Raw genomic sequence first — 57,671 nt, 5'->3', positions numbered from 1 at the left:
TTACTTGCCCAAGTACATCCATAAAATTCTCCCACTAAATCGAATCATTTAAATCATACCACACCTAACAATTTTCACCTTAATTATTGGTGCTTTAAGCCGAAAATATGGACTATTAAGTATTCATAGTACTTTTAAAAGCATTTATATTGGACTCATTAGAAACGAGGAGAAGTTAAATGCGATACCCAATTCCAAATGAATCAATCGAGCAGCTTTTTACTAAGGCCCGCTCACATCGCTCTTGGACTGAGCTACCGGTTTCACAAGAGACTTTGCGCGAGCTTTATGAGGTGATGAAATGGGCTCCAACCTCCGTCAACTTGGCACCCGCTCGATTTGTTTTCGTACAAACAGAATTGGCAAAGGAGAAGCTTTATCCCTACTTGATGGATTCCAATGTTGAACAAGTAAGAAGTGCTCCTGTTACTGTCATTATTGCTTATGACGAAAAATTTTATACAAATGCAGAGAGGCTTTATCCAGCCTATGATACGACCGATTATTTTAAGAACGATCCGAAAATAAGCTATGACACCGCCTTTCGAAATAGCTCCCTTCAAGGTGCTTACCTGATTATGGCAGCAAGGGCATTAGGTCTTGATACAAATTCTATGTCTGGATTTGATAACGCTGGAGTCGATAAAGCGTTTTTTGCAGGAACCGATCTAAGGTCGAATTTTCTTTGCACGTTGGGGTATGGAGATGATTCAAAACTCTTTGCAAGAGGTCCACGTCTTAGCTTTGATGAAGTTTGCCAATTTATATAAACATACAAGGAGAAAGAAATGATTATTCTAACGGGCTATGTCCATTTAAAACCAGAAGATGTAAATGAATTTGTCGAAGATATCCGGAAGATTACTGCGAGTACGAGAGCAGAAAAAGGGTGTTTGTTTTATAATATTGTTGTTGAAGATGCTACTGTAGGTCGTATTGTAGCCATAGAACGCTGGCAAGATCAGGCTTCACTGAATGACCATTTAGGAACACCAGAAATGGCTGCATTCTTTGATAAGTGGATGAACCGATTGAAGAGTGACGTCATGAAATATGATGCCGCTAACGAAAGATCACTAATGGATTAATATCCGTTATCGCTTCTTTGGAGCTAAAGGGATCTGACCCCTTTAGTAACCCTTCACCACTAATTCCTAGCAGGCAGTGGCGATAATCCCCAATCTTCTTCTTTTGGCTCAGTTGCCAAGACTCTTGGGTTTTCTGACCAATGTATTAGGCTCATTTCCCCGGCGGTGGATTCGGTTAACGCCGTGCAGTGTTCGACCCAGTCCCCATCGTTACAGTAGAGAACATTGTCTTTGATGCGAAATGAAGCGAAGTGAATGTGCCCGCAGATGTAGCCATCGACTTTGTGGTTTTTGGCGGATTTTAGTGCGGCGGTTTCAAAGCGCTCGATAAACTCTTTTGCTTTGCTGATGTGACTTTTCAAATAACCTGCCAGTGACCAATAGGGCAAGCCAACAAGGCGTCTTATGCCGTTTATCCATTGATTCAGCGACAACATCAGTCCGTGGGCTTTATCGCCAATGGCGAGCATGAGAGGGCTGATTTTTACCATTTGATCGAATTCATCACCGTGGCTGATATAAAAAGTTCGGCCGTTGGCGGTTTTGTGGCGAGCGTTGAGTTTTATCTCAATCCCAGAAAGCGTCTGGCCGGCGAATTGGCGGAAAAACGCATCATGATTTCCCGGAATATAAATGACCTTGGTACCGGACTTTGCCATAGCGAGAATGCGTTCGACCACTTGATGATGAGCATCGACAAAATAAGCACGATGACGCATTTCTTGTAGGTCGATAATATCTCCGACTAGATACAAGGTATCGGTTTTGATGCTTTGCAAAAAATCCAATAAATGCAACGCTTGGCAGGCTTTGGTGCCTAGATGAACGTCGGAAATAAATACGGATCGAAATGTGGTCTGCATAAGCGCCTCCTCTAGGGTCTATCTTAAAGATAAGGTGCTTATGTGACAGAGTTGTGAGGGCTTTGTGACAGTTAGGTCACAATACGCTTTCGCTTATTACCTCATCAGTATGTGTCGTTATATAAGGCTGCAGGTAAATATGATTGCCGCCTTGTTGCTTGGCCGATTTTTTTGCTTGAGCCGCTAGTTCTGCCACTTGGTGATGATTGGTACATTGTTTTGGGTTAGGGTGAACGACGCCAATAGCGAGGCTTAGAATTGGATGGAACATGGTATCGCCTTGGCGGTTTTTCGTCCAAACACCACCTTCTTGTAAGGTGTCTGTAGAATAAAAACCTCTAACTTGTTGTTCGAAGATTTCTAAAATGTTGTCGCATTGCTGTCGCCAATCTTGGTCGCCAAAGATCACCACAAAATCATCGCCACCAATATGACCAATAAAATTATTATCGGGATTAACTTGGTTTTTGATTAAAGAACCAACCAGCTGAATCACTTCATCGCCTATCGAATAGCCGAAGAAGTCATTAAATGGTTTAAAGTCATTTAAATCAAAATACGCCACGTAGAAGTTTTCGTTGGCTAATAAACGACGGCTGACTTCTCGATGAATCGGGACATTACCGGGCAATAAGGTTAGTGGATTGGAGTAGGTGGCATTTTGTATTTTTAGCTCGGTAATACGTTTTAATAGATCTCTTAGATGACCTGTGCCGATAAACTTGCCTTCTCGGACCACAATAATTTCGTTGTTAAGTGTGTCGGCTTCTTGGTTGGTCATCAAGGTGGAAACACTAGATAAGCTGACATTACTTTCGACAATTAGTACATCACTGCTGAGTAAATTGGTAACCGGTTTATGTTCGTACAAAGCGCGTCCATAAGGTGTAGAAAAAAGCTCATGCAGCTGATGTCTGCGAACCACACCGACAGGCTCGTTGTTGTGGTTTAGTACGGGAATAGCCACTAAGTCTGGTTGCTTTTTAAAGCATTGGGATGCGTCTTCTAATAAGCTGTTTTCTTGCAAGCTTGGTGTAGGACGACACAGTGTTTGTACGGTTTCTGCGTGATCCACTTGGAATTGCGAACGTCGCTGAGCTTGTTTTACTAAATAGGGATGAGTCGAAAAAGCAGGGTTTTCCACCGGACGCCCAAGAAAATAGCCTTGCCCTAGCGTGACGCCAATTTCAATGAGTTGGTCGAGTTCTTGTTGTGTTTCTATGCCTTCTGCAATGAGTATGCAATTTAGTCGCTGAGCAATGGTCAGAATCGAGCGGACAAACTCTCGTTTGATTTCGTCTTTGTCGATTCCTTTAATGAAATGTTTATCGACTTTGACTATGTCTGGCTGCAATTCAGACCAAAGCTGAAGGCCAGAATAACCGACACCAAGGTCATCAATGGCAACTTGAAAGCCCATTTTACGATAATGATCGACACTACTGCGCGGCAAGCCATTATGGTCGTACGGATGCTGTTCAGAAAGCTCGATGACAATGTCTTTTTGATCCAATCCCAGCTCATTTAAAATCGCCAATGTCATACCAGACTGGTGATCTGGTGACCCCAATAAAGAGGCGCTAACGTTCAAAAATAAGCGGCCTTTTAATTCGAGTTTGGCGAATTTTGATAGGGCTTTTTCACGGCAAAGTAACTCTAGTTTATGAAGTTTTCCTTCTTGCTGAGCCAGTGTAAATAATGGATCTGGAGAAAAAAGCGTGGAATTCATTGGGCCACGAGAAAGTGCTTCATGCCCATATATTTCACCATTACTTAAATCGTAAATAGGTTGGAAGTATGGCGTGATTAATCCATTCGAAAGGATTTTCTCAAGTAGAGCATTATTGTCAATTTGGCTCATTTTCTCTCAGATACGTCTAGGTTAAAAAAGTGGCTAGAGCGATATTTTATGTCAAATTTATGACACTTTGATGACTTGGGTTGAGATGAAAATGCTTTGCTAAGGGAGGTGTTATCTAGAGAAAAACTGAAGGTTTTAAGGTTCTTTGTGAAGAGAAGCCCGTTACCGGATCGATTTCTTATTCTTGCCTTTCGATCATCGGGAACATTGGGTTCTTCATCGTCGTGCTTTATTTGCTTTTATAACGGTTGTTGATTAATTAGTGACAACAACGGAAATAAACTAGTCAAATACAGATGACGTAAAAGCTTTTTACTGAAAATATTAGTGCTGTGGTTGAACTGAGGTTTTTACTGTGCGGTTAGCGGTCAATTTTGCAAAAAATGCTTTTACGCTAGCGACTGCTTTTTTAGTTGCTTCTGCAAAGTATGCACGACGCAATTCGTAAGCTTTTTCTACATAGTAGTCAGCATCAAGGTTGCCGAAAGCGTCATATTTAAGATCGTTTTTCATAGTGATTCTCCTAAAAAAGTTCAGTCATATTTGACACTTGTTATTCTAGGTTCTGACCAATCATTCAGCAAACGATCAATTTTCAGCTAATAGGTTAGAAAAATTCATCAAATGGATGGTTGATTACTCAGGATTCTAAACTTCCCTGGTGGAATGCCTGTGGATCGTTTGAAAAAACGCGAAAAATACCCCGGATCTTTAAAGCCTAAGTCGTAACTGATCTCCTCTACAGAACGTGCTGTATAGATAAGACTGCGCTTTGCTTCTAATAAAACGCGATCATGAATTAAGTCCAATACGCTTTGGTTAAAGGTGGTTTTACTAAGCCTATTTAAGCGGCTGGTGGACGTACTCAGCGCATCGGCATATTGATGGCTACTCCAATGCTCTCGGTAGTGTTTTTCGATCAGCTCTTTGAGTTGGTGAGCATGGCTATTTTCTGTTTTATTGGTGACATTGCTTTCGCCATTGACGTGTTGGCGATGAAGTAACAGCAAAATAGCTTTAATGAGATATTCGCTCATTAAAGCTCGGCCTTCACGTATAAATGAAGACTCACTTTCTAGCTGCTGAATGAGCGGCCAAAGCTCTGAAAACATATTGCGATGACCATTAAAGTCGATGTAACAAGCCTGACTAAGTAGTGGTTGGATAAACTTCGCGGCCTTTTCTTTGTAGGCATCCTCAAGCAAAGGCTCGGCAATGCTGATGACTCGCCCGTCGGTATCCGGCGCGAAACGAAAACCATGCACTACGCCAGCGGGAACAATAATCGCCCATGCACCTTGTAGCTTGTGTTGTTGCTCGTCGAGCTGAACTTTTACTTCACCAGATTTTAAAATCAGAATTTGAAACAGCTGAGCGTGCCGATGTGGGTTGATTTTCCAGCCTAAGTCACCGCTGCGAGATTCTATGTCTTCAATATGAAAAAACTCTGGGTCATTTATCCAGCTGGATTCGCCATAAAGTCCAAAGTGAGGAATGTTAGATTTCTGCATGTTACTCTTCATATTTTTATAAGTTACACAAATGTACTTTTTTAGTTGTTTGTTTCTATGAGGCTAAAATTTACAAAAATACGCATATTTATAGGTTTTTATAAGCGAAAAGTGCCATAAAGTCATTTTAAATCGTGTTTTGGCTGCTAATTTAAAAAATCATCCATGATCAAAAAGTACAATTTTTTGATCATAAATTACCTAACGTATTATCTATTTATCTTCCATTATGTTGTCACTAGCACGTTGATCACTGAATCAACGTCGAGAAAATAACAATAAATCGGAGAGAAAGATGAAAACACAAGTAGCGATTATTGGTGCAGGTCCATCGGGTCTATTACTTGGACAATTGTTGGCAAAGCAAGGGATCGACAATGTCATTATTGAACGCGTTTCTGGTGAGTACATTCTAGGTCGAATTCGTGCAGGCGTGCTTGAACAAGGTATGACGGATTTGCTGCGTGAAGCCGGTGTTGGTGAGCGCATGGATCGTGAAGGCCAAGTGCATCATGGTGTTGAGTTAGCGTTTAATAACAAACGTGTAAAGATTGAATTAGAAAAACTCACTGGTGGCAGTACTGTGATGGTGTATGGCCAAACAGAAGTGACCCGTGATTTGATGGAAGCTCGTGACGGTGCTGGTTTAACCACGTATTACGAATCGAGTAATGTGGCTTTACATGACGTGAAAAGCGACGCTCCCTACGTGACTTTTGAACACAACGGTGCAACACACAGGTTGGATTGCGATTACATTGCAGGTTGCGATGGTTTCCATGGTGTATCACGTCAAACTATTCCTGAATCTTCTCGTAAAGAGTTTGAGCGTGTTTATCCGTTTGGTTGGTTGGGTGTTTTGTCTGACACACCACCAGTAAACGACGAATTGATTTATTGTAAAACAGATCGTGGTTTCGCTATGACTAGCATGCGCTCCGCCACTCGTTCTCGTTATTACCTTCAGGTTCCTCTTACTGACAAAGTAGAAGACTGGAGCGATGATGATTTCTGGACAGAGCTAAAACGCCGTCTTCCAGACGATGTGGCTGAAAAACTAGTGACAGGGCCTAGTATCGAAAAGAGCATCGCGCCACTACGCTCGTTTGTTTGTGAGCCAATGCAATATGGTAATTTGTTTCTTGTTGGCGACGCCGCGCATATCGTTCCGCCAACGGGGGCGAAAGGTTTGAATCTGGCGGCTTCTGACGTAGCAACTTTGTATAAAGTAATGACTCGTATTTACAAAGAAGGTGATAAAGAGTGCATCTCTCAGTATTCCGACATTTGTTTGCGTCGTGTTTGGCATGGAGAGCGTTTTTCATGGTGGATGACTAATATGTTGCACGACTTTGGTCAGGGCGATGAGCATGATAATGACGCTGCAACCCATGGTAAATTTATGAGTTCGGAGTTGAATTTTTACACGGATAATGAAGAAGGGCGCCGTATTATTGCTATGCAATATGTTGGTTTGCCTTATGAAGATCTGGTTTAAGTGATAAGCACGGTCTTGTAGTAAAAAATAGCGGCACGTAATCTTTATTACGGCCGCTTTTTTGTTTTATAAAGGGCTTGACTAGCTTAGCCGCAACACTTTTTGTATTTCTTATTGCTGCCACATGGACATGGGTCGTTACGTTGTGGTGCTTTTTCAACAATTTGAGGCACAGGTTTGTTAAGGGCTACGTCTAAAGGTGTAATGTCCTCAGGCATCTCACTGTCAATGCGAATCTCTGCAAATAAGCCGTTAGCGGTCAATATAGTGTTTATTTCATGCTCACGCTCGGCGCTTTGTACTTGCAAAATTAGCGGGTTTTCTTCGCTTCCAGATTTCACTTTAGGCTTAGGCTGATAATTGCCTAGGTTATGCTTGCCCATGATATCGGGTCTACCACGATAAAAGAATTTTGACACAGGTGTTCCTAATGATATGTAAAACCACTCACAGCGAGTGGCTCAATGCAGCGTATTCTAACAGAATTTAGAGTAGTTAGCGCGTATCTTTAATGTCGCCAAATAGCGTGTTTTCGCGTCGAGGTGAATTATTTTTTGTTGAGTATTTCCGGTGTTATGACCTTGTATAAAGTGATGAACCGTCTACAAAAAAAGATGGCCAAAATGTATCTCGACGTATTCAAATATTGGTATACGCCAAGTAAGACTAACGTGATTTTCATGGTGGTAATTAGGCAACCTATGAAGAGTTTATGAGTTTGAACTGAACTTCTACACAGACACTGAAGCGGCTCGTCGTATCATCGCTATGCAATACATTGTTTTACCGTACAAAGATCTATCCTGAGTCATAAAAAACGAATGAGTCTCATCAAAAATGAAAGTAATTTTTCTTGATGAGATATTTTTTTAAAAATAAATTTTATTTATAAATATCAATTATATAGATGTTTTTTATGCTTTTTTTTAATGAATTTAATGAGTGTGTATTTTTATAAAATACGGTTGTTCTATCTAATTTTTCAATGCCTTTCCTTCATAATCAATTACCTTTCTGAACAGTAGATTGCTAATCTGTTTTTTGATTAGTCAGTTTTTAAAAACTGAATACAATAATAAATCTACTTTGGAGTCGAACATGATAAAAATAATAAAGCACGCTGCCATAACGGTCGTTGCTGCTTCCGCTATTGTAAGTGCTCAGGCAAATGCATCGGCAGAATATACATTGCGTTTCAGCCACTTCTTTCCTGAATTATCAGACCCAAGCCAAAAACTATTTATAAAATGGGCTGAGGCAGTTGAAGCAGAATCTAACGGACGTATCGACGTTCAGATGTATCCTTCTAGTACATTGGCAAAACCACCAGCTCAGTATGATGCCGTGAAGAATAGCATTGCAGATGTGACCGTGACCGTTCAAGGCTACACAGCAAATCGTTTTCCGCTAACACAAATTGTTGAATTACCTGGTGTGTCGCAGAATGCAGCTCAAGGCTCTTGTGTTGTGCAGTCTTTGTACGATGAAGGCCTTATTTCTGATGAATACAACCAAACTAAACCACTATTTTTATTTACTCATGGACCAGGTGGTCTTCATACCACAAATAAAGAAATCAAAGTTCCTCAAGATTTAGAAGGCTTACGTATCCGTCGTCCAACTGCGGTGGTTGCAAAGTTGCTTGAAGGTCTGGGTGCGCAACCTGTTGGTATGCCGGCGCCAGATGCTTATCAGTCCGCACAGCGCGGTGTAATTGATGGTGTTGCCTTACCGTGGGAAGGTGAATACACGTTCCGTCTAAATGAACTAACGCCTTATCACACTGAAGTTGGTGGTCTTTATACATTGGCTTTTGTCATGACGATAAATAAGTCTTTCTATAATCGTCTGCCTGCAGACCTTAAAAAAGTCATTGATCATAACTCTGGTATGGAGTGGTCTAAAAAAGCCGCTACCGTATTTGATGATTTAGATGCGAAAGGCCGTGCTCAAGCGATCGAAATGGGTCATAAAATTACTGTAATCGAAGATGGTGCTGAGAATCCATTGTGGAAGCCTGTTCTTTATCAAGCGACTGAAGAGTATTTGGATGAGCTGCAGAAGAAAGGTCTACCTTCTTACAAGGTCTATGCACGTGCAGTTGAGCTGTCCAAAACAGCGTGTAAATAAAAGCTGTTTAGATATTTAAGCAAAGTAGTGGTAGTTGGAGAGAGTTAATGAAAGCAATAGCTCGAATAATAGAGCGTATCACGCATGGAATGCACTTACTGGGCGGTTTTTTCTTAATCGCTATGATGGTGGTTACCTTGTTTGATGTTTTCACTCGAGGTTTGTTTACTATAACGGACGGTGCCGTGGACTGGACCATTCTTGGTGGCATTGAGATGGTGAAATACAGTCTGTTGTTTACAGTACTCTTCATTCTGCCGCATTCGGTCAGCCGTTCGCAGGTCATTGTTGACCTGTTTACGGAGCGACTATCAAGCAAAGCAAAAAATAGATTAGAAGCTGTTTATATTCTTTGTTTTGGTTTAATGGGAGTCGGCATGAGCTATGGCTTTTATCATTTGGTAGAAGAAGCGGCGATGAGCTATGAAACGACCCAAGATCTATTGATTCCATTGACGTATTTTTATGCGGTTGCTTGTTTTGCGACTGCTATGCTAGCTGTTTCCGCAGTGGCGTACACGTCTCGACTATTATTTTGTGAGAAGGCTGAGTCATGAGTACTTCAATGATTGGTATGGTTTGCATTGCGGCCATGTTGTTGTTAATTGCGCTACGAGCGCCTGTTGCTTTAACGATGGCATTAGCTGGTTTTGTTGGTTTTGGTTGGATTGTAGCTTTTGATCCAGCGGTTTCTATTCTTGCTAGTGGTCCATTTGAAACTTTGTCAAATTACAGTTTTAGTCCTATTCCCATGTTTATTCTTATGGGGGTGTTCGCTTCAAAGTCGGGGATGTCGCAAGAACTGTTCCAAGGCGCGCGAGCTATGTTTGGTAGCTGGCGTGGCGGGATGGGATTGGCTGCGGTAACTTCGTGCGGTATTTTTTCAGCTATTTCTGGTTCCTCTATGGCAACTGCAGCGAGTATGTCGCGAGTGGCTTTACCTGAAATGGAAAAGAACGGTTATGCACCAACATTAGCAACAGGAGTGTTAGCGGCGGGTGGAACATTAGGTATCATGATACCGCCTTCTATCGCTCTGTTATTATATGCTTTGATTACCGAGCAATCTGTCGGAGCTATGTTTATTGCAGGTGTGATTCCTGGGTTACTTGGATTGGTGATGTATGGACTTACTGTCGCTGTTTTAGTTACTGTCTTTCCAAATATAGCTCAACCAGGTAAGGCGACAACGTTAAAAGAAAAGTTCTTGGGGCTTAAAGGCTTAGTTCCTTTTACCGGTGTTTTTGTATTCATTATCGGCGGTATTTATACTGGATGGTTTACGCCGACTGAAGCATCTGCAGTGGGGGCTGGGGCAACGTTGTCTATCGCTCTGGTACGAGGTATGCGCTTCGCACAATTTAAAGAAGCAGTTGGCGAAACCCTGATTATGTCTGCAATGATTTTCTTTATGATCATTGGTGCGGAGATTTTTGGCTACTTCCTTTCAGTGTCACGCATTTCTTTTGCTTTGGTTGAGTATGTTGATAGCCTTCATTTAGGACCTTATATGGTTCTATTCTGTGTCTTGATTTTGTTTATGCTGCTAGGTTGCGTTATGGACAGTATTGCGATGCTGTTGTTGACTGTTCCAGTAGTGTATCCACTGATTGAGGCTGCAGGTTTTGATCCTATTTGGTTTGGTATCGTCGCTGTTATTACCGTGGAACTTGGCTTAATTACGCCGCCCGTTGGTATGAATGTCTTCGTTATTAAATCCGTTGCCCCGCATATTTCTATTGGAGATATGTATAAAGGGGTGATGCCATTCGTAATATCTGATTTGCTTCGTTTAGCACTCATTGTAGCGTTCCCTGTATTGGCGGTTGGTTTGTTATAGATAGATGTAGATGAAGTGCTTAAATAAAAAATGGTTCTGTTTAGAGCCATTTTTTTATTCTGTTTTAAGCATATAAAAAAGCCAGATTCAGCTTAGGCTGAATCTGGTTTTTTTTCGAATTGGTAGTTTGTTATTAACTTTACTTTTTACCAACAGAGTATGTCATTGAAACTTTGCGGCTGGCTTGAAATTGTTCCATCGTTTCCCCTCGCATACAGGCATAAATTTCGGGGTTGGATTTACCCAAGACAGCTGATAATTTTTCTAACCCGAAAAAGATAGCGCCGTAGCGAATCATCTCAATCCATTTTAGCTCACGGATCATGTCTTTTTCTTCATCTGTTAGTTGGCATTCTGACATCAGGGCTTCTTTATCTGCCAAAAATCGTTCACGGTGAATTTGGTTAGAAAGGTTGCGTAAGAACAGGTTCAAACGATACGCTTTGTGGCTGCGTTCTAAGGTAAAAGGGTAGGTTCCTTCTAGCTTTTCAAGACCATCTAGCTGATGTGTTAAATTAGGATCGACGATGACTGCATTGGTATCTTCGGTGTCTTCATAAATAACCGTCGCAATGTTTGTCATAGAAGGTAAATAGGTACTACGATGCACTTTATTGACCTTGTCTGATAAAGCCCCGCGCATAATTAACCACATAATGACTTCGGCCCCTTCGAATCCGCCTTTTGTAGCGTATTGCGCGTGTGTCATCTTGGTCAATTCTTCTGGATCTAATTCTAAAGCGTCTAAAAATTTGTTGTCCCAAGCTTCATCATTAAAGCCACAGCGTTCACCGTGTACTTGATGAGACAAACCACCTGTCGCCACAATGGCAACTCGCATATCATCATCAGGGAAACTCTGAATCGCCTTACGCAACGCTTTGCCAAACTGATAGCAACGTTTTGCTGTTGGTGCGGGAAACTGAAGGACACCCACTTGTAGCGGAACGACTGTTCCGTTCCAATATGCGCCATCTACTTCCGGTGCGATCATAGAGAATGGGGAGAAAAATCCATGGTCAAGCGGCTTCTTTTGGAATGTCGACAAATCAAACTCAGCATTCATCATTGATTGCGCAATGTGTTGTGATAAAGCCTTGTGGCCCTTGGCAGCAGGGTAGTCTCTTGCGCCGCCGCCTTCATCGGCTGTGATATAGGAATCGTCTACACCTAAAGTAAAAGGCGAGTAGTGATCAAAAAAGAATGAAGTGATGTGATCATTAAAAATAAGGAACATCACATTTACTTTTTGTTCATGTACCCATTTTTGTAAAACAGAGAAATCATCAAAAATAGGTTTCCAGGCAACATCAGCGCCTTTATTTGTATCTTTAGCGTATGCGATTGTTGGTGAATGAGAGGCACCAATGCCTCCTATAATTTTAGCCATTCTTTTTCCTTATATATTTTAAGAATTACTAGATATATAGAGAGGATACTCATAAACTAAAATTACAACAATTTATCAAATTAAAACCAATCGTTTCCATATGAAAACAATATATTCAAACTTACAAAGCAACTTGAGTGACATTCCTGCATTTGTGCAAGTGGTTGAAACTAAGAGTATGTCAGAAGCAGCAAGGCAATTAGGTGTGTCAAAGTCGACTATAAGTAAGTCGATTACACGTCTGGAAGAAGCGCTAAACCTTCGCCTGCTGGAAAGAAATTCTAGGAATATTTGGGTTACGACAGAAGGCTATACTCTTTATCAACACGCTTGCCAAATAATCCAACTTGTTAATGAAACAGATTCTGTTATTTCAGGTTTACAGTCTGAGCCAACGGGCAGGGTTAAATTGGCTGTGCCAATGGCATTTTGTCGGGAGTTTTTAGCCCCTAGACTCAATGAGTTCCAACATAGATATCCCAAAATACAGTTTGAAATAATGATGAATGGACATTCTTTGGATATTTTTCATTATGAAATTGATATCGCAGTGATTGTAGGTGAACTGGAAAACTCAGAATTAATTGCCATGCCGCTTTACTCTGGAAAATTAAAATGGGTTACATCAAAAGAATATTTTGCTGCCCAAAATGCTGCCATCACAATTGATTCACTTACTGATCATATTTCAATTTGTGAGACGCGATATGGTATTGATCGTTTTCCGGTTTATTGTCACTCAGAGAAAGTGTATTTGGATCTCCAGAACAATATTACTCATTGCAATGATCCTTTAACTGTTCGTGAGGTTGTGCTCTCCGGTAGTGGCATATCATTACTACCAGAGCAATACTGTTTAAAACAGATAGAGTCTGGAGAGTTGATTGAGGTAGCTGAGGATATAAAGCCAGAATCGGGTGCCGCTAAATTGACTGCTTTATATCCTAGTAGGAAGAATCGATCACAACGTATGGATGTTGTGCTGAGGTTTTTAAAAGAAATTTGTGACGATATAAACAACCAGTAATAGGTAAAAATTCAAATCAATTATTTGATTAATCTAAGCGTGTTAACCAAGTGAACATGGCTTCAATTGCTTGATTTGACCAGTTAATGGTTGCTTTTTCTTGGGCGCTTTGCAGGGTTTTTGCTATCCCTCTGGCGCTGACTGTCCAAGAGGCAAGGCGTGAACCTGTTGGATCGATGAGTTCCAGTGTACCCTCTTCAAATGCATAAAAGCGTCCATCTTGGGTTTCATGATGTTGCGCTGTTCGGCTATTAAGTTTGAACAGGGAGTCACTTTTAGGTGTCAGGCCAAAATGCGAAAGAGCACTTGCTAAGCTGTCTGCTTGCTTGGTTGAGGAAACATCAAAGCCATAATTGCTAAGTGCTAGGTTAAGGCGCTGCTCTATGTGTTGAATGTCTGTATCTGCTTTGCCTGCTGCTGTGTGTGCGGTTGAATAAAGGCTGAGCTCCTCTTCATAGGATTTGCGTTGAGCAAAATACGGGATGAGCTGCATGTAAGTTTGCCAGTCTTGCGGTGCCGGATATTTATCTTCTGTTTTAGTCAACGATGCTGCCAGCTTGCGGATTATGTCATCCGTATCATTAATAGCGATTTTTAGCTTGGCGACAATTCGACTACGATCAATAGATTGCAGCGCATAGACGTAGTTTTTACCGGCAAAGCGTTGCTCATTGATGGCTTGTTCTAGTTCAATAGGCGAGGTTGTTACTTGCGTATAGGCTGTTTGTGTTTTTGAAACTTGCTCTCCACCTTGCCCAGATCGCACTTGAGTGTCTTGTGTATTAATCTGACTTACTTGAGTACGAAGCTGCTGAGCAATTTGAACATTGCCGTTTTGTTCGGCTTGAGTAAACGCTAAGGCAATGTTTTCTATGCGCGCTGCGCTACCGACACCATACAAGTGTGTGCTGTCCTGTGGCGGAGATGATACCCAATTAGGCATACTCTCCGTTGTTTGACGCGATTGGGTATTAGAGCCCAAACACCCAGTTAAACTGAGTAATAGACCCGTCACCATCATCAAGTTGAATGGTATAGGCAAAGCAGAGAGTTTCATGGTTAGAAAAAGCCTTTGTCAGCCAATTTTTTGATTTTCTTCTGACCGTTCCAAACTTCACGGTTGGTCGTCATATCAATCAACTTAAGGTCGACTTGGTAGAAGCTCACGCGTTGGTCGCCATTGGAGTCAACGATTGAGTTAATAGTGCCAGATAGAGCGAAACCAGCGCCTTGCTCTAGACCAAATTTAGCAACGGTATCTGGTGCTGCATTAAGTTCTTGTTCTTCTCGTTCACTACGGACGTCATCCCGTTCAGCACCTGAGACAACAAAATCGACTTTGCCGGCACGTAATAAGCTGCGTTTGATGTCATTAATGAAGGTATCTACTGGAATATGTTCAGATGTCTTGTTACGGATGCTCTGTACAATGACGGTTGGATTGCCTTTCTTGTTGAAGTTGTAATCACGGAACCATGGGAAGGTCAGCATATCGCTCATCATTTCTTCTGCCACTAGACGTGAGTCGGTATCATTCCAACGGTCAGACAGCATAACGTCTTCGTTTGTGTCTATGCGCTTTACGCTGCCTGAACAAGCCGTTAATAACACGGCCATAAATAGAGTGAACATGCTCTTCCAAGATAGGGAAGCCCATTTAGACTGTGTTAGTTTATTAATGTGCATACTATTTTCCTTACGTCCGTTTTAGCTTGGTGCCAAGCTGTATTAGTGTAATCAATTTAATAAGGGTTGCGTAGATTCCAAAGCTTAATTTTATTGGCTTCTAAGTTGACCTTGCCGAGCGAGAAAGTTTTGTTATTCACCCTGTAATCTGGCGAGTATTCGCCAGGAGCTAATGGTTCACGCGTTAGTCTGACTTGTGCTGGTAGTGTCAGCCAATTACGCGTATCTGCAGCCGATGAGGCAAATACTGCAACTTGTCCAATTAGGTTTAATATCAAAGCTGCATTTTGATCCTGTACGTTTGATGACACTTGATACGCTAACCAGCTGCGTAATAATTCTCTTACTAAGCCTTCGTAAATATCTCGTTGCGCTTGCGCCAGTTGTTCCTGAAAGGCAATGTCAGCAAGGGATGTCATTCGTAGGCTGTTATTGATCGTGGCTGTTGAGCTATTCATTTGCAGTGTTGGCTGATGTTGATCCAATGTGAAGCGACCATAATACGGCACAGTAACGCGTATGGTTTGTTCGGTTAGTAGTTTATCTACCTTAGCTGAAGTGAGTTGTTGCCAAACGGGCCGCCCCAGAATTACACGTTTCGTAAAAATGCCTGAGAAAGTTCCCCATGCGCCACCCGCTTTATAATTAGCGATTAGATTGAGAGGATTAATATCAGCATAGACCATGGTAAACCAACGGAATGCATCGTTTGCTTCTATTGTTCCCCCACCATGAAGCGGTTCTAATACTAAAGAGTAAGCGCGAGGGTCGGCATACAATAATACCGTCATTTCCTTTTTATCAGGAATGAAGCCTTGGTGTTCCAAAACGACTAATTCCGCATCGCCTTTATGATATTGCTTGAGTTTTTCTTGCATAGCTGGAGACAGTTTGGTTGTGATTCTTTGATCTATCTCGCTTTGACTAAAACCGCCTTTTTGCATCATGCGAATTGCATCTAACCAAGCACGATCCGCCGTAGTACTAGGCAAAGCATATTGTTTTGCATAGCCGTCTTCATACAAGTTAGCTGCTTTTTCATAGCTGATACGAGCATCGTCGATTTCGCCATTCATCTCGTATTGCAGCCCTTCCATGTAGCGTGCCCAAGCATCGTCTCTATAGATAAACTTGTCGGTATCTCGTCCACCTGTATAAAAATCGCCTAACCAACTCAGCGCCTTCATATAAAAGGCTTGGTTTTCTTTGGCATTAAGGTCTTGGTAGCTGGGAGTTTGTGCTCGAATTTCATTGAGCTTAATATCAATGCGTCGCATTTCGACTAAAGCGGCATCGTTAAGTTCGCGTTTTTTGGCTTTATTGTCTTCTTTTTCCGCTAGAGCAATATAGTTCATCGATTTAAGATAGCTGATGTAAACGCGTTCTATACCGTTACCGCGGTAGTCGCTTTGCCTTGGGTTGCTTAGTAATGCCCAAGAGCGATTAGAAAAATTCTCCGGCAAGAAGGTATCGCTTAATCTTTCTGCTTGCTCCAGTAAGTCGTTACTGCGTTCGAACTCACCTTGATTCTGGGCAAGAGCACCGATTTCCATATAATAAAGCAGCTTGTCTTGGGAGCTGTCTAAAGCGCCTTCTAGTTTGCCTTCAGCCTCTTTCCATTCGCCTTCTTTTGCTAAGCTTAAGCCTGCATCAATATCTTGTTTGTAAGTCGCACATCCCGCTAAAAAGCAGATACTTACCCAAATAACAGCCCACTTCACATCAGATTCCTTTTTCTAAAAACTGATTGGCAACAAGTATCGAGAGCAGGATGAAGCAGCCGAGATAAAGTATTAACCAGCGAGCTTTGAGGCAATTCGGACAAGGCTTCTTTTTCTTTTTCATCACAGTTTCCATATATTCTTGCGATACTAAAAGTACTGGGGATACTAAAGTGCGAACGATATCTATTATGCAATAAAAAAAGGAAGCGCGTAGCCTCCTTTTTCGTAACTTTTAGTCGTTTTTGTCACTCAATATTTTTACTGAGTTGTTTCCGCTTGTTGCTTTTGTAGGCTTTCGATATAAAGCGCATCAAAATTTATTGGAGCAAGCATGATAGCTGGGAAGCTGCCTTTTACTACAACCGCATCGATGTTTTCACGAGCGTATGGAAATAAGGTAGCAGGGCAGAAAGCACCCAAAGCGTGATGTAATTGCTGATCATCAAGACCAGAAATAACAAACAGACCGCCTTGTTGAACTTGGACTAAATAGCCAGTGTTGCCATTGTTTTTAACCGTTACCGTAATTTCCAAAACAACTTCGTAGACATTTTCACCTACTTGACGGCTCTTAGTGTTTAGCTCTAAGCCAACTTCAGGTTTCCATTCTTCTTGGAATATCATTGGTGAACGAGGAGATTCAAAAGAAATATCTTTCAAAAACACACGTTGCATAGAAAGTTGTGGTGTCTGCGCTTCTTGTGTTTGTGCTTCTGGTGTTTCAGCTGTATCGGACATCTTGGTTCCTTTTTTTTAATAATTTCTATATAAAGCGATGAATTCGTTGCTCATTTATACCGTGTGCTTTATTGGAATGCCTATTTCTATGCAAGTAAGGCATCCAATTTTTGCTCGCGTTCAAGGGCATAAAGATCGTCGCATCCACCAACGTGTTGTTCACCAATCCAAATTTGCGGAACGGTGTGGCGGCCACTTTTTTCCATCATTTCTTGTCGTAACTCTCGCTCTCCGTCCACGCGAATTTCGTTAAAGGCAACACCCTTTGCCGTTAACAATTGTTTTGCTCTAACGCAAAAAGGACAGTAATCGCTAGAATAGATAGTGACGGTAGCCATAATTTTATCTCTTATCCTTTAACCAGTGGCAGGTTAGATGATTGCCATTCTGCAATGCCACCTTGAAGTTTGTAAACTTTGCCAAAACCGGCCTTTTTAAGGTCTTTAGCGCTTGCGCCAGACGTTACACCAGATTTGCAAACTATGATTATTGGGGCGTCTTTATGTTTCTCAAGGCGATTCATGTTGTCTTTCATCTTAGTCGCAGGAATATTTAGCGCACCTGTGATGTGGCCAGTGCTGAATTCTTTCTCTGGACGGATATCGACAACGACTGCGTCTTCGCTATTCATCAGGTTAGTTGCAGCAGAAGGTGTAAGCCCTTGCGCGCCGCCTTTGCTTTCAACGAAAAGTAGTGTGGCAAGAATCGCTAAAAAGACAGCGACCATTTCCCAGTGGTTGATAGAAAACTCAATAAGTTGATTTATCATAATCATAAGGCCCATATTTAAACTGCGAGCATTATACACGGCCTGATGGATCGGTACAGACTCTCAGGCGACTACTTTTGCTCGTCGCATCACACAAAGGTTTCTACCATAAAAACATGACAAGGATGTGATGCTCTGATCATTAAATGGTATGGGAAAATAAAAAACGAGCCACTGGGGCTCGTTATATCATACTAATTTACCGATTCGTTATTTAGCGCTGGTCGAATCAAAGATCTTGTCAGCGTTACCTTCGATGAAACTATCGAATAACACACCGTCTGGCATGGTGTGGCGACGAGCAAATTCATAAAAGCAGCTAGGGATGGTTTTTTGTTTGCCATCAGCAAAGCTGTAGTCGACTTTGTCAGCCATAGTGGAAGACTGTTCCAAGAAAGACTCTGGTGAGCCTTTGACCAAACCGCCAACTTGGTTTAACGCATAACCTTCGTTTTGAAGTAGTTCGTTTACTTTTTCAATTGTCGGGAATTTCTTCAAGTGATTGATACTTAAAGTGAAGTGGTTGGCTTGCAAGCCCATAGTCGATAACCAAGCCGCGTATTCACTGTGCTCTGCTAAAGCAAGATATTCGACTTCCGTTGGTGTTTTCCATAATCTCCCAGCCCAAAAAATAGCTGGTGTTTGCACGGCATTAGCTGGAATTTGTGCGATGAACTTGCCAATTATGTCTTGGCAGTTTGCTGGCAGCTCTTCCACTAAAAGTTCAGATAAAAACACCTTTGGAGAATCTGCATCCGTTTGGTGTTTGTAACAACGGGCTTTAAGGTGTTTGCTCTCGAAGCGAAACGCGCCGTAGGCTTTGTAGCCAATGGCTTCTAATTGCGGTTCCAATTTTTCTAATGAAATTGGCGAATTGTTAAAGGTACGAAAAGCTACGTGATCATTAAGAACGTTTTCACCATGGCTTTTAAACAGTTCTTGGATGCGCTGAGCTTGCGGTGTTATGTCTGTATAGTGATCCCACAAAGACGCGAAAAAATCATTTGGTGTCATAAGGTTTCCTGCAATAGTGTTAGGTCGATGTAAGGTACTTTAGTGCAGTGATCAGTCTTAAAGCAAAAGGTAAAAACGCACGTTGTGATGCGTAAAAGTTATGCGAGCCGTATTTCGGTCGGATTTTTGTTAATGAATAGTTGCTGCTTAGCCGTCAGGATCGTATTAATCAGATGAGCAGGAAAACTGCGTTCTTTCTTGTGAGCCAAACCAACCACGCGTTTCAATTTCACATCGTTTAAAGGGCGTAAACACAGGTCGCTGCGGCCTCGCGAAGAGTGTTCTGGAATGAGCGAAATACCCAATCCAGCGGCAACCAAATCTAACGCGTACTCTTCCGTTTTCACTTGAGCGCGAACATCTGTAGTGAGTTCTTGTTTTTGCATCAAGTAGTTCCAAGATTCCAAAATGTCGCATGGTGTACGAGAAATGAAAGGTTGCTTGTCTATTTGTTTAATTGATAGCGAAGGGAAATCTGCCAGCCAATGATCCAATGGCATAGCAATCACATAGTCGTCTTCCCAAAGTGGATAAAATACATCTTCTTCTGTGGTGTAACGATGGCAAGTAAAACGCAGATCGGCACTTTCTGATTCATCGACTAGCTTTAAGGTGAGCCCGTGAACTTCGTCTAGCATAGTTTTGATTACTTGGCTGATTAGCGAGCCAGATAAAAAAGGGGTCAAAGATATAGATAGAGCGAGCGGTGCCGGTGTGTCGGTAAATAAGCTGCGCATGGCGCTTAGGTCGCTGACCATTTTGCAGGCATGTGGATAAAGTTGCGAGCCGCTATCGGTTGGAGACACGCCTTTTGAATGGCGAACAAAAAGCTTCGTACCTAGGTCATCTTCTAATTGTGCGACCGTTGTAGATATGGATGGTTGTGCCACGAAGCAGCGTTTCGCAGCTGCGCTTAGGCTGCGTTCTTCGTAAACGGCAATAAAGTAACGTAATGATCGAATATCCATCTGTATGCTCTTTTAAAGGCGACTCTTGTGAAGATTGTCTCTGGGCTCCTTTCTAATATACCTATAGGGTTGATATCTTGCTATAGGTAAAAACTAGACCACTAGCAGGAAAACGGTATTTCTCATTCTAGCCTTAGCTGGTTATGGTGGTGGAAGTTAAATTTATACATACATAAATCTTAGAGGTTCATATGTCACTTACTTGCTTAGAAACACTCGGTGTCAATACCCTAAAACAGGGTGATACTTTTTATAGCGTATTAACAGGTAATACGGTTGCTTTGGGTGAAGGCAGTACTTTTTCCGCTCATAGCCCAATCGATGGTGCGACGTTGTCTACCTTTAACAACGCGACACCTGCACAGCTAGACAAAGTAAATGCTGAACTAAAAGACGCATTTAAAGTATTACGTACTATTCCTGCGCCACGTCGCGGTGAATTGGTTCGTCGTATTGGTGATGAAGCGCGCAAGTACAAAAATGAGTTGGCGCAAGTGATCTCTTTGGAAGCAGGAAAAATTGTTCCTGAAGCCTTGGGTGAAGTACAAGAATGGATTGACGTATGTGATTTCGCTGTCGGCCAATCTCGTATGCTACACGGTTTGTCTATCGTATCTGAGCGTCCTGGTCATCGTATGATGGAGCAATGGCATCCACTAGGTCCTGTTGCTGTCATCACAGCATTTAACTTTCCTATGGCGGTTTGGGCTTGGAATGCCATGCTGGGTCTTGTTTGTGGTGATCCAATTCTACTAAAACCTTCTGAAAAAGCGCCGTTGTGTGCCTTGGCTATGTACCAAATCGCGCAAAACGTCATTGCCGATATGCCCGATATCCCTAAAGCGGCTGTGTCTGTGATGATTGGTGATCGAGATCTTGGTGAAGCGATTGCGGCAAGCGAGACTTTCCCACTTGTTTCTGCAACAGGTTCTACTGTAATGGGTCGTGCTGTGGCGAAAACAGTAGCAGGTCGTTTAGGTCGTTCTTTGTTAGAGCTTGGCGGTAACAACGCGATGATTGTCTCTGATACTGCGGACCTAGATCTTGCGCTTCGTGCGATTGTTTTCTCTGCGGCTGGTACGGCTGGTCAGCGTTGTACAACATTGCGTCGTTTGATTACTCATGAATCTATTGTTGATGGTTTGGTTGAGCGTTTGGCGAAATCTTACGGCTCGCTTCGCGTTGGTAGCCCAATCGTTGAAGGTAATTTGGTTGGTCCACTAATTGACGAAGGCAGCTTCAACCGTATGCAAGCGGCTCTAGACACCGCGAAAAAACAAGGCGGCGAAATTGTTTGCGGTGGCGAACGTGTCACTGAAGGCGTTCCTGCTGGTGGTTTCTATGTTCGTCCTGCGATTGTTCGTATTGCTCATGATGCGCCAATCGTTCATGAAGAAACCTTTGCGCCTATCATGTATGTTTTGACTTACAAAACATTTGAAGAAGCGATTGAAATTCAAAACGAAGTGCCACAAGGTTTGTCTTCTGCCGTTTTCACTGAAAGCATGCGTGAAGCAGAATTGTTTATGTCTCCAGCAGGTTCTGACTGTGGCATTGCCAACGTTAACATTGGTACGTCTGGTGCTGAGATTGGCGGCGCGTTTGGTGGCGAAAAAGAAACGGGCGGCGGTCGTGAGTCTGGTTCTGATGCGTGGAGAAACTACATGCGTCGCACCACAAATACAGTGAACTACGGTGGTGATTTGCCGTTGGCTCAAGGTATTGTTTTTGAATAATTTTGGCTTATAGCGTTCGCTTTATATAGCGAATGCGTTTAATTGAGAATAAATAGGCGAGATTTTCTCGCCTATTTACGTTTTTACGTTTTGACCAATGTCCCTATGAGGTCATCTTATGTCTGATAAAATCTGCAATTCTTTATGGCGTGCAAGCTCTCCAGATGCGCCAGTGTTAGCGCCTTTAGAAGGGCGTGTCGATGTTGACGTCGTTATTGTTGGTGCTGGTTTTACTGGTCTTTCTGCCGCTTTGCATCTAGCCAAATTTGGTATTTCTGTTGCCGTAATTGAAGCGCAAGAAGTTGGCTTTGGTGGATCAGGGCGTAATGTTGGCCTAGCAAATGCTGGTGTCTGGCTAGAACCGGATCAGCTGGATAAAACCATCGGAGCTGAAGCTGGTAGTATTATGTATAAGGCTTTGGCGGCCGCTCCAGATTTTGTTTATGGCTTAATTAAAGAATACGATATTCAGTGCGAGCCAGTTCGTAATGGGACCTTGCACGCAGGCGTTGGCAAAACCGGTTTGGCTCAATTACAGCGTCGTTATGAGCAAATGAAGAAACGCGGTGCGCCAGTTCAGCTGCTTGATGCCGCAGAGGCGCAAGCTCGTATTGGTTCTAGTAAATTTAACTCTGCATTGTTTGATCCAAGGGCGGGTACCATTCAGCCTTTGGCTTATGCGCGTGGATTGGCTCATGCAGCGCTAAAAGAAGGCGCTAAACTTTTTGATCAATCGCCAGTGAGTAAAATCGAACCTGCCGAAGATGGTTGGGTTTTGCACACGGAAAAAGGCCAGGTGCATGCTGAAAAAGTGATTCTCGCGACCAATGCCTACAGTGAGTTTGGTGTTAAAGAGCAAGCACGTAAGTTTGTACCAATCTTTTATTCTCAATTGGCGACAAAGCCGTTAAGTGACGCGCAATTGGCTAGTGTGTTACCAAATAAAGAAGGCGTTTGGGATACTTGTACTGTGATGAGTTCTTTTCGCTTGGATAAACAAGGCCGCTTAGTTTTTGGTGGTATGGGCGGCGAGGGCAGCGTGTTGTCGAACTGGGCAACCCAGCGCGTCACGGAATTGTTCCCGATTTTAAGTAAGGTTGAGTGGGATTATTGCTGGACCGGAAAAATTGCTTACAGTGAAGATCATTTGCCCCATTGCCAACAGTTACAAAAAGGCTTGTTTAGTGTCGCAGGCTACAGCGGTCGAGGTATTGGGCCAGGAACTGTGGTCGGTGCGGAGCTGGCAGAATGGCTTTCGGGTCGAAGAGAAAACTTGTCCATTCCAACCACTGTGCTTAGAGATATATCATTTCGTGAATTGAGACGTTTGTTTTATGAGGTGGGTGCTCATACCTATCATCTTGGGCAGCAGTCGCACGCTTTGGATTAGAATGATAATTGCGCTTTGCCAATACTTTGTTAAAAATGGTCTTGGCTTCGCTCGTGACATCAAGCACAGGTCTCGTTAGTTTGACATTAGAGTAAGTTTACTGCGATTAATGACCACGCCAAAACGCATCGTTATGGTGCGTTTTTTATTTTACTGGTTGGGAATGAGAGTGATATAGGATACAGTTATCGCCTTCCAGTTTTTTGCTAATGAGTAACGTCTACATGCGCCGTTATATCCCATCGTCAACCGCGTTAAAATGTTTCGAGGCCTCGGTAAGGCATCTAAGTTTTACCAAGGCGGCGGAAGAGCTACATCTTACCCAAAGTGCCGTTAGTCGGCAGATTCGTAATCTAGAAGAATTCTTGTCGCGAGATTTATTTATTCGTCTCAATAAACGCTTGGTATTAACCGGAACGGGGGCGGCTTATTACAAAGAAGTGGTACCGTTACTTGATGGCATGGAAAACGCCTGTTTACGCATGCTGCATCGAGAAGATGAAAAAACCACGCTTACCATATCCGCTTTGCCCACCTTGGCCTCTTACTGGTTGATGCCGCTACTTGCTGAATTTCAAACCGCTCACCCACAATTTCAAATTAAAGTACGCTCATTAGATGATGCCGCGAAGATCGATCCTGAAAGCATTGATATAATCTTGCACTATGGCGGTGATCATTGGCCTCGTGCCATTTCTCATCAACTAATGAAAGAAAGTGTGGTTGCGGTTTGTTCTCCAACATTATTGGCTCGTATCGGAGACAAAGCAGCGGACGCGTGGACGGTCGAAGATGTGACCGCATTTCCATTTTTGCATTTGTCATCCCGAATTAACGCATGGCCGGATTGGATGGTAGCGCAAGGGTTGGAAAGTGGTTCTTTTGCTGGCGCTTCCTTTGCGCATTTTCATATGTTGCTTGAGGCGGCTAAAAACAGCATGGGCATTGCTATTATGCCAACCATACTGGCGGGGCGCAGTTTACAAAATGGCGAGCTGGTGGCGCCTTTCGGTAAAGCTGTTTCGACACCTCATGAGTATCTTTTGTCTTATCCTGTCGACAAGGCGGATCTTGAACAAGTGGTGATTTTTCGAGATTGGTTATTGGCAAAACGTAATGAGTCATTAGCTTCTTGTTAAACCCTTTTTAGGAAAGTACCAACAAGTAAAATAGTCGTAAAAAGCCCTCTATTAGTGAAATTAATAGTCTGAATAGGAACGCTAGTCTGTAACTAAATTACAAGCCTGTGATAGTATCGAGGCATTATCATGATCAATTTACGGGATAGATTAACATGAACAAAAAAACCACAGCCCTCTTTATCCTTGATGGATGGGGATACAGCGAAACGTCTAAATCCAATGCGATTGCTGCAGCAAACACGCCTAACTGGGACGCACTTTGGAATAATCAGCCTCATACTTTAATTAAAACGTCTGGTCTTGCGGTGGGGTTACCCGAAGGTCAAATGGGTAATTCTGAAGTAGGCCACATGAATTTAGGTGCCGGTCGTGTTGTTTATCAAAACTTTACTCGTATCGGTAAAGCTATTGAAGACGGGTCTTTTTTTGAAAACGAAGCCCTTGTTAATGCGGTTGATAAAGCTGTTAGCGCGGGCAAAGCCGTTCACATTTTAGGTTTGTTGTCTGATGGTGGTGTTCATAGTCATCATGAGCAAATCATGGCGATGTGCGAATTAGCGGCAAAACGTGGTGCGAAAGCAGTTTATGTTCATGGCTTTACAGATGGCCGTGATACGCCGCCTCGTTCTGCTAAAACACCAACGGCTGAGTTGGAAGCTAAGCTTGCTGAACTAGGCGTAGGTAAAATCGCTACCTTAACGGGCCGCTATTTTGCAATGGACCGTGATAATCGTTGGGACCGAGTGCAAACCGCTTACGATGCTATTGTTCTAGGTAAAGGCGAGTTCCATGCTGACACCGCTGAAGGCGCTATTCAAGCTGCCTATGATCGTGACGAAAATGACGAATTTGTAAAAGCTACTATCGTTGGTGAGTCTGCTCCAGTACAAGATGGCGATGCGATTATTTTTGCTAACTTCCGTCCTGATCGTGCGCGTCAGTTAACTCGTGCTTTCACCGATGCTGACTTTGATGGTTTCACTCGCGCTGTTTATCCGAAACTGGCGTCTTTTGTTACTTTCACTGAGTTTGCTTCTGACATTAAAGCTGATGTGGCGTTTCCGCCAATTGCTTTAACGAATACTTTAGGTGAAGTGCTAGCGAAGCATGGTAAAAAACAATTACGTATTGCTGAAACCGAAAAATACGCTCACGTAACCTTTTTCTTTAATGGTGGCGAAGAAGCTCTGTTTGATGGCGAAGAGCGTGAGCTAATTCCATCACCAAATGTGGCAACTTACGACTTGAAACCAGAAATGAGCGCGCCAGAAGTGACTGATAAGCTAGTGGAAGTGATCGAAGCGGGTAAATACGACACTATTATCTGTAACTTTGCTAATGGTGACATGGTTGGTCACAGTGGCATTTTTGAAGCAGCAGTTAAAGCAGTTGAAGCGGTTGATGCTTGTCTAGGTCGAATCATTGAAGCCTTGAAAGTGAATGGCGGCCAATGTTTGATTACAGCTGACCATGGTAACGTCGAACAAATGTTAAGTGATGATGGTGCTCAGCCTTTAACGTCTCATACTATTGGGCCTGTGCCTTTGGTTTTGTTCTCTCCGACTCAAGGTTTAGGCATTAAAGAAGGTGCACTGTGTGACCTTGCTCCTACCTTGCTAGACATGATGGGAATGGATAAACCTGCTGAGATGACAGGTGTGAGCTTGCTTACGCGAGCATGAGGCAAGAATGATCTTATTATCCCGCTGTCTTCTCTTAAGTTTGTTTTTGCTGTCCAGCTTTGGCTGGGCGGCAGGTGAACCACAAACTCCGGAGGAGGCCAAACAGCAGATTCAGGCTTTACAGAAAGACCTGCAAAAGCTTAATAGCTGGTTGAAAGATATTAAGTCTGAGCGATCTGATGTGGAAAAGCAGCTTGAAGTCAAAGAGAAAGACATTCAGGAGTTGCTTAAAAAAATTCAGAATATTCAGGAAAGCTTAAAAAAAGGTGAAAAGCAGCTGGGAGAATTGAGAGTACAGCAGCGGACACTTCAATTAAGCATTCAACAACAAAATGAACAAATAGCCGCCCAACTAAGGGCGGTTTATCGTTCCGGCAATGAAGAAAGCATCAAGTTATTATTAAATGGTGACAGCTCCGAAGAAGCTCAGCGTTTGGTGCAGTATAATCGTTATTTTTCCAATGCTAGGCAGTCGCTTATTAATGGTTTTGTGACGGAAGTTAGTGATTTGAATTTGGTTGAAAAAAGTATTCGTAGTCACCGAGCGCAGCAAGCCAAAGAAGAAATCGAATTAAAAGCAGAACGCAGTCGTTTAACTGGGCAACAAGCCGATCGACGTAATTTATTAGCTAAATTAGACAGTGATTTGGCCAAGGGTGATAAACGCTCTAAACAATTAGCTCAGGATCAGAAAAATCTACAGGATATGTTAAAACGTCTTGAAGAGGCGCTTGCTGACATACAGATTCCAGATCAAGATGTACCTTTTTCATCGCAGCGCGGTAAGTTGGTTCGTCCGTTAAAAACGCTCACCGAATTATCGTCTAATGGCAGCATAAATTTAGGTGGTGTTACATTACGTGCCAAAGAAGGCGAACCTGTGCATGCTATATTCTCTGGTCGAGTGGTGTTTTCTGACTGGATGCGTGGTTTTGGATTTTTACTTATTTTAGACCATGGTGATGGTTACATGTCATTATACGGTTACAACCAAAGTCTACTTAAAGAAGTTGGTGAATGGGTGGGGGCAAACGATACAGTTGCCATGGTTGGCAGCACAGGTGGTCGTCCTGATCCAGCGTTGTTTTTTGCAATTAGGCATAATGGTACGCCATTAAAACCACTTTCTTGGGTGAACGCTGGGTAATTTATTTTACAAACTTAGTCTGCAGCCAGTAAAAAAGTCATAGGAAGAAACATGATCAATATTTTGCGTCAACGAATCCCCTTTTTATTTATGGTGTTATTGGTTCAGCCTGCTTTTTCTGCACAGCTTCATGCCGATACTAAAGAACAGTCTAAGTTACCTACCGCTGAAATTCAGTCTTTTGTTGAAACCTTTGAGACCATTCGGGAAGGTTATGTTGAGGTGATGTCTGATCAAGACATTCTTCATAAAGCATTGAAAGGTATGGTATCGGGTCTTGATCCGCATTCTGAATATTTTACCAAAGAAGAATTAGTCGATTTTAACGAGCTTACTTCTGGAAATTATGCCGGTATTGGCGTTGAAGTTGAGATGAAAGATAAACGTCTTACGATCGTAACGCCTGTTGATGGTTCTGCTGCAGCAGAAGCAGGGATTTTACCTGGTGATGTGATTGTTAAAATTGATAATACCTTGATTACAGATTTAGGTATGAAAGATATTGTGACACTGATGCGTGGTGAAATTGGCTCTACTGTGACACTCGATATCGAGCGGGGTGGCGAGCTAAAGCATTATGAGTTAACGCGCCGTTTAGTAGAAGACGCAAGTGTTACTGATAAATGGTTAGGTGATGGAATTGCGTATTTTCGCATTAGTCAGTTCCAAGGCGATAGTGCGTTAGAATTTTACCAAGCCATTGATAAGCTGAATAAAGAAGGTAAAATTCAAGGGGTCGTTTTAGACCTTCGTAATAATCCCGGTGGCGTTTTACAAAGTGCTGTTGGGGTAGTGGATGCCTTTATAGATAAAGGCATGATTGTTTATACAAATGGTCGTCATGAATTGTCTAAAACCCAGTTTACCGCGACAGAGAAAAACACCAAATTTGGTAATGTACCTGTTGTAGTGTTGGTTAATGAAGGTTCGGCATCGGCCTCAGAGATTGTTGCTGGTGCTTTGCAAGATCATCAGCGTGCAGTGATTTTAGGTGCAGAAACCTTTGGTAAAGGCTCTGTTCAAACGGTCGTTCCTCTGTCTAATGGTGATGCCGTCAAGTTAACAACCGCCTTATATTACACGCCCAATGGCCGTTCTATCCAAGCTCAAGGTATTACACCTGATCTGGTGGTACCTCAGGCGACTTTGACTTTTGAAAAGGGACAGTTTTTTGTCAAAGAGGCAGAGTTAAAAGGACATTTAGGCAATGGAACGGGTGGTGAAGAGCGTACCAGCGCAGATGTAAAATCTGATATTGGCGAGTTAGCAAAAACGGATTTTCAGCTATTTCAAGCGGTTACTATTCTGAAAACGCTACCTAAGCTAGCACAGAAATAGTAAAAATTTTTGATGAACATATATTTTGGTAAAAGCTCGCTTGTTTGATTTTAAGAAATTCGTAGTGTTTGTATTTTGTCTGCACGCCCTTCTAGGGTGTGCAGATGAATTAAGTCGTACTCTTGATCGTTCAGAAGATGTTGTCATAAGTAATGTTGAGATAGCTGTTCTTGAGGATGATCAAGTTACAGAGAAAGATAACGAGACTTTTTTTGAAGAGCCCGTAGTCCTCCCAGTGCATTTGGGGCCTCTTTTAGCACCGCAAAAAAAAGAAGCTACAAATGCATCCAGCTATTCAATAGGGTCCTATTTTCCTGTTTTGTCTGATGATGCTGTAGCTTCTGATAGCGCTGTATCAGCCAGTTCCTCACAATCCCAACCCCTGTTGGAAACAGCTGAACCATGGTCTCCTGCGATTGTGCCTTTTCTAGATGCTCCTATTGATCGCGAGTCTAAGTATGTCAACCCCCTGACTAAACCAGAACAGTCTCATGAATCTTCTAAAAAAGAGGTAGTTCCAGCTAAAAAATTAGCGGTTGATTCACACCCTAAAATGCCAAGAATCGCTATTTTGATCGATGATCTAGGTTATAACCGTCAGGGCATGGATTCCTCTTTAATGTTACCTACCGAAGTTGCATTGGCGATTTTACCTAGTACGCCTTTTGCTACTCAGACAGCACTAACTGCGCAGAAACAAAAACGTATTACCCTATTACATGCGCCGATGGAAAATCAACGTGAGTTGAAGCTTGGTCCAGGTGGATTGTATGCCAAGATGACTGAACATGAATTAAAAGCGACATTGAGCAAAGACTTAGATGGTTTGCCAGGCATACAAGGTGTAAACAATCATATGGGTAGTTTGCTAACGACTAAAGCTGACTCGATGAAATGGGTAATGGAAACGCTTAAAGGGCGTTCACTCTTTTTTATAGACAGTCTTACTAGTCCCAAAAGTGTGGCCAAAAAAACAGCTCAAGAATACGGCTTAGATACTGTCAGCCGAGATGTATTTTTGGATAATATTCGCACCGAACAAGCGATAGATAAGCAGTTTTCTCGTTTGTTAAAGCTGGCAAGACAGCATGGAAGTGCTTTGGCTATTGGGCATCCTTATCCAGAAACTATGGCTTATCTTAAAAAGCGTCTTAATCATTTGGAGCAGGATGGCGTTCGCTTAGTTCGTCTTTCGGACCTGTTAACTACTTCCCCTTCAGTGCTTACTCCTAGCGAGCAATAAAGTAGAAAGCTCTGGTTTTTAACAAAACCGGAGCTTTTTGATAAAAAAACCGATTTTTTAATAATTCATTTTTTGGTTTTTTGTACTAAATTATAAAGTACTTACCACCATTCGTAATGGCTTTAATATGTCCATTATGCTCACTGATATCCATCTTCCAATATTTTGCTCCTGCTTAGTGCAGAGATCTTTCTTTATCAGTACAAAAAACTACATAAATAAAAATTTATAGTGATTAATTTTGCTATTTTTTGGGAATATAGAATTTCAACTAAGCTAATTACATTATTTATACGCACTACTATTGACCAAAGTTTAGTCTGATATTAATGTGTAGCATTATAAAGGTGCACAATTTTTGAATAATTGCTGTGAAAGTTCCATTATTAATGCCTTTTCTTTAGGGTTTAATTGTTGGAACGCTTCTTGCTTTTGAATAATAACGATAAAACACAAAACGAGTAGAGGCTTTTCTTATGTCAAATGCGGTTGTTAGAAAAACATTAATTTCTCTTGCTATTGCTAGTGCTGCGACACTTGCGCAAGCAGATGTGGTCATCGGTGTTGCAGGTCCCCACACTGGGGCTTATGCGGCTTTCGGTGAGCAATTATGGAAAGGGGCTGAAAAAGCAGCTGCAGACATTAATGCTGCAGGTGGTGTTAATGGCGAAATGATTAAACTAGTAAAAGCGGATGATGCTTGTGAACCAAAACAAGCTGTATCTGTAGCTAACCGTTTAGTGGATTCTGATGGTGCTCTTGCTGTCGTTGGTCACTTCTGTTCATCTTCTTCTATTCCTGCTTCAAAAATCTACGAAGAAGCTGGTGTTATCATGGTAACGCCTGCATCAACAAACCCAACACTTACCGATCAAGGTTTGCCAAACGTTTTCCGCGTATGTGGTCGTGATGATCAGCAAGGCGATGTGGCAGCAAGCTATATTGTGGATAAATTAAAAGCAAAACGTGTTGCTGTTATTCATGATAAAGACACTTATGGTAAAGGTCTTGCTGATGCCATGAAGTCAACTCTTAACTCTTATGGAGTTAAAGAAGTAATGTACGAAGGTTTGACTCGTGGCGAGAAAGATTTTAACGCCTTGATTACAAAAATTCGTTCTGTAGATGCTGATGTTGTGTATTTCGGTGGTCTTCACTCTGAAGCTGGTCCACTTGTTCGTCAGTTGCGTGAACAAGGTTCTAAAGCAATCTTCATCTCAGGTGACGGTATCGTATCTGATGAGTTTGTTTCTGTTGCCGGTTCTCCTAAATATGTAGATGGTGTACTGATGACATTTGGTGCGCCACCAACGTCTTACCCATCTGGTAAAAAAGTCATCCAAGAGTTCCGCGACGGTGGTTATGAGCCAGAAGGTTACACTCTGTACTCTTACACTGCGATGCAAGTTGCTGTTGCAGCGTTGGCTAATAACAATTTAGATCCTATAAAAGGCGCTAAATGGTTGAAGACTCATTCTGTTGATACGGTAATGGGTAAGAAAGATTTCGATGATAAGGGTGACTTGACTGTTTCTGACTACGTTATGTATGAGTGGGATGCTCAAGGTAAATATCACGTAGTAGAATAATTTTCTTTTACTTCTAACATTTCTGTAATAACCGACACATATTTACCAGCCAAGGATTGTGCTGGTAAATATGTTCTCTCTACTAAAAAAATTCCCACGAGGTCTTACGATGGATATCGTTCTCCAGCAGCTGGTAAACGGTCTTACCCTTGGTTCTGTTTATGGACTCATTGCGATCGGTTACACCATGGTGTATGGCATTATCGGCATGATTAACTTCGCTCATGGCGACGTTTACATGGTGTCAGCTTATATCACCGCTATTGCTCTAGCTCTTTTAACTTTTTTCGGTATCGAATCTTTTCCTATTATTCTTGTCGGCACGCTGTTTCTTACTGTTGCCGTCACTGGCGCATATGGGTGGGTTATTGAACGTATCGCATATCGTCCATTGCGAAGCTCTAGTCGTTTGTCTGTATTGATTTCTGCAATTGGTATGTCACTGATTTTGCAAAACTATGTACAGCTTAGTCAGGGTGCTAACCAACAAGGTGTGCCGACTCTTTTAACCGGTGCATTGCGTTTCCACGTAGGTGATGGATTTGTGCAGATCACTTATATGAAATTGTTAATTTTGTTTATTTCCATTTTAGGCATGGGTGTACTTACCTATGTTATCCAAAAAACAAAACTGGGTCGTATGTGTCGAGCGACTCAGCAAGACCGAAAAATGGCCTCTATTTTGGGCATAGATACTGACAAAGTTATCTCAACCGTTTTCGTTATTGGTGCCGTGATGGCGGCATTAGCTGGTGTGTTGGTTACCCTAGATTACGGTGCATTTGATTTTTATGTTGGTTTTATTATTGGTATTAAAGCCTTTACCGCGGCAGTGTTGGGTGGTATTGGGTCTTTACCTGGAGCCATGTTAGGTGGGCTAATTCTTGGATTGTCCGAGGCTTTGTTTGCTGGGTTAATTAGTTCTGATTACAAAGATGTATTTTCATTCTCTTTGTTAGTTCTCATTTTGATTATTCGCCCAAGTGGCCTTCTCGGCAAACCTGAAGTGGAGAAAGTATAAATGAGCCAAGCTGTAGGAATAAATTTTAAGAAAAGTAGTATTGATGCCCTTATTGCCGGTTTTATGGCTCTTGTTCTATTCGGACCAATTGTCGGTGTTGTACTAGATGGTTATGGTTTTAATACGGAATTTGTACGAGTGGCTTGGATGGTCGCTGCTGTTGCTGTTGGTCGTTTTATTATGTCTAGCTTTTTTCAAACAGAAAAAGGCATCGCAATGGCGTTTCGTTATGCTAATAACGATGAAGGTGTAGAAGTTCTTAAACCTGGGCATAAATCTAAAATGGTATGGATTATTCCATTGGTGATAGTAATTGGTCTTTTAGTGCCTTTTATCGCATCAAAATACGTCCTTACTGTTGTTATTCTTGGTTTGATATACGTATTACTAGGTCTTGGTCTTAATATTGTTGTCGGCTTGGCTGGCTTGTTAGATTTGGGTTTTGTTGGTTTCTATGCCATCGGGGCTTATGGTCTAGCATTGGGTTATGAAAACCTTGGGCTTGGCTTCTGGTCAATGTTGCCTATTGCAGCACTAATGGCTGCGGTTGCAGGTGCCATTTTAGGCTTCCCTGTGTTGCGAATGCACGGTGACTATTTGGCGATTGTTACGCTAGGTTTTGGGGAAATAATTCGTCTTATTCTGACTAACTGGGCGTCTTTTACTCACGGACCAAACGGTGTTTCAGCACCATTGCCAACATTCTTTGGATTGGAGTTTAAGCGTCGATCCAGTGATGGGCAAACCTTCCACGAGTTTTTCAATATTCCTTATGATTCCGCTTACAAATACATGTTTATTTATATCGTGTTGTTCGCGGTTGTTTGGGCTGTGCTTTTTATCAAACATCGTTTGGTAAAAATGCCAATTGGTCGTGCCTGGGAAGCGCTTCGTGAAGATGAAATAGCTTGTCGCTCATTAGGTTTAAACCATGTATTGGTGAAACTTTCTGCCTTTATGTTAGGTGCATCAACTGGTGGCTTAGCAGGCGTGTTTTTTGCAACCTACCAAGGCTTCGTAAATCCATCTTCGTTTACTTTCTTCGAATCGGCTTTGATTTTGGCTATCGTGGTGCTGGGTGGTATGGGTTCTACATTAGGTGTCGTAATTGCCGCTTTCTGTTTGACTGTATTGCCTGAAGTGTTAAGGGAGTTCGCAGAATATCGTGTATTGATGTTTGGTATTTTGATGGTAGTGATGATGATTTGGAAACCTCGAGGTATTGTTCGTGTTACTCGAACAGGTTTTGCTGCGAGAAAAGGGGTGGTTAAATGAACCAAGAAAATATTTTAGCTGTTGAAAACTTGGTGATGCACTTTGGTGGTATTAAAGCGCTGAATGATGTGACCTTTGATATTAAACGCGGTTCTGTTTCGGCTCTGATTGGGCCAAACGGGGCAGGTAAAACCACAGTGTTTAACTGCCTAACGGGTTTCTATAAAGCGACTGGAGGCAAGATTCTTTTGTCGGCTGGCGGCAAAGAGACCAGCATTATTAAAGTACTTGGCGAACCTTTCCAAGTGACAGACTTTATTTCTCCATTCGCTTTTTTTGCTCGTCTTAAGTACAAAATGTTTGGCGGATCACACCTTGTAAACCGTGCTGGTTTATCTCGAACATTTCAGAATATTCGTTTATTCAAAGAAATGTCGGTGGTTGAGAACTTACTGGTTGCTCAGCATATGCGCGTTAACCGTAGCTTGATTGCTGGTATTTTGAATACAAAAGCCTATAGAAAGGCCGAAGAAGAAGCTTTAGAACGCGTATTTTATTGGTTGGGTGTTGTGGATCTTGTGGATTCAGCTAACCGCTTGGCTGGGGAGCTTTCTTATGGTCAGCAGCGTCGTTTAGAAATTGCCCGTGCTATGTGTACCAATCCTGAGATCGTTTGCCTGGATGAACCTGCAGCAGGTTTGAACCCGTCTGAAACCGAAGCCTTGACCAAGATGATTCGTGTGTTGCGTGATGAGCACAATACGACAGTGTTATTGATCGAGCACGATATGGGGATGGTTATGGATATCTCTGATTACATCGTTGTGTTGGATCACGGTGAAGTTATAGCAAAAGGTGGTCCAGATGACATTAAGAGTAATCCTAAGGTTATTGCGGCTTACCTTGGTGCAGAAGAAGGTGAGGAGGTAACGCTATGACTACATTGATGGAATTTAAAGACGTAGACGTTCATTACGGCCCCATTCAAGCTTTGAAAAAAGTCTCTTTGACGGTAACGGAAGGTGAAATTGTTACCTTAATCGGAGCAAATGGCGCAGGTAAATCTACCTTGTTGATGTCTATTTTTGGGCAGCCGCGTATTTCTTCTGGTGAGATTATTTATCGAGGCGAAGATATTTCGCAAAAATCGGCTCACTATGTGGCATCGCATGGCTTGGCTCAATCGCCAGAAGGTCGCCGTATCTTTCCTAGTATGTCAGTAGAAGAGAATTTGCTGATGGGGACGATTCCAATCGGTATGGATCATGCTGAAGAAGACATGCAGCATATGTTTGAGTTATTCCCTCGGCTGTTGGAGCGTCGTAATCAGCGTGCTTCAACTATGTCTGGTGGTGAACAGCAAATGTTGGCTATTGCGCGTGCCTTGATGAGTCGCCCAAAATTGCTTTTGTTGGATGAGCCTAGTCTAGGTTTGGCGCCAATTATCGTTAAGCAAATCTTTCAGATCTTGAAAGATGTGGCAAGTACGGGGATGACAATCTTCTTGGTAGAGCAGAATGCCAATCATGCGCTGAAACTGGCTAACCGTGGCTATGTAATGGTGAATGGTGAGATACGTATGACTGGAACAGGTGCTGAGTTATTAGTTAACCCAGAAGTGCGTGAAGCCTATCTAGGCGGTCACTAGAAGCAATATTTAACTACAGGCGCTTGGTTATAAGCGCAGATAAATCAAAGCGGCGTTTCATTTATACAAAAATGAATCGCCGTTTTTTTATTGCTGTGGATAAAAAAGACGCTTTTGCACAGGAAGTTCGCTTAACGTCGTAGTTTAAACTGTCTTTGAGCTATTTTTCGTAGGCTCTGATGGATAGAAAGGTTTTATTGAATAAAAAAGTTTAAGCTCTAAATAGCGTGTCAGTCAAAATGTCTCGAACTTGTGAGGGTTGCGAGGCGTCACCTAATGATGCGTTAAAAATAGCATCAATTTTATCACCAAAATATCTATTCACTTCTTCTGCACTCATGGCGGGTTCTAGTCCCGCAGGGTTTGCGGATGTAGAAACAATTACCCCTTGAAAGGCTGCACATAGTCGTTGTACGGGTTGATGTTGTGAGAGACGTATCGCCACGCTTTGGTGTTCGCCTCTCACCCAGCTTGGAGCGATAGCTGTATCAGGAACAACCCAAGAGGTTGGTGTCTCGTTTAGGCTTATCAGGCGCTGTGCTGCTTTAGGATCTAATGTAGCGAGCCAAGGGGATAATTCCTCTTGTGCACCCGCCACTAGAATAAGTCCTTTTGATTCTGGACGGGATTTAAGCGTTAAAATACGTCTTACTGCAGATTCATTAAAGGGGTCGCAGCCTAAACCCCAAACCGCTTCAGTTGGATAGGCGACAATGCCACCTTGTCGGATGATATCGGCAAGTTCTTCAACGGATGTTACAAGATGCATATAAATAAGCTTATAAAAATGTATGGAAAAACGCAGAGGATCGGATTGTAGCGGGATTTTTTAAATGGAGCCAGCAGGTATACCTTTCAATTAATGATCTAAACGTTTTGTCTTGATCGCAAGAAAGGCGTTCCTGCTAGTGAGTCTATAAATAGACTGTTATTACTCTGTTATTGCATAGAATCAATTTTTTCTTTGATCTCATTGATCTTGCTATTTACTACTTTTTCTAAGTGCTCTAGCTCTTTGATCAAATCAGCTTTTGTCGCTTTACTTTCGTGTTGTTTGCCGACGATTTGTTCTAGCTCTTCCATTGCTCGTAAAACGATCAGGGAAGGTTCTTGAACTTGACGGTATGTTTGTTGGCCACCATCCGCTAATACGGTTTTGGTTGAGCGACCAAACTTGAATTTTTTACTTTTAGGAAGCAATGAGCCTTTTTCGCGACGGTAATAAATTTTTAGTACGTCGTGTCCACCTTCGTAACGCAAAGTGAATTTTTCAATGTCCTGTATGCTGGTGATACCCATGGACTGGAGTGTTGGATACATAACTAGTTTCCCGTTTATTAATGACCAATTAGTTGTCTTTAATTAGTAGGGGATTGTGTCCGTAAAAGCAAGTCAAAAATGGTAGAAAGCTGAGATAATGCAGGCAAATTACATATAGTTTTGCCTGCATTCATTTTCTTACTCTTGGTTAGTTTTAATCTTCATCTTGCTCGGCGTGATCAATATTCAACTCTTTAATTTTACGAGTTAAAGTGTTACGTCCCCAGCCTAGTAGTAATGAAGCATCACGACGGCGTCCGCCAGTATGCGCAAGGGCTGTTTCTATCATAATGCGTTCAAACTTTGGCACTGCTTGATCAAGAATGCCTTTCTGACCTGATGCCAATGTGCTGTCCACCCAATTCTTAAGCGCTTCTTCCCATGAGGCAAAAGGTTGTTCGTGAGGAACCGCAGCAAGTAATTCTGGTGGTAAATCTTCCACTAAAACCTCACGGCCTGATGCCATGACAATCAACCAACGACAGGTATTTTCCAGCTGGCGAACGTTACCCGGCCATTCTAGCTGAGTAAGGTAGTTTTCTGTTTCTTTGGTAAGTTGTTTTGGTTCAACAGCGAGCTCATCCGCGGCACGGCTTAAAAAGTGACGAGCGAGTTTTGGAATGTCTTCGCGACGCTCTGCTAACTTAGGCAAATGTATACGTATGACGTTTAGGCGATGGAATAAGTCTTCACGGAACGAGCCTTTTTTGACCAAATTTTCCAAGTTTTGATGTGTGGCAGCAATGATACGAACGTCAACTTTGACTGGAGTATGACCACCAACACGATAAAACTCACCATCTGCTAAAACGCGTAATAAACGAGTTTGTGTTTCAGCTGGCATATCACCAATTTCGTCTAGGAAAAGCGTTCCGCCATTGGCTTGTTCGAAGCGGCCGCGACGTTGAGTGTTTGCACCTGTGAACGCGCCTTTCTCATGGCCAAATAATTCCGACTCGATTAAGTCGTGTGGAATGGCTGCCATGTTTAAAGCGATAAATGGGTTAGCGGCTCTTGGGCTATGAGTATGTAATGCTTGAGCAACCAATTCTTTACCTGTACCAGATTCACCGTTTATTAAGACAGTAATGTTCGAATTTGCGAGGCGACCAATAGCGCGGAAAACTTCCTGCATAGCCGGTGCTTCGCCAATGATTTCTTTATCGACTTGTGGCTCTTCTTCTGCCACTTCCATGTTGTCAGTACTTGGTCTTGCGTTGCGGTGATGCAGCATGGCACGCTTAACAAGACTTACAGCTTCTTCTACATCGAAAGGTTTAGGTAAATATTCAAAAGCACCACCTTGGTAAGACGCGACAGCGCTTTCAAGATCAGAGTGCGCAGTCATAATAATAACAGGTAAATAAGGGTGGTCTTTTTGTAGTTTTTCGAGCAGTTTTAAGCCGTCCATGCCTGGCATACGGATATCACTGATAATGGCACTTGGTTGCTCTTTATCAATCATGTTGACTAGGTTTTCAGCGGAATCAAACAAGCGACATTGGATTCCCTCTTGTTCTAATGTCTTCTCTAGTACCCAGCGAATAGAACGATCGTCGTCAACAATCCATACGGTTTCTTCTGGTGTCATGAGTGTTTCTCCTGGTCTTGGACTGTCGTCTCAATGGGAATTAATATATTAAACTCGGTTTTTTTCGGGTAACTGTTACATTCAATAATGCCGTGGTGCTGATGAATAACGGATTGTGCGATAGACAGTCCTAAGCCTGTTCCATCGGCTCGCCCGCTGACCATGGGGTAAAATAGCGTTTTGAGAATACCTTCAGGTATGCCCGGACCATTATCTATGATGCTGATTTTGCACACTAAGCGATGGCGTTTAGAGCCGATGGTGAATTGACGTAACGCACGGGTCACCATATGAATAGTTTTATGACGATTATCTTCATCATCCATCAGCGCTTGCATGGCATTTCTTGTGACATTCAGTAATGCCTGTATTAACTGAGATTCGTCGCCTATTAAATCTGGAATGCTAGGGTCGTAATCTCGGATTAGTTCAATTTGGTTGTCTGTTTCGACAGAAATAAGTTGTCTAACACGCTCAATTACTTTGTGAATATTGAGCGGTTTGTTTTTAGGCAGTTGTCTTGGGCCTAATAAGCGGTCAACAAGATCACGTAACCGATCGGATTCTTCAATGATGACTTGTGTGTAATCGTTTAGTGCTTCGTCAGTAAAGGCGCGACTAATCAATTGTGCGGCACCACGAATACCACCTAATGGGTTTTTAATTTCATGGGCTAAACCGCGAACCAACTCTTTACTACTTTCATGGTTCGCTATGATTTCATCTTCTTGTGAGATGCGCTTCATTCTGTCACGTGGGTACAGCTCTATAATGAGGCTTTCAGTATCATTCGACGTGCCCATGATGGGTGTGACGGTATAGTCACAAAAAAGTTTTTTGTTATTGCTGCACTCTATTTCCGCTTCGCGTTTAGTAAACGGATGGCCAGACTCTATTGCTGCATGCAAGGCCTGAATACTTTCTTCGTCTTCACGGAATGCGGCGCCAATGTCATTGCCATAAATTCGGCGTCGGCTCACCGCCAACAACATTTCAGCAGCAGGGTTTAGATACTCGATCTCAAGGTTGTCGTTCAATTGAACAACCGCAGTGGATAAATGGTCGATTAATAAGCTATACACAGACAGTGCCTCTCTATTGACTCCTGCTTTTATGGTTTCCTTTAATAATAGTTGCAAAAAGCGAACCAACATTGGGCAGTTCGAAATGGCTTATTTATTAAGGTCTTTGTATTAACTAAAAAAGTTCAATGCACAATTATAGTGCATGTTGGTAATGGTGTTTACTTTTGTGCAATAAAAAGCCGTGCAAAAAAAAGTTGTGCAATGAAAAGCCGTGTAAATAAAGTCGTACAAAAAAGATCTATAAAAGCTGGGCAATAAAAAACTAAGAAAGCGTTAGTGAAAAAAAAGCCCCGAACTAGGTCGAGGCTTTAGTGTTTACTTAGCAGTTTAAATATTAAGCGCTGTAGTAAAGTTCGAACTCAAGTGGGTGAGTCGTCATAGATACACGACGAGCTTCAGCTGTTTTAAGTTCGATGTAAGCGTTGATCATGTCATCAGAGAAAACGCCACCTTGAGTCAAGAATGCGCGATCTTCGTCTAGGCACTTAAGCGCTTCTTCTAGGCTAGCAGCAACCTGTGGAATTGCATGAGCTTCTTCAGCTGGAAGGTCGTACAAATCTTTATCTGCTGCATCACCAGGGTGAATCTTGTTTTTGATACCGTCGATACCAGCCATCAACATAGCTGCGAATGCTAGGTATGGGTTAGCGGTTGGATCAGGGAAACGAGCTTCAATACGTTTGCCTTTAGGGCTAGCTACGTATGGGATACGAATAGAAGCAGAACGGTTGCGAGCAGAGTATGCAAGCATTACTGGAGCTTCGAAGTGAGGTACAAGACGCTTGTAAGAGTTAGTTGAAGCGTTAGTGAACGCGTTCAATGCTTTAGCGTGCTTGATGATACCACCGATGTAGTAAAGCGCCATTTCAGATAGGCCAGCGTACTGGTCGCCAGCGAATTGGTTTTCGCCGTTCTTCCAGAAAGACTGGTGAACGTGCATACCAGAACCGTTGTCACCAACGATTGGTTTAGGCATGAAAGTCGCTGTTTTACCGTAAGCGTGAGCTACGTTGTGTACGCAGTACTTAAGAATTTGAACTTCGTCTGCTTTTTTAACTAGAGTGTTGAATTTAACACCGATTTCGTTTTGTCCAGCAGTTGCCACTTCGTGGTGGTGAACTTCAATTACAAGACCCATACTTTCCATAGCGTTACACATTGCGCCACGAAGATCGTGATGAGAATCAACTGGTGGTACTGGGAAATAGCCGCCTTTTACGAAAGGACGGTGGCCCATGTTGCCGCCTTCAAACTTCTTGTTAGAAGACCAAGCTGCTTCTTCAGAGTTGATCTCTACAGAACAACCTGACATGTCAGTTTTCCATTTTACATCATCAAAGATGAAGAATTCTGGCTCTGGACCAAAGAAAGCTGTATCACCAAGACCTGTTGACTTAAGGAACTCTTCTGCGCGAAGAGCAACAGAGCGTGGGTCACGATCGTAGCCTTGCATAGTAGAAGGTTCAATAACGTTACAGCGAACAATTACAGTAGACTCTTCAGTGAAAGGATCCATAACAGCGGTATCATCTTGAGGTGACATGATCATGTCAGACTCGTTGATGCCTTTCCAGCCAGTAATGGATGAACCATCAAACATCTGACCGTTTTCAAAAAACTCTTCATCTACCGTAATAGCTGGAATAGTTACGTGTTGTTCTTTACCTTTAAAGTCGGTAAAGCGAAGGTCAACCCACTTCGCGTCATGCTCAGCAATCAAGGCAAGGGTCTTGTTTGACATAGTTGTTCTCCAGTCGTAGTTAAAGCGAAATTAATTTTCGTTTATAGGGTGCTTCAATATAAAGCGCCATTTGACGAATACAAAGCATAACTTGTGCCAGAATTTTGTGCGGTCTAATAATTCCTTATATTACAATAGGATAAGCATTATTAATTAAATGGCGCACTCAATGGTGGCTAAATCTAGCCTTTAAAAAAGTTAATATGCACCACTTTGGATCGCTTGCGCGGCATTTTGTTCCGTATTGGTGCGAATTTAGCGTTTTCGTATCTACGGGCTTTTCTTTATACTATGCGCCTTTCAAATATCCGGTATAAATCGCAACCCCTATGAAATTTATTGTTAAGTTTTTTGCAGAAATCACCATTAAAAGTCGTCCAGTTAGAAAGGCTTTTATTAAACAGCTTCGACATAATGTTAAGTTGGTTCTTAAAAAGCATGATGCCGATGTAGTTGTTTCTGGCAATTGGGATTTTATTGAAGTGTTTTCCGATAGGGATGAATTACGAGAAGATTTTATACAGTCACTTTCTAATATAGCAGGCATTGCTCATTTTCAATTCGTCCGTGAATTTCCATTAGTTGATCTTGATGACATTGTAGAACAGGCTATTGTTTCTTATGGTGATGTTATTAAAGATGCCGTGTTTGCGGTTAGGGTTAAACGTGTCGGACATCATGACTTTACTTCGGTTGATGCAGAAAGACATATTGGTGGCTGCTTAAAAGCACGTTGTGGTGCTTTGGCTGTTCGCTTAAACAATCCCGAAGTATTAGTGCCCATTGATATTCGTGATAACCGAGTATGGATGATCGAACAACGTGAAGAAGGTCTTGGTGGTTATCCGCTTGGGTCGCAAGATTCTGTGTTGTCATTAATGTCTGGTGGATACGATTCTACTGTTAGCTCTTTTTTAACGATGAGCCGAGGATTGAAAACGCACTTTTGCTTTTTTAATCTTGGCGGTGATGCGCATGAAATCGGCGTAAAACAAGTTTCCAACTTCATTTGGGAGAAATACGGTTCGGCGTTAAATGTTAAATTCATCACTGTGCCTTTCGAGGCGGTTGTTGGCGAGATCTTAACCAAAGTCGATAACGCAGAGATGGGGGTGATTCTAAAACGTATGATGTTGCGTGCTGCTTCTCAGCTAATGACAGAAGTCGGAGCGAAAGCTTTGGTGACGGGAGAAAGTGTTGCTCAGGTATCCAGCCAAACCTTGATGAATTTAAAGGTAATCGACCAGGTGACTGAAGAGCTAGTGCTTCGTCCTTTGATCACTACGAATAAGCAGGTCATCATAGACAAGGCCATAGAAATCGGTACTGCACCTTTTGCGGCCAGTATGCCTGAGTTTTGTGGTGTTATTTCTGTTAAGCCAACTACTCGCGCTAAAATGCACCGTGTAGAGAAGCAAGAGACCAATTTTGATTTTGCTGTATTAGAACAAGCGATTGGCAACGCTCAGGTTATGTCTATTCAAAATGTGATGGACGATGTGGCTAAGCAGTATCAGGGTGAAGTACCTGTTGTGCGTATGCCAGTGGGTGATGAAGTGATTATTGATATTCGTCATCCCGATGAAGCAAGCAATCGACCTTTAAAAGTAAGTGGTCGTCCTGTCAAAGTGATTCCATTTTTTGCACTGGAATCTAATTGGGCTGAATTAGAGAAAAATGTGACTCATTTGCTCTATTGTGGCAAAGGTGTCATGAGTCGTATGCATGCCTCTTACTTACTTGGTAAAGGGCATGAAAACGTAGGTATTTATTTACCTTAATTAAGTACTAATGAACCGTAGCATTTTTGTAGTATATGAATGTTATCGTTTTATATGAAAGCGCATTGTTACTTTATTGAAGTATTTTTGTGGACTTTTTTTGTCACTTTTATGGGATATTTATCAATATAAGAGTACAATTGCGCCAATTTTACCCCGCACCAAGATCCGAGACGCTTGAAGAGCATACCTGCCCGTATCAAGCGGCGGTATATCTTTTTGCTCACGCTAAATGCAGAGAACTATAAATGTCTAATGATATCAATAAGTTACGTAACGTAGCTATTATTGCCCACGTTGACCATGGTAAAACTACCTTGGTTGATCAGCTATTAAGCCAATCTGGCACACTAGATCGTAAAGATCAAGGTTCTGAACGAATCATGGACTCTAACGATCAAGAGAAAGAACGTGGCATCACCATTTTGGCGAAAAATACGTCAATTATGTGGCACGATTACCGTATTAATATCGTAGATACACCTGGACACGCTGACTTCGGTGGTGAGGTTGAGCGCGTATTATCTATGGTTGATTCTGTATTGTTGTTAGTTGACGCAGTTGATGGTCCAATGCCACAAACTCGTTTTGTAACATCAAAAGCATTTGAACGTGGCCTACGTCCTATTGTTGTTATCAACAAAATTGACCGTCCAGGCGCTCGTCCTGATTGGGTTATGGATCAGGTTTTTGATTTGTTCGACAGCCTTGGTGCAACCGAAGAGCAGCTAGATTTCCCTGTTATCTATGCTTCTGCAATCAATGGTATTTCTGGTAATGATCCAGAAAATATGGCAGAAGACATGACGCCACTTTACCAAATGATTCTTGATAGCGTTCCTGTACCAAACGTTGATCCTGAGGGGACTTTCCAAATGCAGGTTTCTGCATTGGATTACGACAGCTATGTTGGTGTTATCGGTGTAGGCCGTATCACACGTGGTAGCTTGTCTCCAAACCAGCAAGTAGTTGTAAAATCTGCAGACGGTAAAGAGCGTAAAGGCAAAGTCTTGAACGTTAAGGGTTACCACGGTCTAGCGCGTGTTGATACTGATAAAGCCTCTGCGGGTGACATCGTTTGTATTACTGGTATCGATGGCCTAAGTATCTCTGATACTTTGTGTGATCCTGCTTGTGTTGAAGCTTTGCCTGCATTGTCTGTAGATGAGCCAACAGTAAGCATGACCTTCATGGTTAACGACTCTCCGTTTGCTGGTAAAGAAGGTAAATACATTACCACTCGTAATATCTCAGATCGTCTTGATCGTGAGCTTATCCACAACGTAGCGTTGCGTGTTCGCCAAGGCGAAACACCTGATAAGTTCATCGTTTCTGGTCGTGGTGAGCTTCACCTTTCTGTATTGATCGAAACTATGCGTCGTGAAGGCTTTGAGATGGGAGTTTCTCGTCCTGAAGTAGTTAAAAAAGAAGTGGACGGCAAAATTCACGAACCATTTGAACTAGTAGTTATCGACGTTGAAGAGCAGCATCAAGGTTCTATCATGGAAGAACTTGGCTTGCGTAAAGCTGAGTTAACTAACATGGAGCCAGATGGTAAAGGTCGTGTTCGTCTTGAGTTCATGACGCCTTCTCGTGGTTTGATCGGTTTCCGTGGCTTGTTCCTAACACTAACTTCTGGCTCTGGTATTATGACCAGCGTATTTGACCATTATGGTCCAGTAAAAGAAGGTGATGTTGGTAGCCGCCAGAATGGTGTATTGATCAGTATGGTTACTGGTAAAACAGCAGCGTTCGCTTTGTTTAACCTACAAAGCCGTGGTCGTTTATTCTTGGGTCATGCGGTTGAAGTATACGAAGGTCAAGTTATCGGTCTTCACTCACGTGATAATGACTTAACTGTTAACCCAGTTAAAGGTAAGCAGTTAACTAACATGCGTGCCTCTGGTACAGATGAAGCCTTGACGTTGACTCCGCCTATTCGTCATACACTTGAGCAAGCGCTTGAGTTTATCGAAGACGATGAATTGGTAGAAGTAACACCAGAAAGCATCCGTATTCGTAAAAAATTATTGACTGAAAACGAGCGTAAACGCGCTGGTCGTAAGTAATAGCTATTCTTTAAAAAGAGCAGCAGCAAATGAATTCATGTAAATGAATTCGTGAGCGACAGAAGCGCCTTCGGGCGCTTTTGTTTTTTCTGGACTTTGTTAAAGTTATTTGTCTTATTGACCTTAGTAAGCATTGGCAAATATAGGGAGAAAGCGATGAAAGTCTTGATACAGCGAGCCTTAAGCGCATGCGTTGTTGTTGATGGTGAAACCATTGGTGCGATTGACCACGGACAGCTCGTGTTGGTTGGCATAGAAAAAGGCGATACAGAAGCAGATACACAGCGATTGGCCGATAAACTGTTGAAATACCGTATGTTTGGTGATGCAGAGGGTAAGATGAACCTGAATGTCCAGCAGGTTGGTGGTGGAGTGTTACTGGTATCGCAATTTACCTTGGCTGCTGAAACCAAGAAAGGTTTGCGTCCAGGGTTTTCCACTGCAGCCATTCCCGAAGAAGGAGAGCGTTTATTTAATGACTTTGTGAATAAAGTGCGTGCTCAATACAGTAAGGTTGAAACAGGGCGTTTTGGTGCTGATATGAAAGTCTCTTTTACCAATGATGGCCCTGTTACTTTTATGTTAGATTAGATCCTTATGCTGGATTAATCGATTGTCGAGTCTGATAGTGTCTTTAATTTTGGTGTTTGACGAATTTCTTTGGCGATTAATTTAGCAACCGCTTTCGCCCCTTTTTCTTGAAAATGGGTAATATCAGGTTTGTCTAATCGACCTGCACGGTCTTTGTAATAAGGGAATTTTATTGGATCGACAGCGAGCCAATAGTCTTTCCAGTTTTCTTCTCCTAATGTATTAGCAAGTTCTATGGAGCGTATTTCTATATCTAATAAAGCAATATTGTTGGCTTGGGCTGTGTCTTTAATTGTTTGGCTATAGTTGCCAGTAAAAGCAAATCCCTTCGTGCTGTTTTGTGTCGTAAAATGAGTAGATACGACGGTGAATTCATTTTTTCCTTTCATCGTTTTCATTCTAGTCACGGGCGTTAATAAAACCGGTGTGATTTGATGTGACTTGGCATAGTCAATAAAAAACTCCAGTGAGCGCTGGAATGAAAGGCTTTATTGCCCAGCTGGGGCTTGTATTTGACCATCCGCATTATTCGGGTAGGTACAGGTGTTAGCGACATCGTATGGACCGCGTCCGGCGCTGCTCGCGTCACATTTTTCGTCATTGTGACCAAATTGAATAAGTAAATAATCTCCAGAGTGCATCATACTACTGAGGTAGCGAAACCAACCTTGATTATAATATGAGCGAGAGCTACGACCGGATTGTGCACCATTAATAACTTGTACTTTTTGAGTGTCAAAATTCTCTTGGAAGGTTTGCCCCCAGCCCATTCGAGGTGCAACGGCTTGCGGATAGTTTGATGCTGTCGAGTCGCCAATAATAAATACTCTATGTGGAACAGTATCTACTTGTTGCTGCCTTTTCTGGATAGCACTAAGGTCAAACGCTGCTACTTTGCCTTGTAAATCAGGGACGAGTAGAGGCTGAAAAAAACGATCCATTAGAGTGCTATCAGCAACTTCACCAACCTTGGTCTGATAATTTCTATTGCTCCATAACCATTGCGTTAACTGAGCAAATGCTGGTTGCCATTGTGGCTCATATTGCACGGGATCGAAATGTTTTGGCAATCCTAAATCATGTAAGCTGTTATCAAATCCTTGGTGAAAACGTGCTACAGATGAAGCATATTCTTCTGCAGAAAAAATGAGTGGTAGTTTTGGTGAGGATATAACTTGTTGAGGGCCTAAGTAACCCGATGCCGTTGCGGTATCCGATAAAATCAGGTCACTAAACGGATTAATATTGAAATTAATGTTTTGCTCGAGTTGTGGCTTGGTCGGAGCATAAAGAGCTGCCATGCATATTCCGCGTAATGTGTTATTACTTAAACAGTCAGTGTTCTGTTCGGCCGCGGAGACGACAAATGGTGGGATGAAGTCTTTTATTTTAAGTTGATAAGCTCCATGTTTATCCGTAGTGGTTGAAGCTTTTCTACCGTATTGGTCGCTCAAGGTTATTTGGGCTGGAAAATTCATTAGATGGGCGCTTACAATGCCTTTAACAGTTGTGTTCTGGGCAGCCAAAAAAATTGGTTGCCAGCCATCAAGCATGTTCTCGATAGTAAATTTAGTCGCGTCGTTATCGCTTAATTGAGGGCGATAACCCTCTTTTGAGGCGCCAGATCCATAGCTCTTGTATTCACTAAAACGTGCACCATCTTCTGGTGTAAACCAAATAGATTCTCCATTTATATCTTTACCGTGCATTTTATCCCAGCCATAGATGTGATCATCCATCTCCGTATTGATAAAGGTGGTTGAACCCATGGCAAAGGGATCGGCATAACGACCATCTTGAAAAGTAGTAGTTGGGTGCCAAGGGCGACCAAGAGCATAACTAGCTGCTGGAACGCGGTTGTCTTCTTTTATTAAGCGGCTATTGATGAAGACTAAGCCAAAGGCCCGTTCTTCATTGGTGCTTGGGGCTGTTAAATAGCCTAAAGGGAGTTCTTGGTTTGGACGGTAACGAGCGACAATGTCGCTGTTATCAAAAATAACTAAGCCGTTTCCGAAAATAAAATCAACAGTGCCGCTGATACGGGAGTTATTGAAATAGCTTCTGCCCCCTTTGCTGTAAAAGGTATCTTGGAAGCCTTCTAGAGATACGTCATAAAATGCTGATCGGTCGCTTTTTTTACCAAGTAGTAAAGCGACGGCTTGAGTTTGCTTGATTTTACTTGGATCGTCTTTTGCTTTGCTGTCATTAGTCAGATAGTCAAAGTCGTTACGGATGGTAAGAGACTGAGCAGTGAAGTCTTTGCCGTTGATTTCAACTACTCGACTACCTGAAGTGCCAATGTTCTTGCCATTATCACCTTTCATGCCTGCAGCAATAGCTTTGGCAATGATGGTTCTATCTCGTCCTGCGCCAATAAAGTGCACATTATCGCGGTCAATAATGATTTGTTCGTTATATAGGCCTGGTTTGATATATATGCTGTAAGTGCTTTTATCTTCTGGTGCATTCTGAAGAGCATCCTTGATGCTGCCGTACTCACCAGCTTTTGGTGTGGATGATACGACAGCTTGGTACAAACTGGTCGCATGAGATTGAAATGACAGAAGCGCGCCAACAGTGGCAACTAAGCCTATTGCAACAGAGTGTTTCATTGTTTTCCCTCACATTTTTATTCTTGTCTTGATGGAGTGAAGTAGTGCTTTAATAGCTTTTTATAAAGCTCAATTTTTGTTCAAGGTAAGAATATAGCCGAGTAGATATAAATGAAACAGTGTTTTATAAAATTATTTCATTTTTATAAATATTTTCCTCATAACAACAAAAAGACGCTTAAGAGATTAATCTTAAGCGTCTTATGTGTAGTGCGTGAACAAGGGGAGGTTGTTATTGGCTTGCTTTGGACCTTTCACTCTCTTCTTTTTCTTCACTCCCATCAACCACAACTTTTACTGTGCGGCCAGCAATAAGTCCAAGTTCGAATAGCATCCACATTGGGATGGCCAGCAAGGTCTGCGAAAAAATATCGGGTGGCGTAATGAGCATGCCAACAACAAAACAACCTAGAAAAATATAAGGACGTTTTTTGGATAGCGTCGCAACTGTTGTGACACCCGCTTTAATAAGTAAGTAGGTGGCAACAGGGATTTCAAAGGTTACGCCGAAAGCAAAGAATAGTTTTAAGACAAAGTTTAGGTAGTTATTAATGTCCGTCATAACGGTCACTTCGCCAGGCCCTACTGTCGTGAAAAAGCCGAAGATAAGTGGCAAGACAACGTAGTAAGCAAACAGAACACCAGCATAAAAAAGAAAGATACTGGAAACCAATAGTGGAATCGCAATTTGTTTCTCGTTTTTATACAGAGCAGGCGCAATAAACGACCAAGCCTGAAAAAGAGTATAGGGAACCGATATTAGTACCGCGACGGCAAAGGTTAGCTTGAGTGGCGCGAGAAAGGGTGATGCTACTTCTGTTGCTATCAACGAGCTGCCAGGCGGGAGTAATAGTCGTAGTGGTTCAGAGACAATCAGATATAAATCGTTGGCAAAAGAATACAAGCCAATAAAGAGGATAAGTATTGCCAGAACACACTTTAATAAACGATTTCTTAGCTCGATAAGGTGAGCGACAAGTGGTGCTTGATTGGAAGAATCTGTACTCATAATGCGTCACATGTCCGCGCTTTGTTAAAATAATGATTAGGTTCGAGAAGCAGTTGTTTCAGTCGTTTTTCTAATATCATCCATGGCTTGAGTCTCAGTTGAGTCTGATTTTTCCATTGTTTCTGACTCGTCAGCCGTAGATAGTAGCACTTCTTTTTCCACCGCTGCGGTATCTGCTTTTTCTTCTGCTGACTGCACAGCGGTAATGGGCTCAAGCGCATCTTTTTTAGTGTCGTAACCCTCAGGGTAGGGCGTTATGGTATTTTGAATCGCCTGACCTTCTTTTAGAAGGCGCTGATTGGTCTCGTTAATTTTCTGTTGCAGCTCTTCATGATCCAGCTGTGCATTAATTTCTCTTTGCACTGAATTAATACTGCGGCGAATTTTACGAATCCATAGCCCCGCCGTTTTTGCAGCATGAGGCAAACGTTCAGGGCCAAGAATTAAAAGACCAACTACGAAAACAACAAGGAGTTCAGAAAAGCCAATGTCGAACACAGATTAGGCGCTCTTATCATCTTTTTTAACTTCAGCATCAATTACTTTATGCTGGGCGGTTTTTTCGTCTTCGGCTTCCGTGTCTTTGTCGACGGCTTCTTTAAAGCCTTTGACAGCACCACCTAGATCAGAGCCAAGGTTCTTAAGCTTTTTGGTGCCAAAAATAAGTACTAAAATGGCTAAAACAATTAATAATTGCCAAATACTGATTCCACCTAACATAAATTACTCCTACTGCTTATTTGGTACGACTGGCTTTTTCGTCTAAGCCAGACAAGTTAAATCTGCGTGCTAGTTCATCAAGTATAGCATCTGGGCCAATATCTAAATGAGATAACATGACAAGTGTGTGAAACCATAGATCTGCAGTTTCATAAATCAAATCGGATTTATCACCAGAGATCACTGCGTCTTTCGCCGCAATAATGGTTTCAATGCTTTCTTCGCCTACTTTCTCAAGGATCTTATTTAATCCCTTTGCGTGTAGACTAGCAACATAAGAAGAGTCTGCTGCTGCGGCTTTACGTTGTTCTAGTGTGGCTGCTAATTCAGCCAATACATCGGATTTCATTATAGTCTCTCAAAGGTTACGGTTTTAAGACAAGCAGGTAAATTCCTACTAAAAACAGTCCTAAACTGGTTAAATCGGCGTCTTTTATATGCGTTAAAGATGCAGGATCAGTAATAATCCAAGCCGCACCTAAGCTTAGTAGCCCAAGCAATCTGAAGGGTATATTTTGTCGGCCTTTTTTTAATTCTTTACCTAATTGATCAATAGCTTCGGTCTGCGCCTGCATGCGTTCTTCTTGGTGCGACATTTGTGATAACGCAGTAAAAATCAAATTAGGAATTTGTGGTAATTGACCTGCCCACTGCGGAGCTTGTTTGCGTACTTCTTCCATCACGCGTTTTGGCCCCATTTGTTCTCGCATCCAGCGTTCTAGGAATGGCTTAGCTGTCACCCATAGATCCAAGTCCGGATAAAGCTGGCGGCCCAAACCTTCAATATTGAGTAGAGTTTTTTCCAATAAAACTAGCTGTGGCTGCACTTCCATATTAAAGCGACGTGCGGTTTGGAATAAACCAATCAGTACTTGTCCAAAAGAAATGTCTTTCAGTGGTTTAGCAAACATAGGTTCACAAACACTGCGAATAGCAGACTCAAAGGCATGTACCGGCGTACCTTTAGGAACCCAGCCGCTTTCAACATGAAGTTCTGCAACTAAACGATAATCTCGCTGGAAAAACGCTAATAGGTTACGTGCTAAGTAACTTTTGTCTGCGTCATCTAGGCTGCCCATAATGGCGCAGTCAATAGCGATATATTTGGGTTTCTGTGGATTAGTGGCATCTACAAAGATATTGCCTGGATGCATGTCGGCATGGAAAAAACTGTGCGAGAAAACTTGGGTGAAAAAGATTTCAACACCGCGTTCTGCCAAGCACTTCATGTCGACATTAGCTTTATTAAGTGCTGCAATGTCGGCTACAGGAATGCCAGAGATACGTTCCATGACCATGACATTACGATGACTGTAATCCCAATAGACTTGTGGCACATACAGTAATTCTGAATTGGTAAAATTGCGCTGTAATAAGCCCGTATTGGCTGCTTCTTTGGCAAGATCCAGTTCATCAAGAATGGTATATTCGTAATCTGTTACTACTTCGACAGGTCTTAAGCGACGACCGTCGGCGCTCAAATTAGCAACAAGGTGCGCCAAAGTGTAGAGTAAACTAATATCTTTACTGATGGTTTTTTCAATCTTCGGACGAATGACTTTAACAACTACGTCTTCGCCAGAATGCAATTTAGCAGTATGAACTTGTGCAATAGAAGCAGAGGCCAAAGGCGTTGCCGAAAACTCAGCGAACAGTTCAGAAACCGGTGCTTTTAAATCTCTTTCGACAATGGCTTGAGCGATATGGCCGGGAAAAGCAGGCACTTTGTCTTGCAGCTTTGCTAGCTCGTCGGCGATATCATCGTCTAGTAAATCTCGGCGTGTTGATAATATTTGTCCGAACTTAACAAAGATAGGGCCAAGGCTTTCCAGAGCCAGACGAAGTCGCTCACCTTTATTTTGACTAGCGCGCTTGCGGCCAATGGAGCAAACAAGACCAAGAGTGTAACGAATATACCAAGGCAAAAGAGCGAAAGGAATAAACACATCAAGACGAAAGCGCATTACTGTATAGAGTATGCGCAGTAAACGAAAAGTACTGATCAACATGGCTAAAATTTAAATCCTTTATGAAGCGCAACAATGCCGCCCGTTAAATTTTGGTAGCTGGTACGTTCAAATCCGACTTCATCCATCATGCTTTTCAGAGTTTCTTGATCTGGATGCATACGAATTGATTCGGCAAGGTAACGGTAACTGTCTGCATCATTCGCGATCAATTTGCCCATTGCTGGAAGTAAGCGGAAAGAATATTGATCGTAGACTTGTGATAAAAGCTCAGATTCTGGTTTAGAAAACTCCAGAACTAATAAACGGCCACCTGGCTTCAGAACACGGTACATAGAAGCAAGCGCTTTGGATTTGTCAGTCACATTGCGCAAACCAAAGGCAATGGTAATGCAGTCGAAAGTATCGTCAGGAAAGGGCAGTGCTTCGGCATTGGCTTGAACAAATTTCACGTTACCAACAATGCCTTGATTGGCGAGCTTGTCACGACCAACTTTCAGCATTGAGTCATTAATATCCGCTAGAATGACTTGTCCTTCGCTACCCACAAGGCGAGAAAATTTAACCGTCAAATCACCTGTGCCGCCGGCGATATCTAGCACGCTGTTGCCAGCACGAACGCCTGATTGGCTAATAGTGTGTCGCTTCCATAGACGATGAATACCACCGGACATCAAATCATTCATAATGTCGTATTTGGCAGCTACGGAATGAAAAACTTGTGCGACGGCTTTCACTTTTTCATCTGTTGGGATTTCTTTGAAGCCAAAGTCGGTGGTTGTTTTCTGATCGTCTTGCATAAACTACTTCATCCTAGTGGCGGCATCGCTCGCCATTCTCTTTATTGAAAAGCTTTATTGGGAGCCTATTGAAAAGCCTAATTTAATCGCTTTATCGTTGTTTGACAGCGTTGCGTTCAATGTAAGTGGTTATTGTAACCGCGACAGCAAAGCTCTGGTACTGCTTTACCTAAACTATTTATTCGCCATGACTCTATTTCGTCCTGCTTCTTTAGCCATATAGAGTTGTTTGTCAGCTCTAGCGAATAAAGATTCTGGGTTTTCTTGTGTGTGAAGTTCTGCAATACCAATTGAGATGGAAATCGATACTGGCTCGCCCTGCATATTGAATGGAGTTTTGGCTACCGCAAGTCGAATAGCTTCAGCACGTTCGATGGCTTGTACCAAAGTAGTATCTGGAAAAGCGATAACAAATTCTTCGCCGCCGTAACGAAACATAAGATCTTCTTTTAATAGAGCGCTACGTATTTGTTTTGGTACGAGGCGTAATACTTTGTCGCCAGCAAGATGCCCCCAAGTATCATTCACTTTTTTAAAATGGTCGATATCGCAGACTGCTAAGCAAATGGGTTTTTGAGTTTTTTGCATGATTTTGCATAAGGGCAAAATAGCATCTTGGTAAGCGGTTCGGTTTGGTAGGTCAGTCAATGAATCTGTCATTGCTTGAGCGAGCTTTTCTTGCAGTAATGAGCGAAGTGACACCGTATCTTTTTCCATTCGCGTTACTTTATTTTTAAGTAAGGAGATGGATTGATTGGCGTGTTTTTCCTGCTCTACCATTTGCGTCTTGTATTCGGTCATGGTGCTTGAAATAGTCGACAGTCTATTGTTAATAAGTGTTTTTAGGCTTTCTAAATCGTTGGCGCTCTGAACTGCTTGTGATGTGTCTGTAACTTGTTTTTGTAGCTTGTTGTTAAAGCCTTCGCGACTCACAGATAGCGATTTCTGTGAGTGATAACTGCTGGAGATGGATTCGTTGATACTGGCAAGTTGCTTATTTAACTGATTAAGATAGTTAGTCAGACTTTCTTGTGTTTTGCCGATAGCGATCATTATTAAGTTAATAGCTTCATCAAGTAGTCCAGGAAGCTGTTGGAGGTTGTCGTTGCCTAAAAGTGCTTTTTTTAAGTCGACAATGTCTTCGTCGTAATGACTCGGTAATGATAAGTTATTCATGAGCCCAGCAAGTGTGTGGCTAATTTGAATCATGATTTCTTGATCATTTTTCTGTGATTTCGTTTCTAGATCTCGATTGAAAAACCGTCTGAAAAGTGAGCTTTTAGGTTGGCTTGACTCTGTTTGGGTCAATGTTTTCTCAGCCAACGACAAAAAGCCTTTTAAAAGATGAGGCCATTTAGATGGAGTTTGCCAGTGTAGACGTATTTGGGCTTCAAGTTCTTTTTTCTCGTTCTGAGGGACTCTTTTGCTGTCTTGTTTTTCAAGCAGATCGATAAGTTCTTGTAACGTACTTCTAACCTGTTTAGCTCGGCTGCTTTGGGCTTCATCACTTTTGATTAGCAGCGGTTCTGCATTATTAAGCACATCTTGTATTTCTTGGGCATCCGCTCCTTTGGTTATAACTTGGCGAATTTGGCGAACAACGGAATCAAGCTCTGGGTCATTCCCTTCAGCTAGCATACTGGTTCTGGAAACTGCTTTACGTAACGCTTCTATCAGTTTGTCACTCGATGATTCCGTCATATCGCCTCATTTTTATTATTTCTGACGTTCTTTTTCGATAAGAAAATCAACAACTTTGTAGATATTTTCATTGCCATTTGCAGTTTCAGCGCTTACCAAGTATTTACCGTTTACGATTATTCCTGGTACACCGCGAGCGCCGTAGGCACGTATTTTTGCATCGGCTTGGCTAAGGCGGCTATTCACAGCAAAAGAATTGAATTGCTTACGAAATTCATCTTCACTAACACCATAGTTTGAAAAGAAAGCAGCAAGTGCGTCTTCAGAGTTTAGATTACGGTGTTCAACATGGATAGCATTAAAAAGATCTGCGCGAATTTTATCTTCTATACCAAGTAGATCGGCGACATAGAAGGCTTTTGCATGTGCTAACCAACCTCGACCGAACACAGCTGGCAAGAATTTGAAATCAACATCGTTTGGTAGATTTTTTTTCCAAGCTTGAGTGATAGGTTCTAGTTTGTAGCAATGTGGGCATCCGTACCAAAAAATTTCAGTAACTTCGATCTTACTAGGGTCACTAGTGCGAACTGGCGTTTTTATAGTTGTATAACCATTACCGTCACTGTATTCAGCGGCAGCAGCAGTCAGTGGGATAAGTAGGGAAAGTATCAGCGCTGAAAACAGCTTTATCATGGATTACTCCTAGTCGTATTTATAGTCATGTTAATTTACAAAGGTATTCTTACATCATGCACAGAATTACAACAGAATACGATTCCATCAAAGACTTAAGGTTCTAATTTTCCAGTAAGTTTACATAAAACTTACATCTATGACGCTTATTGTCCGGCTGTTATTTGTCGTGTTTTGTAAATCCTTGTCTCAATTGTGTTCATTTACCCAGATTGAGGTAGCTTATCGAGTTTAACATGGCATATTTTCGCGTTTGCTGGCATTATATACAGCAATTGAAACAAACCTGAATGCAAATCCGAATCTATTGACGAATATCAACTTATGACCCCTTTTGACTCCACTTTCCAATCCGCGCACTTCATTAAGAGTGCTGAGAAACTTTCTCAATGTCCTTTAGACCAAGGTGTTGAGGTCGCATTTGCAGGTCGCTCAAATGCTGGTAAATCTACAGCGCTAAATACTCTTACGAATCAAAAGAAATTGGCGCGTACCTCAAAAACGCCAGGTCGAACTCAGTTGATTAACTGTTTTGGATTGAATGTTGATGATCGTCGTCTAATTGACCTTCCAGGTTACGGCTTCGCTAAAGTGCCAATTGCCATGAAAAAAGTCTGGCAAGCACATATGCAAGATTACTTGATGAATCGTCGTTCTTTAGCAGGTGTTGTCTTGGTAATGGACATTCGTCATCCATTAAAAGAATTTGATGAAATGATGCTGGATTGGGCAAAATCAAATCGCATGAAAGTTCATGTGCTGTTAACCAAGTCTGACAAGCTAAAACGTGGACCAGCTAAATCCACTATGTTGGCTGTGCAGAAGGTTCTTAAAACCCTAGGTGTTGATGGTTCAGTTCAGACTTTCTCCTCTTTGAATGGCGATGGTGTGGATGTTTTGCGTATCAAGCTCGCTGAATGGCTAGTGCTTGATAATCTTGAAGAGATTCCAGTTTCGCCAAACGCATAATGATATGAAGAAAGTAAAAAAAGCCTCGTATGAGGCTTTTTTTATGTCTACCAGTTCTAAAAACTTGATTTACTGCGGTGTCAAATAAGCCGCGAGGAAGGTATCAAAGTCCACTTCATCTGCCGCCTCAATCGCTTCTTGATCTCGTAACGAGCGTTCTGCTTTTTCCATAAACTCACGAGTCAGTTCATCGGATAAAGGGCGAGACATCCATTCTGTTTGCTGTTCTTTTGATAGCATTAACATGGCATTTTGATAGCCTTGTTGTGCCTTGCTGCGCTCAAGTAGCTGAGCGGAAGGCAGTAGCGTTTCATTGCTTAATTTTTCTCGTTGAACTTCTACTGCGTGTTTGTAAGCCGGATTGCCTGTTTTATTAGACAAAAATTCAGCAACTTCTGCGAGTGAGTTCAGCATGTCTTTTGCTTTCGTACGAAGCTTAGTTGGACCTTGGCCAAAATCAAAGTCCATGTCTAGGTCACGACCATGGGATGCAATTTCTTGCTGCATTTTACGAAGTTGACTGCATTCAGCACTGCCTAGTCGCTCATCGCCACGTAACATGCAGTAAAGCAGGAATACATCAATAAAATACAAGGTCGAAGATTGCATGCCGATAGAAGAGCTTGGATCTAGATCCATAATGCGAACTTCAATGTATTCAACGCCTCTGGCATGCAGGGCTGCACTTGGGTGTTCGCCAGGTTGCGTGACGCGTTTAGGGCGAATGTCGCTGTAATACTCGTTTTCGATCTGCAATAAATTGCTATTAAGTTGGCGATATTGTCCATCGACTTTCACACCTATGTCTTGGTAGTGCTGATAAGGTGTCTGTAGGGCTTTTTTTACCGTGCTGATGTAGGTTTCAACTTCGTTGTAACATACATATAAATCGGCTTGAGCCTTATTTTGATAACCAAGATCACTCATGCGAAGTGAGGTGGCTTTTGGGCCAAACCAAGTGTTCTTTTCTAATTTATCTAGGCTGTCAGGCTTTTTCGGTAAAAAGCTTTCATCAATAGCGGGTGATGCACCGAACAACAGCGATAGCATCCAAGAGCTACGACGGAAGTTACGGATCAAAGCAAAATAGCTGTCTGATTGAAACGCTTGTTTTTCAGCTTTTGAAAGATTGGATTTGCCTTTGTAGCTTTCCAAGAAAGACCAGAAGTCCTTATCAAAAGAGAAGTTGTAATGCATGCCAGCGATACATTGCATGATACGACCATAACGATTAGACAGACCTTCGCGGTAAACGCGTTTTAGCTTACCAGTGTTTGATTCGCCATAATACGCGATAGGAACATCTTCGTTACCCGCTAAATAACAAGGCATACTGGCCGGCCACAAACATTCGTCTTGCTTATATAGTTCGTGGTTAACCAAGTTATGAATGTCTTCTAGCTCTTTAATGACACCTTCAACGCTTGGGTGAACGCCAGTAATAAATTCCATCAAAGATTCGGAATAATCCGTTGTGATGGAGCTATGAGTCAGTGCCGAGCCCAATGCTTTCGGGTGAGGCTTATGCGAGATGTGGCCTTCAGTTCGGTCAACTCGTAGCGCTTCTCGTTCTACGCCACGATGAAAGGTGAGTGCAGAAGTCGTCGCGGCTTGCTGGCAATGAGTTGCCAGCGCTTGCAAAGCATCGGTTAAGGTGGTCAAGAAGTCTTCCTTCTATTGAATAAGGCAAAATTGAATTTCAGGGATTGTACTCGGCAGAGCTGATTCGCAGCAAGCAACAGATACCCCATGCACAAAAAATGCTGACTTCTAGAACATAGATATAAGAAATTTGTCGCGCAAGGGCACGACAAAAAATAT

At 42.2% G+C, this 57,671-nt stretch carries 54 protein-coding genes (1 of these 54 running past the window's edge); 23 read left to right on the top strand and 31 right to left on the bottom strand.

Annotation, left to right across the window (positions count from 1 at the left end):
• Nucleotides 1-22: the 5' portion of an AraC family transcriptional regulator gene (locus tag CCS02_RS09745; protein WP_100636434.1), read on the bottom strand. It extends 935 nt beyond the left edge of the window; the window shows 22 of its 957 coding nt (coding positions 1-22); its start codon is at nt 20-22; its stop codon lies beyond the left edge, outside the window.
• A gap of 157 nt (nt 23-179) precedes the next feature.
• Here CCS02_RS09745 and CCS02_RS09740 point away from each other — a divergent pair, with 157 nt between their 5' ends.
• Nucleotides 180-770 carry a malonic semialdehyde reductase gene (locus CCS02_RS09740; protein WP_100636433.1) on the top strand — a complete coding sequence of 197 codons (591 nt, stop codon included), beginning with the start codon at nt 180-182 and terminating at the stop codon, nt 768-770.
• 18 nt (nt 771-788) lie between these two features.
• The gene (locus CCS02_RS09735) at nt 789-1,088 is read left to right on the top strand and encodes a putative quinol monooxygenase (RefSeq protein ID WP_100636432.1); all 300 of its coding nucleotides are present in this window, start codon (nt 789-791) and stop codon (nt 1,086-1,088) included.
• 59 nt (nt 1,089-1,147) lie between these two features.
• Here the strand turns inward: CCS02_RS09735 and CCS02_RS09730 are convergent, their stop codons facing one another.
• The 4 genes from CCS02_RS09730 to CCS02_RS09715 form a co-directional block, all read right to left on the bottom strand.
• Nucleotides 1,148-1,951, bottom strand: coding sequence for a UDP-2,3-diacylglucosamine diphosphatase (locus CCS02_RS09730; protein ID WP_100636431.1), 804 nt, complete (start codon nt 1,949-1,951; stop codon nt 1,148-1,150).
• Nucleotides 1,952-2,027: 76 nt separating this feature from the next.
• Nucleotides 2,028-3,812: a GGDEF domain-containing protein gene (locus tag CCS02_RS09725; protein ID WP_100186602.1), complete on the bottom strand. Its 1,785-nt coding sequence runs from the start codon at nt 3,810-3,812 to the stop codon at nt 2,028-2,030.
• Nucleotides 3,813-4,136: 324 nt separating this feature from the next.
• Entirely contained in the window at nt 4,137-4,325 is a 189-nt protein-coding gene (locus CCS02_RS09720; protein WP_100636430.1) for an RSP_7527 family protein, read from the bottom strand.
• A gap of 107 nt (nt 4,326-4,432) precedes the next feature.
• Nucleotides 4,433-5,323, bottom strand: coding sequence for a helix-turn-helix domain-containing protein (locus CCS02_RS09715; RefSeq protein WP_232728851.1), 891 nt, complete (start codon nt 5,321-5,323; stop codon nt 4,433-4,435).
• 295 nt (nt 5,324-5,618) lie between these two features.
• Between CCS02_RS09715 and pobA the strand changes: the two genes are divergently transcribed.
• Nucleotides 5,619-6,821 (top strand): 4-hydroxybenzoate 3-monooxygenase, encoded by a 1,203-nt coding sequence (gene pobA, locus CCS02_RS09710; protein ID WP_100636428.1) that lies wholly within the window; start codon nt 5,619-5,621, stop codon nt 6,819-6,821.
• A gap of 86 nt (nt 6,822-6,907) precedes the next feature.
• Here pobA and CCS02_RS09705 read toward each other — a convergent pair whose 3' ends face one another.
• Complete coding sequence (locus CCS02_RS09705) at nt 6,908-7,240, bottom strand: PBPRA1643 family SWIM/SEC-C metal-binding motif protein (RefSeq protein ID WP_100636427.1); 333 nt, start codon at nt 7,238-7,240, stop codon at nt 6,908-6,910.
• Between the two features lie 679 nt (nt 7,241-7,919).
• Between CCS02_RS09705 and CCS02_RS09700 the strand changes: the two genes are divergently transcribed.
• The 3 genes from CCS02_RS09700 to CCS02_RS09690 are packed head-to-tail and all read left to right on the top strand — an operon-like array spanning nt 7,920 to nt 10,791.
• The gene (locus tag CCS02_RS09700) at nt 7,920-8,951 is read left to right on the top strand and encodes a TRAP transporter substrate-binding protein (RefSeq protein ID WP_100186607.1); all 1,032 of its coding nucleotides are present in this window, start codon (nt 7,920-7,922) and stop codon (nt 8,949-8,951) included.
• Between the two features lie 47 nt (nt 8,952-8,998).
• A complete protein-coding gene (locus CCS02_RS09695; protein WP_072838926.1) occupies nt 8,999-9,508 on the top strand; it encodes a TRAP transporter small permease in 510 nt (169 codons plus the stop codon).
• A complete protein-coding gene (locus tag CCS02_RS09690; protein ID WP_072838927.1) occupies nt 9,505-10,791 on the top strand; it encodes a TRAP transporter large permease in 1,287 nt (428 codons plus the stop codon). The genes CCS02_RS09695 and CCS02_RS09690 overlap by 4 nt, the downstream gene beginning before the upstream one ends.
• Before the next feature lie 139 nt (nt 10,792-10,930).
• Here CCS02_RS09690 and CCS02_RS09685 read toward each other — a convergent pair whose 3' ends face one another.
• Nucleotides 10,931-12,181: a gallate dioxygenase gene (locus CCS02_RS09685; RefSeq protein ID WP_100636426.1), complete on the bottom strand. Its 1,251-nt coding sequence runs from the start codon at nt 12,179-12,181 to the stop codon at nt 10,931-10,933.
• A 100-nt stretch (nt 12,182-12,281) separates the two neighbouring features.
• Between CCS02_RS09685 and CCS02_RS09680 the strand changes: the two genes are divergently transcribed.
• Nucleotides 12,282-13,208, top strand: a complete 927-nt coding sequence (locus CCS02_RS09680) for a LysR family transcriptional regulator (RefSeq protein ID WP_100636425.1) — start codon at nt 12,282-12,284, stop codon at nt 13,206-13,208.
• A gap of 28 nt (nt 13,209-13,236) precedes the next feature.
• Here the strand turns inward: CCS02_RS09680 and CCS02_RS09675 are convergent, their stop codons facing one another.
• The 8 genes from CCS02_RS09675 to CCS02_RS09640 form a co-directional block, all read right to left on the bottom strand.
• Entirely contained in the window at nt 13,237-14,265 is a 1,029-nt protein-coding gene (locus CCS02_RS09675) for an LPP20 family lipoprotein (RefSeq protein WP_100636424.1), read from the bottom strand.
• Nucleotides 14,266-14,267: 2 nt separating this feature from the next.
• Nucleotides 14,268-14,894, bottom strand: coding sequence for a penicillin-binding protein activator LpoB (locus CCS02_RS09670; RefSeq protein WP_198432055.1), 627 nt, complete (start codon nt 14,892-14,894; stop codon nt 14,268-14,270).
• 56 nt (nt 14,895-14,950) lie between these two features.
• Nucleotides 14,951-16,615: a hypothetical protein gene (locus CCS02_RS09665; RefSeq protein ID WP_100636423.1), complete on the bottom strand. Its 1,665-nt coding sequence runs from the start codon at nt 16,613-16,615 to the stop codon at nt 14,951-14,953.
• A gap of 261 nt (nt 16,616-16,876) precedes the next feature.
• Nucleotides 16,877-17,356, bottom strand: a complete 480-nt coding sequence (gene secB, locus CCS02_RS09660) for a protein-export chaperone SecB (RefSeq protein ID WP_072838930.1) — start codon at nt 17,354-17,356, stop codon at nt 16,877-16,879.
• Between the two features lie 86 nt (nt 17,357-17,442).
• Entirely contained in the window at nt 17,443-17,694 is a 252-nt protein-coding gene (gene grxC, locus CCS02_RS09655) for a glutaredoxin 3 (RefSeq protein ID WP_011978545.1), read from the bottom strand.
• An 11-nt stretch (nt 17,695-17,705) separates the two neighbouring features.
• A complete protein-coding gene (locus CCS02_RS09650) occupies nt 17,706-18,125 on the bottom strand; it encodes a rhodanese-like domain-containing protein (RefSeq protein WP_072838931.1) in 420 nt (139 codons plus the stop codon).
• A 210-nt stretch (nt 18,126-18,335) separates the two neighbouring features.
• Nucleotides 18,336-19,139 carry a DUF1338 domain-containing protein gene (locus CCS02_RS09645; RefSeq protein ID WP_100636422.1) on the bottom strand — a complete coding sequence of 268 codons (804 nt, stop codon included), beginning with the start codon at nt 19,137-19,139 and terminating at the stop codon, nt 18,336-18,338.
• Nucleotides 19,140-19,237: 98 nt separating this feature from the next.
• On the bottom strand, nt 19,238-20,107 hold the full coding sequence (locus tag CCS02_RS09640) for a LysR family transcriptional regulator (RefSeq protein WP_100186611.1): 870 nt from the start codon (nt 20,105-20,107) through the stop codon (nt 19,238-19,240).
• A 191-nt stretch (nt 20,108-20,298) separates the two neighbouring features.
• On the opposite strand from CCS02_RS09640, the gene amaB reads away from it, so the two are divergent.
• From amaB to CCS02_RS09580, 12 genes are all read left to right on the top strand, one after another.
• Nucleotides 20,299-21,843, top strand: a complete 1,545-nt coding sequence (amaB, locus tag CCS02_RS09635) for an L-piperidine-6-carboxylate dehydrogenase (protein WP_100636421.1) — start codon at nt 20,299-20,301, stop codon at nt 21,841-21,843.
• Nucleotides 21,844-21,961: 118 nt separating this feature from the next.
• Nucleotides 21,962-23,233, top strand: coding sequence for an NAD(P)/FAD-dependent oxidoreductase (locus tag CCS02_RS09630; protein WP_100636420.1), 1,272 nt, complete (start codon nt 21,962-21,964; stop codon nt 23,231-23,233).
• 224 nt (nt 23,234-23,457) lie between these two features.
• Complete coding sequence (locus CCS02_RS09625; protein WP_072838936.1) at nt 23,458-24,372, top strand: LysR substrate-binding domain-containing protein; 915 nt, start codon at nt 23,458-23,460, stop codon at nt 24,370-24,372.
• A 155-nt stretch (nt 24,373-24,527) separates the two neighbouring features.
• Entirely contained in the window at nt 24,528-26,057 is a 1,530-nt protein-coding gene (gpmI, locus tag CCS02_RS09620; protein WP_100636419.1) for a 2,3-bisphosphoglycerate-independent phosphoglycerate mutase, read from the top strand.
• Between the two features lie 7 nt (nt 26,058-26,064).
• Nucleotides 26,065-27,204, top strand: coding sequence for a murein hydrolase activator EnvC family protein (locus CCS02_RS09615; RefSeq protein ID WP_100186614.1), 1,140 nt, complete (start codon nt 26,065-26,067; stop codon nt 27,202-27,204).
• 51 nt (nt 27,205-27,255) lie between these two features.
• Nucleotides 27,256-28,542 (top strand): S41 family peptidase, encoded by a 1,287-nt coding sequence (locus CCS02_RS09610; RefSeq protein WP_100636418.1) that lies wholly within the window; start codon nt 27,256-27,258, stop codon nt 28,540-28,542.
• Nucleotides 28,543-28,606: 64 nt separating this feature from the next.
• On the top strand, nt 28,607-29,785 hold the full coding sequence (locus tag CCS02_RS22340; protein ID WP_232617091.1) for a divergent polysaccharide deacetylase family protein: 1,179 nt from the start codon (nt 28,607-28,609) through the stop codon (nt 29,783-29,785).
• A gap of 476 nt (nt 29,786-30,261) precedes the next feature.
• Nucleotides 30,262-31,374: a branched-chain amino acid ABC transporter substrate-binding protein gene (locus CCS02_RS09600; RefSeq protein WP_072838940.1), complete on the top strand. Its 1,113-nt coding sequence runs from the start codon at nt 30,262-30,264 to the stop codon at nt 31,372-31,374.
• A gap of 109 nt (nt 31,375-31,483) precedes the next feature.
• Nucleotides 31,484-32,395: an ABC transporter permease subunit gene (locus tag CCS02_RS09595; RefSeq protein WP_072838941.1), complete on the top strand. Its 912-nt coding sequence runs from the start codon at nt 31,484-31,486 to the stop codon at nt 32,393-32,395.
• Entirely contained in the window at nt 32,396-33,670 is a 1,275-nt protein-coding gene (gene livM / locus CCS02_RS09590) for a high-affinity branched-chain amino acid ABC transporter permease LivM (protein ID WP_100636417.1), read from the top strand. It abuts the gene before it with no gap.
• Nucleotides 33,667-34,548, top strand: a complete 882-nt coding sequence (locus CCS02_RS09585; protein WP_011978559.1) for an ABC transporter ATP-binding protein — start codon at nt 33,667-33,669, stop codon at nt 34,546-34,548. Before livM ends, CCS02_RS09585 begins: the two co-directional genes overlap by 4 nt.
• Nucleotides 34,545-35,258, top strand: a complete 714-nt coding sequence (locus CCS02_RS09580) for an ABC transporter ATP-binding protein (RefSeq protein WP_072838944.1) — start codon at nt 34,545-34,547, stop codon at nt 35,256-35,258. The genes CCS02_RS09585 and CCS02_RS09580 overlap by 4 nt, the downstream gene beginning before the upstream one ends.
• Nucleotides 35,259-35,469: 211 nt before the next feature.
• On the opposite strand, the gene CCS02_RS09575 is transcribed toward CCS02_RS09580, so the two are convergent.
• The 5 genes from CCS02_RS09575 to glnA all read right to left on the bottom strand — a co-directional run bounded on the left by CCS02_RS09575 (nt 35,470) and on the right by glnA (nt 40,995).
• Nucleotides 35,470-36,027: an L-threonylcarbamoyladenylate synthase gene (locus tag CCS02_RS09575; RefSeq protein WP_100636416.1), complete on the bottom strand. Its 558-nt coding sequence runs from the start codon at nt 36,025-36,027 to the stop codon at nt 35,470-35,472.
• Nucleotides 36,028-36,197: 170 nt separating this feature from the next.
• The gene (locus tag CCS02_RS09570; protein WP_072838946.1) at nt 36,198-36,578 is read right to left on the bottom strand and encodes a DUF3461 family protein; all 381 of its coding nucleotides are present in this window, start codon (nt 36,576-36,578) and stop codon (nt 36,198-36,200) included.
• A 154-nt stretch (nt 36,579-36,732) separates the two neighbouring features.
• Nucleotides 36,733-38,169 (bottom strand): nitrogen regulation protein NR(I), encoded by a 1,437-nt coding sequence (gene ntrC, locus CCS02_RS09565; RefSeq protein WP_100186617.1) that lies wholly within the window; start codon nt 38,167-38,169, stop codon nt 36,733-36,735.
• Nucleotides 38,166-39,251 carry a nitrogen regulation protein NR(II) gene (gene glnL, locus CCS02_RS09560; RefSeq protein ID WP_084122251.1) on the bottom strand — a complete coding sequence of 362 codons (1,086 nt, stop codon included), beginning with the start codon at nt 39,249-39,251 and terminating at the stop codon, nt 38,166-38,168. The genes ntrC and glnL overlap by 4 nt, the downstream gene beginning before the upstream one ends.
• Before the next feature lie 337 nt (nt 39,252-39,588).
• A complete protein-coding gene (glnA, locus tag CCS02_RS09550; RefSeq protein ID WP_100186618.1) occupies nt 39,589-40,995 on the bottom strand; it encodes a glutamate--ammonia ligase in 1,407 nt (468 codons plus the stop codon).
• A gap of 329 nt (nt 40,996-41,324) precedes the next feature.
• Here glnA and thiI point away from each other — a divergent pair, with 329 nt between their 5' ends.
• From thiI to dtd, 3 genes are all read left to right on the top strand, one after another.
• Nucleotides 41,325-42,776, top strand: a complete 1,452-nt coding sequence (thiI, locus tag CCS02_RS09545) for a tRNA uracil 4-sulfurtransferase ThiI (protein ID WP_100636414.1) — start codon at nt 41,325-41,327, stop codon at nt 42,774-42,776.
• A 248-nt stretch (nt 42,777-43,024) separates the two neighbouring features.
• Nucleotides 43,025-44,845, top strand: coding sequence for a translational GTPase TypA (gene typA, locus CCS02_RS09540; protein WP_072838950.1), 1,821 nt, complete (start codon nt 43,025-43,027; stop codon nt 44,843-44,845).
• Nucleotides 44,846-45,001: 156 nt separating this feature from the next.
• Nucleotides 45,002-45,436, top strand: a complete 435-nt coding sequence (dtd, locus tag CCS02_RS09535; RefSeq protein WP_100186620.1) for a D-aminoacyl-tRNA deacylase — start codon at nt 45,002-45,004, stop codon at nt 45,434-45,436.
• A 14-nt stretch (nt 45,437-45,450) separates the two neighbouring features.
• Here dtd and CCS02_RS09530 read toward each other — a convergent pair whose 3' ends face one another.
• From CCS02_RS09530 to CCS02_RS09485, 10 genes are all read right to left on the bottom strand, one after another.
• Nucleotides 45,451-45,834 (bottom strand): hypothetical protein, encoded by a 384-nt coding sequence (locus tag CCS02_RS09530; RefSeq protein WP_157807985.1) that lies wholly within the window; start codon nt 45,832-45,834, stop codon nt 45,451-45,453.
• A 90-nt stretch (nt 45,835-45,924) separates the two neighbouring features.
• Nucleotides 45,925-48,048, bottom strand: a complete 2,124-nt coding sequence (locus CCS02_RS09525) for a pectinesterase family protein (protein WP_100636412.1) — start codon at nt 48,046-48,048, stop codon at nt 45,925-45,927.
• A 232-nt stretch (nt 48,049-48,280) separates the two neighbouring features.
• Entirely contained in the window at nt 48,281-49,057 is a 777-nt protein-coding gene (gene tatC, locus CCS02_RS09520; protein ID WP_011978570.1) for a twin-arginine translocase subunit TatC, read from the bottom strand.
• A gap of 36 nt (nt 49,058-49,093) precedes the next feature.
• On the bottom strand, nt 49,094-49,555 hold the full coding sequence (gene tatB, locus CCS02_RS09515) for a Sec-independent protein translocase protein TatB (RefSeq protein WP_084122239.1): 462 nt from the start codon (nt 49,553-49,555) through the stop codon (nt 49,094-49,096).
• 3 nt (nt 49,556-49,558) lie between these two features.
• Nucleotides 49,559-49,777, bottom strand: a complete 219-nt coding sequence (tatA, locus tag CCS02_RS09510; RefSeq protein WP_072838954.1) for a Sec-independent protein translocase subunit TatA — start codon at nt 49,775-49,777, stop codon at nt 49,559-49,561.
• A 16-nt stretch (nt 49,778-49,793) separates the two neighbouring features.
• Complete coding sequence (locus CCS02_RS09505) at nt 49,794-50,126, bottom strand: phosphoribosyl-ATP diphosphatase (protein WP_072838955.1); 333 nt, start codon at nt 50,124-50,126, stop codon at nt 49,794-49,796.
• A 16-nt stretch (nt 50,127-50,142) separates the two neighbouring features.
• A complete protein-coding gene (ubiB, locus tag CCS02_RS09500) occupies nt 50,143-51,786 on the bottom strand; it encodes a ubiquinone biosynthesis regulatory protein kinase UbiB (RefSeq protein WP_100186623.1) in 1,644 nt (547 codons plus the stop codon).
• A 2-nt stretch (nt 51,787-51,788) separates the two neighbouring features.
• A complete protein-coding gene (gene ubiE, locus CCS02_RS09495; protein ID WP_100186624.1) occupies nt 51,789-52,544 on the bottom strand; it encodes a bifunctional demethylmenaquinone methyltransferase/2-methoxy-6-polyprenyl-1,4-benzoquinol methylase UbiE in 756 nt (251 codons plus the stop codon).
• A gap of 174 nt (nt 52,545-52,718) precedes the next feature.
• On the bottom strand, nt 52,719-54,245 hold the full coding sequence (locus tag CCS02_RS09490; protein WP_100636411.1) for a GGDEF domain-containing protein: 1,527 nt from the start codon (nt 54,243-54,245) through the stop codon (nt 52,719-52,721).
• Between the two features lie 15 nt (nt 54,246-54,260).
• Nucleotides 54,261-54,881: a thiol:disulfide interchange protein DsbA/DsbL gene (locus CCS02_RS09485; RefSeq protein ID WP_072838959.1), complete on the bottom strand. Its 621-nt coding sequence runs from the start codon at nt 54,879-54,881 to the stop codon at nt 54,261-54,263.
• 324 nt (nt 54,882-55,205) lie between these two features.
• Here CCS02_RS09485 and yihA point away from each other — a divergent pair, with 324 nt between their 5' ends.
• A complete protein-coding gene (yihA, locus tag CCS02_RS09480) occupies nt 55,206-55,850 on the top strand; it encodes a ribosome biogenesis GTP-binding protein YihA/YsxC (RefSeq protein WP_100636410.1) in 645 nt (214 codons plus the stop codon).
• Between the two features lie 69 nt (nt 55,851-55,919).
• Here yihA and gshA read toward each other — a convergent pair whose 3' ends face one another.
• A complete protein-coding gene (gshA, locus tag CCS02_RS09475) occupies nt 55,920-57,512 on the bottom strand; it encodes a glutamate--cysteine ligase (protein WP_100636409.1) in 1,593 nt (530 codons plus the stop codon).
• Nucleotides 57,513-57,671 lie beyond the last annotated feature (159 nt).

It is taken from the genome of Marinomonas sp. ef1 (assembly GCF_002806845.1).
GTDB lineage: Bacteria > Pseudomonadota > Gammaproteobacteria > Pseudomonadales > Marinomonadaceae > Marinomonas > Marinomonas polaris.
Note: the sequence above shows the minus strand (reverse complement) of the source record. Positions and strands in the feature narration are given on the sequence as shown.

Bases quoted from the DNA above. Each gene is read 5' to 3' on its own strand.
- CCS02_RS09740 (WP_100636433.1), top strand. From the start codon at position 180: ATGCGATACCCAATTCCAAATGAATCAATCGAGCAGCTTTTTACTAAG.
- CCS02_RS09735 (WP_100636432.1), top strand. From the start codon at position 789: ATGATTATTCTAACGGGCTATGTCCATTTAAAACCAGAAGATGTAAAT.
- CCS02_RS09730 (WP_100636431.1), bottom strand. From the start codon at position 1,951: ATGCAGACCACATTTCGATCCGTATTTATTTCCGACGTTCATCTAGGC.
- CCS02_RS09725 (WP_100186602.1), bottom strand. From the start codon at position 3,812: ATGAGCCAAATTGACAATAATGCTCTACTTGAGAAAATCCTTTCGAAT.
- CCS02_RS09720 (WP_100636430.1), bottom strand. From the start codon at position 4,325: ATGAAAAACGATCTTAAATATGACGCTTTCGGCAACCTTGATGCTGAC.
- CCS02_RS09715 (WP_232728851.1), bottom strand. From the start codon at position 5,323: ATGCAGAAATCTAACATTCCTCACTTTGGACTTTATGGCGAATCCAGC.
- pobA (WP_100636428.1), top strand. From the start codon at position 5,619: ATGAAAACACAAGTAGCGATTATTGGTGCAGGTCCATCGGGTCTATTA.
- CCS02_RS09700 (WP_100186607.1), top strand. From the start codon at position 7,920: ATGATAAAAATAATAAAGCACGCTGCCATAACGGTCGTTGCTGCTTCC.
- CCS02_RS09695 (WP_072838926.1), top strand. From the start codon at position 8,999: ATGAAAGCAATAGCTCGAATAATAGAGCGTATCACGCATGGAATGCAC.
- CCS02_RS09690 (WP_072838927.1), top strand. From the start codon at position 9,505: ATGAGTACTTCAATGATTGGTATGGTTTGCATTGCGGCCATGTTGTTG.
- CCS02_RS09685 (WP_100636426.1), bottom strand. From the start codon at position 12,181: ATGGCTAAAATTATAGGAGGCATTGGTGCCTCTCATTCACCAACAATC.
- CCS02_RS09680 (WP_100636425.1), top strand. From the start codon at position 12,282: ATGAAAACAATATATTCAAACTTACAAAGCAACTTGAGTGACATTCCT.
- CCS02_RS09675 (WP_100636424.1), bottom strand. From the start codon at position 14,265: ATGAAACTCTCTGCTTTGCCTATACCATTCAACTTGATGATGGTGACG.
- CCS02_RS09670 (WP_198432055.1), bottom strand. From the start codon at position 14,894: ATGCACATTAATAAACTAACACAGTCTAAATGGGCTTCCCTATCTTGG.
- secB (WP_072838930.1), bottom strand. From the start codon at position 17,356: ATGTCCGATACAGCTGAAACACCAGAAGCACAAACACAAGAAGCGCAG.
- grxC (WP_011978545.1), bottom strand. From the start codon at position 17,694: ATGGCTACCGTCACTATCTATTCTAGCGATTACTGTCCTTTTTGCGTT.
- CCS02_RS09650 (WP_072838931.1), bottom strand. From the start codon at position 18,125: ATGATAAATCAACTTATTGAGTTTTCTATCAACCACTGGGAAATGGTC.
- CCS02_RS09645 (WP_100636422.1), bottom strand. From the start codon at position 19,139: ATGACACCAAATGATTTTTTCGCGTCTTTGTGGGATCACTATACAGAC.
- CCS02_RS09640 (WP_100186611.1), bottom strand. From the start codon at position 20,107: ATGGATATTCGATCATTACGTTACTTTATTGCCGTTTACGAAGAACGC.
- amaB (WP_100636421.1), top strand. From the start codon at position 20,299: ATGTCACTTACTTGCTTAGAAACACTCGGTGTCAATACCCTAAAACAG.
- CCS02_RS09630 (WP_100636420.1), top strand. From the start codon at position 21,962: ATGTCTGATAAAATCTGCAATTCTTTATGGCGTGCAAGCTCTCCAGAT.
- CCS02_RS09625 (WP_072838936.1), top strand. From the start codon at position 23,458: ATGCGCCGTTATATCCCATCGTCAACCGCGTTAAAATGTTTCGAGGCC.
- gpmI (WP_100636419.1), top strand. From the start codon at position 24,528: ATGAACAAAAAAACCACAGCCCTCTTTATCCTTGATGGATGGGGATAC.
- CCS02_RS09615 (WP_100186614.1), top strand. From the start codon at position 26,065: ATGATCTTATTATCCCGCTGTCTTCTCTTAAGTTTGTTTTTGCTGTCC.
- CCS02_RS09610 (WP_100636418.1), top strand. From the start codon at position 27,256: ATGATCAATATTTTGCGTCAACGAATCCCCTTTTTATTTATGGTGTTA.
- CCS02_RS09600 (WP_072838940.1), top strand. From the start codon at position 30,262: ATGTCAAATGCGGTTGTTAGAAAAACATTAATTTCTCTTGCTATTGCT.
- CCS02_RS09595 (WP_072838941.1), top strand. From the start codon at position 31,484: ATGGATATCGTTCTCCAGCAGCTGGTAAACGGTCTTACCCTTGGTTCT.
- livM (WP_100636417.1), top strand. From the start codon at position 32,396: ATGAGCCAAGCTGTAGGAATAAATTTTAAGAAAAGTAGTATTGATGCC.
- CCS02_RS09585 (WP_011978559.1), top strand. From the start codon at position 33,667: ATGAACCAAGAAAATATTTTAGCTGTTGAAAACTTGGTGATGCACTTT.
- CCS02_RS09580 (WP_072838944.1), top strand. From the start codon at position 34,545: ATGACTACATTGATGGAATTTAAAGACGTAGACGTTCATTACGGCCCC.
- CCS02_RS09575 (WP_100636416.1), bottom strand. From the start codon at position 36,027: ATGCATCTTGTAACATCCGTTGAAGAACTTGCCGATATCATCCGACAA.
- CCS02_RS09570 (WP_072838946.1), bottom strand. From the start codon at position 36,578: ATGTATCCAACACTCCAGTCCATGGGTATCACCAGCATACAGGACATT.
- ntrC (WP_100186617.1), bottom strand. From the start codon at position 38,169: ATGACACCAGAAGAAACCGTATGGATTGTTGACGACGATCGTTCTATT.
- glnA (WP_100186618.1), bottom strand. From the start codon at position 40,995: ATGTCAAACAAGACCCTTGCCTTGATTGCTGAGCATGACGCGAAGTGG.
- thiI (WP_100636414.1), top strand. From the start codon at position 41,325: ATGAAATTTATTGTTAAGTTTTTTGCAGAAATCACCATTAAAAGTCGT.
- typA (WP_072838950.1), top strand. From the start codon at position 43,025: ATGTCTAATGATATCAATAAGTTACGTAACGTAGCTATTATTGCCCAC.
- dtd (WP_100186620.1), top strand. From the start codon at position 45,002: ATGAAAGTCTTGATACAGCGAGCCTTAAGCGCATGCGTTGTTGTTGAT.
- CCS02_RS09530 (WP_157807985.1), bottom strand. From the start codon at position 45,834: ATGAAAACGATGAAAGGAAAAAATGAATTCACCGTCGTATCTACTCAT.
- CCS02_RS09525 (WP_100636412.1), bottom strand. From the start codon at position 48,048: ATGAAACACTCTGTTGCAATAGGCTTAGTTGCCACTGTTGGCGCGCTT.
- tatC (WP_011978570.1), bottom strand. From the start codon at position 49,057: ATGAGTACAGATTCTTCCAATCAAGCACCACTTGTCGCTCACCTTATC.
- tatA (WP_072838954.1), bottom strand. From the start codon at position 49,777: ATGTTAGGTGGAATCAGTATTTGGCAATTATTAATTGTTTTAGCCATT.
- CCS02_RS09505 (WP_072838955.1), bottom strand. From the start codon at position 50,126: ATGAAATCCGATGTATTGGCTGAATTAGCAGCCACACTAGAACAACGT.
- ubiB (WP_100186623.1), bottom strand. From the start codon at position 51,786: ATGTTGATCAGTACTTTTCGTTTACTGCGCATACTCTATACAGTAATG.
- ubiE (WP_100186624.1), bottom strand. From the start codon at position 52,544: ATGCAAGACGATCAGAAAACAACCACCGACTTTGGCTTCAAAGAAATC.
- CCS02_RS09490 (WP_100636411.1), bottom strand. From the start codon at position 54,245: ATGACGGAATCATCGAGTGACAAACTGATAGAAGCGTTACGTAAAGCA.
- CCS02_RS09485 (WP_072838959.1), bottom strand. From the start codon at position 54,881: ATGATAAAGCTGTTTTCAGCGCTGATACTTTCCCTACTTATCCCACTG.
- yihA (WP_100636410.1), top strand. From the start codon at position 55,206: ATGACCCCTTTTGACTCCACTTTCCAATCCGCGCACTTCATTAAGAGT.